The sequence below is a fragment of the Actinoplanes sp. NPDC051851 genome (assembly GCF_040681165.1).
Lineage (GTDB): Bacteria > Actinomycetota > Actinomycetes > Mycobacteriales > Micromonosporaceae > Actinoplanes.
In genome coordinates this window covers 1-55,714 of record NZ_JBFAYF010000046.1, presented here as the reverse complement: position 1 = coordinate 55,714, position 55,714 = coordinate 1, and the positions used below count along the sequence as shown (strand labels likewise).

55 protein-coding genes and 1 riboswitch (1 of these 56 cut by a window edge) are annotated in these 55,714 nt (G+C 70.7%); of the genes, 32 read left to right on the top strand and 23 right to left on the bottom strand.

The features are described from left to right. A protein-coding gene (locus AB0M08_RS33960; RefSeq protein ID WP_364502390.1) for a siderophore-interacting protein crosses the window boundary here: on the bottom strand, positions 1 to 776 show its 5' portion. 76 nt of this gene lie to the left of the window's left edge; the window shows 776 of its 852 coding nt (coding positions 1-776); its start codon is at positions 774 to 776; its stop codon lies off the left edge, out of view. Further along, complete coding sequence (locus AB0M08_RS33955) at positions 773 to 1,798, bottom strand: ABC transporter substrate-binding protein (protein WP_364502387.1); 1,026 nt, start codon at positions 1,796 to 1,798, stop codon at positions 773 to 775. The genes AB0M08_RS33960 and AB0M08_RS33955 overlap by 4 nt, the downstream gene beginning before the upstream one ends. 93 nt (positions 1,799 to 1,891) lie before the next feature. On the opposite strand from AB0M08_RS33955, the gene AB0M08_RS33950 reads away from it, so the two are divergent. Genes AB0M08_RS33950 through AB0M08_RS33925 form a run of 6 tightly spaced genes read left to right on the top strand, consistent with a single transcriptional unit; the run spans position 1,892 to position 6,063 of the window. After that, positions 1,892 to 2,833, top strand: a complete 942-nt coding sequence (locus AB0M08_RS33950; protein WP_364502385.1) for an iron chelate uptake ABC transporter family permease subunit — start codon at positions 1,892 to 1,894, stop codon at positions 2,831 to 2,833. Further along, positions 2,830 to 3,762 carry an iron chelate uptake ABC transporter family permease subunit gene (locus tag AB0M08_RS33945; RefSeq protein ID WP_364502382.1) on the top strand — a complete coding sequence of 311 codons (933 nt, stop codon included), beginning with the start codon at positions 2,830 to 2,832 and terminating at the stop codon, positions 3,760 to 3,762. The genes AB0M08_RS33950 and AB0M08_RS33945 overlap by 4 nt, the downstream gene beginning before the upstream one ends. A 7-nt stretch (positions 3,763 to 3,769) precedes the next feature. After that, positions 3,770 to 4,471 carry a VOC family protein gene (locus tag AB0M08_RS33940; RefSeq protein ID WP_364502379.1) on the top strand — a complete coding sequence of 234 codons (702 nt, stop codon included), beginning with the start codon at positions 3,770 to 3,772 and terminating at the stop codon, positions 4,469 to 4,471. Next, a complete protein-coding gene (locus tag AB0M08_RS33935; RefSeq protein WP_364502376.1) occupies positions 4,459 to 4,782 on the top strand; it encodes a hypothetical protein in 324 nt (107 codons plus the stop codon). The genes AB0M08_RS33940 and AB0M08_RS33935 overlap by 13 nt, the downstream gene beginning before the upstream one ends. Further along, positions 4,766 to 5,557: a class I SAM-dependent methyltransferase gene (locus AB0M08_RS33930; protein ID WP_364502374.1), complete on the top strand. Its 792-nt coding sequence runs from the start codon at positions 4,766 to 4,768 to the stop codon at positions 5,555 to 5,557. The genes AB0M08_RS33935 and AB0M08_RS33930 overlap by 17 nt, the downstream gene beginning before the upstream one ends. Before the next feature lie 35 nt (positions 5,558 to 5,592). Then, a complete protein-coding gene (locus AB0M08_RS33925; protein ID WP_364502371.1) occupies positions 5,593 to 6,063 on the top strand; it encodes a hypothetical protein in 471 nt (156 codons plus the stop codon). A 52-nt stretch (positions 6,064 to 6,115) separates the two neighbouring features. Here AB0M08_RS33925 and AB0M08_RS33920 read toward each other — a convergent pair whose 3' ends face one another. From AB0M08_RS33920 to AB0M08_RS33905, 4 genes are all read right to left on the bottom strand, one after another. Continuing rightward, positions 6,116 to 6,778: a M23 family metallopeptidase gene (locus AB0M08_RS33920; protein ID WP_364502368.1), complete on the bottom strand. Its 663-nt coding sequence runs from the start codon at positions 6,776 to 6,778 to the stop codon at positions 6,116 to 6,118. 95 nt (positions 6,779 to 6,873) lie between these two features. Next, the gene (locus tag AB0M08_RS33915) at positions 6,874 to 8,007 is read right to left on the bottom strand and encodes a tyrosine-type recombinase/integrase (protein WP_364502365.1); all 1,134 of its coding nucleotides are present in this window, start codon (positions 8,005 to 8,007) and stop codon (positions 6,874 to 6,876) included. 327 nt (positions 8,008 to 8,334) lie between these two features. After that, positions 8,335 to 9,165, bottom strand: a complete 831-nt coding sequence (locus AB0M08_RS33910) for an aminoglycoside phosphotransferase family protein (protein ID WP_364502362.1) — start codon at positions 9,163 to 9,165, stop codon at positions 8,335 to 8,337. Between the two features lie 711 nt (positions 9,166 to 9,876). Next, complete coding sequence (locus AB0M08_RS33905; RefSeq protein WP_364502359.1) at positions 9,877 to 12,726, bottom strand: hypothetical protein; 2,850 nt, start codon at positions 12,724 to 12,726, stop codon at positions 9,877 to 9,879. A 221-nt stretch (positions 12,727 to 12,947) separates the two neighbouring features. On the opposite strand from AB0M08_RS33905, the gene AB0M08_RS33900 reads away from it, so the two are divergent. The 6 genes from AB0M08_RS33900 to AB0M08_RS33875 all read left to right on the top strand — a co-directional run bounded on the left by AB0M08_RS33900 (position 12,948) and on the right by AB0M08_RS33875 (position 21,135). Beyond that, complete coding sequence (locus AB0M08_RS33900) at positions 12,948 to 14,042, top strand: tyrosine-type recombinase/integrase (RefSeq protein WP_364502356.1); 1,095 nt, start codon at positions 12,948 to 12,950, stop codon at positions 14,040 to 14,042. Positions 14,043 to 14,193: 151 nt separating this feature from the next. Beyond that, positions 14,194 to 15,780: a Mu transposase C-terminal domain-containing protein gene (locus AB0M08_RS33895; protein ID WP_364502353.1), complete on the top strand. Its 1,587-nt coding sequence runs from the start codon at positions 14,194 to 14,196 to the stop codon at positions 15,778 to 15,780. Between the two features lie 62 nt (positions 15,781 to 15,842). Next, positions 15,843 to 16,556: an ATP-binding protein gene (locus AB0M08_RS33890; protein WP_364502350.1), complete on the top strand. Its 714-nt coding sequence runs from the start codon at positions 15,843 to 15,845 to the stop codon at positions 16,554 to 16,556. A 100-nt stretch (positions 16,557 to 16,656) separates the two neighbouring features. Next, positions 16,657 to 17,898 (top strand): hypothetical protein, encoded by a 1,242-nt coding sequence (locus AB0M08_RS33885; protein WP_364502347.1) that lies wholly within the window; start codon positions 16,657 to 16,659, stop codon positions 17,896 to 17,898. Beyond that, complete coding sequence (locus tag AB0M08_RS33880; protein ID WP_364502344.1) at positions 17,895 to 18,656, top strand: hypothetical protein; 762 nt, start codon at positions 17,895 to 17,897, stop codon at positions 18,654 to 18,656. Before AB0M08_RS33885 ends, AB0M08_RS33880 begins: the two co-directional genes overlap by 4 nt. 121 nt (positions 18,657 to 18,777) lie before the next feature. Then, positions 18,778 to 21,135: an AAA family ATPase gene (locus tag AB0M08_RS33875; RefSeq protein ID WP_364502342.1), complete on the top strand. Its 2,358-nt coding sequence runs from the start codon at positions 18,778 to 18,780 to the stop codon at positions 21,133 to 21,135. Positions 21,136 to 21,232: 97 nt separating this feature from the next. Here AB0M08_RS33875 and AB0M08_RS33870 read toward each other — a convergent pair whose 3' ends face one another. Together AB0M08_RS33870 and AB0M08_RS33865 are read right to left on the bottom strand one after the other, a co-directional pair. Further along, positions 21,233 to 23,350 carry a helix-turn-helix transcriptional regulator gene (locus AB0M08_RS33870; protein ID WP_364502339.1) on the bottom strand — a complete coding sequence of 706 codons (2,118 nt, stop codon included), beginning with the start codon at positions 23,348 to 23,350 and terminating at the stop codon, positions 21,233 to 21,235. A 301-nt stretch (positions 23,351 to 23,651) separates the two neighbouring features. Then, positions 23,652 to 24,770 carry a site-specific integrase gene (locus AB0M08_RS33865; protein ID WP_364502337.1) on the bottom strand — a complete coding sequence of 373 codons (1,119 nt, stop codon included), beginning with the start codon at positions 24,768 to 24,770 and terminating at the stop codon, positions 23,652 to 23,654. A 678-nt stretch (positions 24,771 to 25,448) separates the two neighbouring features. Here AB0M08_RS33865 and AB0M08_RS33860 point away from each other — a divergent pair. Then, on the top strand, positions 25,449 to 26,192 hold the full coding sequence (locus AB0M08_RS33860) for a nucleotidyltransferase domain-containing protein (protein WP_364502334.1): 744 nt from the start codon (positions 25,449 to 25,451) through the stop codon (positions 26,190 to 26,192). Positions 26,193 to 26,394: 202 nt separating this feature from the next. Here AB0M08_RS33860 and AB0M08_RS33855 read toward each other — a convergent pair whose 3' ends face one another. Both AB0M08_RS33855 and AB0M08_RS33850 read right to left on the bottom strand, forming a co-directional pair. Next, entirely contained in the window at positions 26,395 to 26,841 is a 447-nt protein-coding gene (locus AB0M08_RS33855) for a nitrilase-related carbon-nitrogen hydrolase (protein WP_364502331.1), read from the bottom strand. A 101-nt stretch (positions 26,842 to 26,942) separates the two neighbouring features. Continuing rightward, entirely contained in the window at positions 26,943 to 28,325 is a 1,383-nt protein-coding gene (locus tag AB0M08_RS33850) for a helix-turn-helix transcriptional regulator (RefSeq protein WP_364502328.1), read from the bottom strand. Positions 28,326 to 28,486: 161 nt separating this feature from the next. On the opposite strand from AB0M08_RS33850, the gene AB0M08_RS33845 reads away from it, so the two are divergent. Beyond that, positions 28,487 to 29,071: a hypothetical protein gene (locus tag AB0M08_RS33845; RefSeq protein ID WP_364502326.1), complete on the top strand. Its 585-nt coding sequence runs from the start codon at positions 28,487 to 28,489 to the stop codon at positions 29,069 to 29,071. Positions 29,072 to 29,079: 8 nt separating this feature from the next. Here AB0M08_RS33845 and AB0M08_RS33840 read toward each other — a convergent pair whose 3' ends face one another. Further along, complete coding sequence (locus AB0M08_RS33840; protein WP_364502323.1) at positions 29,080 to 29,529, bottom strand: hypothetical protein; 450 nt, start codon at positions 29,527 to 29,529, stop codon at positions 29,080 to 29,082. A gap of 36 nt (positions 29,530 to 29,565) precedes the next feature. On the opposite strand from AB0M08_RS33840, the gene AB0M08_RS33835 reads away from it, so the two are divergent. After that, a complete protein-coding gene (locus AB0M08_RS33835) occupies positions 29,566 to 30,201 on the top strand; it encodes a metal-dependent phosphohydrolase (RefSeq protein ID WP_364502320.1) in 636 nt (211 codons plus the stop codon). Positions 30,202 to 30,256: 55 nt separating this feature from the next. Here AB0M08_RS33835 and AB0M08_RS33830 read toward each other — a convergent pair whose 3' ends face one another. Continuing rightward, positions 30,257 to 30,757, bottom strand: coding sequence for a Tn3 family transposase (locus AB0M08_RS33830; RefSeq protein ID WP_364502317.1), 501 nt, complete (start codon positions 30,755 to 30,757; stop codon positions 30,257 to 30,259). A gap of 109 nt (positions 30,758 to 30,866) precedes the next feature. Between AB0M08_RS33830 and AB0M08_RS33825 the strand changes: the two genes are divergently transcribed. Next, on the top strand, positions 30,867 to 32,813 hold the full coding sequence (locus tag AB0M08_RS33825) for a carbohydrate-binding domain-containing protein (protein ID WP_364502315.1): 1,947 nt from the start codon (positions 30,867 to 30,869) through the stop codon (positions 32,811 to 32,813). Between the two features lie 47 nt (positions 32,814 to 32,860). Here AB0M08_RS33825 and AB0M08_RS33820 read toward each other — a convergent pair whose 3' ends face one another. Next, the gene (locus AB0M08_RS33820) at positions 32,861 to 33,364 is read right to left on the bottom strand and encodes a winged helix-turn-helix domain-containing protein (RefSeq protein ID WP_364502312.1); all 504 of its coding nucleotides are present in this window, start codon (positions 33,362 to 33,364) and stop codon (positions 32,861 to 32,863) included. On the opposite strand from AB0M08_RS33820, the gene AB0M08_RS33815 reads away from it, so the two are divergent. The 7 genes from AB0M08_RS33815 to AB0M08_RS33785 all read left to right on the top strand — a co-directional run bounded on the left by AB0M08_RS33815 (position 33,363) and on the right by AB0M08_RS33785 (position 37,306). Then, positions 33,363 to 33,581 (top strand): hypothetical protein, encoded by a 219-nt coding sequence (locus tag AB0M08_RS33815; protein ID WP_364502309.1) that lies wholly within the window; start codon positions 33,363 to 33,365, stop codon positions 33,579 to 33,581. The genes AB0M08_RS33820 and AB0M08_RS33815 overlap by 2 nt on opposite strands. A gap of 482 nt (positions 33,582 to 34,063) precedes the next feature. After that, positions 34,064 to 34,465 (top strand): nuclear transport factor 2 family protein, encoded by a 402-nt coding sequence (locus AB0M08_RS33810; RefSeq protein ID WP_364502306.1) that lies wholly within the window; start codon positions 34,064 to 34,066, stop codon positions 34,463 to 34,465. Then, positions 34,462 to 34,887, top strand: coding sequence for a GNAT family N-acetyltransferase (locus AB0M08_RS33805; RefSeq protein ID WP_364502303.1), 426 nt, complete (start codon positions 34,462 to 34,464; stop codon positions 34,885 to 34,887). Before AB0M08_RS33810 ends, AB0M08_RS33805 begins: the two co-directional genes overlap by 4 nt. Before the next feature lie 94 nt (positions 34,888 to 34,981). After that, the gene (locus AB0M08_RS33800; RefSeq protein ID WP_364502301.1) at positions 34,982 to 35,410 is read left to right on the top strand and encodes a hypothetical protein; all 429 of its coding nucleotides are present in this window, start codon (positions 34,982 to 34,984) and stop codon (positions 35,408 to 35,410) included. Continuing rightward, the gene (locus AB0M08_RS33795; protein ID WP_364502298.1) at positions 35,407 to 36,063 is read left to right on the top strand and encodes an alpha/beta fold hydrolase; all 657 of its coding nucleotides are present in this window, start codon (positions 35,407 to 35,409) and stop codon (positions 36,061 to 36,063) included. Before AB0M08_RS33800 ends, AB0M08_RS33795 begins: the two co-directional genes overlap by 4 nt. A 169-nt stretch (positions 36,064 to 36,232) precedes the next feature. Further along, a riboswitch (cobalamin riboswitch) is annotated at positions 36,233 to 36,296 on the top strand. 60 nt (positions 36,297 to 36,356) lie between these two features. Further along, positions 36,357 to 36,560, top strand: a complete 204-nt coding sequence (locus AB0M08_RS33790; RefSeq protein ID WP_364502296.1) for a CbtB-domain containing protein — start codon at positions 36,357 to 36,359, stop codon at positions 36,558 to 36,560. After that, positions 36,551 to 37,306: a CbtA family protein gene (locus AB0M08_RS33785; protein WP_364502293.1), complete on the top strand. Its 756-nt coding sequence runs from the start codon at positions 36,551 to 36,553 to the stop codon at positions 37,304 to 37,306. The genes AB0M08_RS33790 and AB0M08_RS33785 overlap by 10 nt, the downstream gene beginning before the upstream one ends. A 59-nt stretch (positions 37,307 to 37,365) precedes the next feature. Here the strand turns inward: AB0M08_RS33785 and AB0M08_RS33780 are convergent, their stop codons facing one another. Then, positions 37,366 to 38,415, bottom strand: a complete 1,050-nt coding sequence (locus AB0M08_RS33780; RefSeq protein WP_364502290.1) for an LD-carboxypeptidase — start codon at positions 38,413 to 38,415, stop codon at positions 37,366 to 37,368. 38 nt (positions 38,416 to 38,453) lie between these two features. After that, positions 38,454 to 39,560 (bottom strand): NAD(P)/FAD-dependent oxidoreductase, encoded by a 1,107-nt coding sequence (locus AB0M08_RS33775; RefSeq protein ID WP_364502287.1) that lies wholly within the window; start codon positions 39,558 to 39,560, stop codon positions 38,454 to 38,456. Positions 39,561 to 39,617: 57 nt separating this feature from the next. On the opposite strand from AB0M08_RS33775, the gene AB0M08_RS33770 reads away from it, so the two are divergent. The 3 genes from AB0M08_RS33770 (at position 39,618) to AB0M08_RS33760 (ending at position 43,219) form a co-directional block, all read left to right on the top strand. Next, positions 39,618 to 40,310 carry a TetR/AcrR family transcriptional regulator gene (locus tag AB0M08_RS33770; protein ID WP_364502284.1) on the top strand — a complete coding sequence of 231 codons (693 nt, stop codon included), beginning with the start codon at positions 39,618 to 39,620 and terminating at the stop codon, positions 40,308 to 40,310. 246 nt (positions 40,311 to 40,556) lie between these two features. Further along, positions 40,557 to 40,970, top strand: a complete 414-nt coding sequence (locus AB0M08_RS33765; protein ID WP_364502281.1) for a hypothetical protein — start codon at positions 40,557 to 40,559, stop codon at positions 40,968 to 40,970. Continuing rightward, positions 40,967 to 43,219, top strand: a complete 2,253-nt coding sequence (locus tag AB0M08_RS33760; protein WP_364502278.1) for a hypothetical protein — start codon at positions 40,967 to 40,969, stop codon at positions 43,217 to 43,219. Before AB0M08_RS33765 ends, AB0M08_RS33760 begins: the two co-directional genes overlap by 4 nt. Before the next feature lie 228 nt (positions 43,220 to 43,447). On the opposite strand, the gene AB0M08_RS33755 is transcribed toward AB0M08_RS33760, so the two are convergent. Next, on the bottom strand, positions 43,448 to 44,632 hold the full coding sequence (locus AB0M08_RS33755) for a helix-turn-helix domain-containing protein (protein ID WP_364502275.1): 1,185 nt from the start codon (positions 44,630 to 44,632) through the stop codon (positions 43,448 to 43,450). Between the two features lie 445 nt (positions 44,633 to 45,077). After that, positions 45,078 to 45,245: a hypothetical protein gene (locus AB0M08_RS33750; protein WP_364502484.1), complete on the bottom strand. Its 168-nt coding sequence runs from the start codon at positions 45,243 to 45,245 to the stop codon at positions 45,078 to 45,080. A gap of 8 nt (positions 45,246 to 45,253) precedes the next feature. Here AB0M08_RS33750 and AB0M08_RS33745 point away from each other — a divergent pair, with 8 nt between their 5' ends. Beyond that, positions 45,254 to 45,658: an NUDIX hydrolase gene (locus tag AB0M08_RS33745; protein WP_364502482.1), complete on the top strand. Its 405-nt coding sequence runs from the start codon at positions 45,254 to 45,256 to the stop codon at positions 45,656 to 45,658. Positions 45,659 to 45,736: 78 nt separating this feature from the next. Here AB0M08_RS33745 and AB0M08_RS33740 read toward each other — a convergent pair whose 3' ends face one another. Then, positions 45,737 to 46,063 carry a hypothetical protein gene (locus AB0M08_RS33740; protein WP_364502272.1) on the bottom strand — a complete coding sequence of 109 codons (327 nt, stop codon included), beginning with the start codon at positions 46,061 to 46,063 and terminating at the stop codon, positions 45,737 to 45,739. Continuing rightward, complete coding sequence (locus AB0M08_RS33735) at positions 46,060 to 47,016, bottom strand: aminoglycoside phosphotransferase (RefSeq protein WP_364502480.1); 957 nt, start codon at positions 47,014 to 47,016, stop codon at positions 46,060 to 46,062. The genes AB0M08_RS33740 and AB0M08_RS33735 overlap by 4 nt, the downstream gene beginning before the upstream one ends. A gap of 17 nt (positions 47,017 to 47,033) precedes the next feature. Here AB0M08_RS33735 and AB0M08_RS33730 point away from each other — a divergent pair, with 17 nt between their 5' ends. Both AB0M08_RS33730 and AB0M08_RS33725 read left to right on the top strand, forming a co-directional pair. Beyond that, positions 47,034 to 48,050 (top strand): DUF4037 domain-containing protein, encoded by a 1,017-nt coding sequence (locus tag AB0M08_RS33730; protein WP_364502270.1) that lies wholly within the window; start codon positions 47,034 to 47,036, stop codon positions 48,048 to 48,050. Between the two features lie 57 nt (positions 48,051 to 48,107). Next, positions 48,108 to 49,007 carry an aminoglycoside phosphotransferase family protein gene (locus tag AB0M08_RS33725; RefSeq protein ID WP_364502268.1) on the top strand — a complete coding sequence of 300 codons (900 nt, stop codon included), beginning with the start codon at positions 48,108 to 48,110 and terminating at the stop codon, positions 49,005 to 49,007. Here the strand turns inward: AB0M08_RS33725 and AB0M08_RS33720 are convergent. Then, positions 48,994 to 50,292: a hypothetical protein gene (locus AB0M08_RS33720; RefSeq protein ID WP_364502265.1), complete on the bottom strand. Its 1,299-nt coding sequence runs from the start codon at positions 50,290 to 50,292 to the stop codon at positions 48,994 to 48,996. The two genes, AB0M08_RS33725 and AB0M08_RS33720, sit on opposite strands and share 14 nt — an antisense overlap. Then, positions 50,285 to 50,806, bottom strand: coding sequence for a sigma factor-like helix-turn-helix DNA-binding protein (locus AB0M08_RS33715; RefSeq protein ID WP_364502262.1), 522 nt, complete (start codon positions 50,804 to 50,806; stop codon positions 50,285 to 50,287). The genes AB0M08_RS33720 and AB0M08_RS33715 overlap by 8 nt, the downstream gene beginning before the upstream one ends. 272 nt (positions 50,807 to 51,078) lie before the next feature. Between AB0M08_RS33715 and AB0M08_RS33710 the strand changes: the two genes are divergently transcribed. Continuing rightward, entirely contained in the window at positions 51,079 to 52,089 is a 1,011-nt protein-coding gene (locus AB0M08_RS33710; RefSeq protein ID WP_364502259.1) for an alpha/beta fold hydrolase, read from the top strand. A gap of 48 nt (positions 52,090 to 52,137) precedes the next feature. Then, positions 52,138 to 52,851: an isoprenylcysteine carboxylmethyltransferase family protein gene (locus AB0M08_RS33705; RefSeq protein WP_364502256.1), complete on the top strand. Its 714-nt coding sequence runs from the start codon at positions 52,138 to 52,140 to the stop codon at positions 52,849 to 52,851. On the opposite strand, the gene AB0M08_RS33700 is transcribed toward AB0M08_RS33705, so the two are convergent. Next, the gene (locus AB0M08_RS33700) at positions 52,743 to 53,228 is read right to left on the bottom strand and encodes a MarR family transcriptional regulator (protein WP_364502254.1); all 486 of its coding nucleotides are present in this window, start codon (positions 53,226 to 53,228) and stop codon (positions 52,743 to 52,745) included. The two genes, AB0M08_RS33705 and AB0M08_RS33700, sit on opposite strands and share 109 nt — an antisense overlap. 34 nt (positions 53,229 to 53,262) lie before the next feature. Continuing rightward, positions 53,263 to 54,225, bottom strand: a complete 963-nt coding sequence (locus AB0M08_RS33695; protein ID WP_364502477.1) for a stage II sporulation protein M — start codon at positions 54,223 to 54,225, stop codon at positions 53,263 to 53,265. A 25-nt stretch (positions 54,226 to 54,250) separates the two neighbouring features. On the opposite strand from AB0M08_RS33695, the gene AB0M08_RS33690 reads away from it, so the two are divergent. Then, positions 54,251 to 55,399, top strand: a complete 1,149-nt coding sequence (locus tag AB0M08_RS33690; protein ID WP_364502251.1) for an RDD family protein — start codon at positions 54,251 to 54,253, stop codon at positions 55,397 to 55,399. Positions 55,400 to 55,714: the final 315 nt, after the last annotated feature.

Sequence of the window (55,714 nt, the reverse complement as noted above, 5' to 3'; positions counted from 1 at the left end):
TGCTGATAGAACAGCTCGATCTCCGGGCGGATCTCCTCGTACCGGCGTTCCCACGTCTGCGCGTCGGCGCGCCAGTACCCGACCGACGTCACCCGGTCGCGGGACAGGCCGTGCACGTCGCGCCAGAGGGTGCGGGCCTTGCGGGCGTCGCCGCACTCGCCGGCGAACCAGACGTACCCGCGGCCCGGCGGTGGCGTGAAGGCGCGCATCCGGTCGAACAGCGAACCGGTGGACGCCGGCAGCGGGACGTCCGGGTAGGAGCCGTCGGCCAGGACCGTGATCGGGGCCGGGCCGGTGTGCTGCCGCAGGGTGCGGGCGATCGCGGGCAGGCCGGTCTCGTCGGCGGCCAGCACGATCCAGTCCGTGTCGGCGGGTGGGCGGTACCAGGCGCGCTGGCGCCACAGGACGATGCCGTCGCCCGGTTTCGCCCGTTCGGCCCAGGTGGAGGCGACGCCGTGGCCGTGCCGGACGAAGTCGACGGTCAGCGTCTCGCCGTCGGCGGCGCGGATCGTGTAGTTCCGGCCGATCGGGGCGTCGGGGAGGCCGTGGTAACCCCAGGCGCCGTTCGTGAACGTCATCGCCGGTGGTGCGGACTCGCCGGGGCGGGGGAAGTAGAGGGTCACCGACTCGTCGGGGACGCCGAGCGTACGGTAGGAGGGAACGGAGAGGGTGACGCGCGTGAAGTGCGCGCCCAGCGCGGTGGCCGCGAGGACCTCGCCGGTCCAGGCGCCGGGGCCGTCGCTGGTGTCGGTGTCGCTGGTGTCGGTGGCGCTCATGCGGAGAACGCCGAGGTGGTGGCCGGGTCGCCGTCGGCGGCCGCGGCGAGCGCCGGGACGATCGTGTCGATGACGTACGGCAGGCTCAGCACGCTGGAGAACGAGAACGCGCCGTTGGCCTCGGTGCCCAGGAAGACGTCGCGGCCCTCGGTGTGCACGGCCCGGGACGTGTAGAGCGAGTCGGCGAGCAGCTTGGTGATCAGGTCGTCGCCGGCGGCCTCGGACCAGACGGCGACCTTCACGTCGAGCAGGTCGAAGCGTTCCTTGCTGATCACGAAGTACTCGTTGGCGTTGTCGGTCAGCGTGCCCACCTCGTCGGCCATCGTCAGGCCCAGGCTGAGCAGCACCTTGGAGCCGGTCGCGTTCGGGCTGAAGATGTAGAACTGGCCCTCGAAGCCGGAGGCGAAGACCGTGGAAGCGCCCTTGAGCTGCGGGTACTTCGCGGCCGCGTCGGTGAGGCGCTTCTCCAGGTCGGTCACCATCGTCTCGGCCTCGGTGCTCTTGCCGAGGACCTTCCCGGCGGTACGGGTCATCTGCTGCCAGGTGACCGCCCACTGGTCGTCGGCGTCCGGCTGCGCCACGGTCGGGGCGATCTTGGCGAGGGTGTCGTACTGCTCCTGGGTGAGGCCGGCGGACATGCCGACGATCACGTCCGGGTCGAGCGCCAGGATCGCCTCGAAGTCGAGGTCGGCGCGGGGCAGCACGGTCGGCGTCGCGGTGCCCAGGTAGGACTGCGCCCACGGCCAGGTCGCCGAGGGCATGTCGCCGTACCAGTCCCGGATCGCGACCGGGACGGTGCCGAGCGCGAGGTAGTAGTCCTGTTCCTTGTAGCCGATCACGACGATCCGCTCGGGCGACGTCTCGAGCACGGTGGAGCCGAAGGCGTGGTCGATCGTCACCGGGAAACCGGTGGCGGCGGAGGCGGACGCGGCGGGCTCCTCCTCGGTGTCGCAGGCGGTGACGGTGGCGAAGAGAGCGACGGTGGCGAGCGCGCCGAAAGCGCGCCGGCTGATTCCGGACATGGCTGTTCCCTGGGGGTGATCATGGAGCATCGGTGCGGTTAGGCTAGCCTAACCTTCGAAAAGATGGAACGTTCCACCAGGATGGACCACCCCATGACGCTCACTCCCCGGTGGCTGCCCGCCGGGCTGGCCGGGTGCGCGCTGCTGCTGGCCGCGATGGCCACCGCCAGCCTCGCGATCGGCGCCGTCGACCTGCCGCTGCACGCCGTACGGGAACAACTCGCCACCCACGACGGCATCGTCTGGAAGGTCCGCGTCCCCCGCACCGTGCTCGGGCTCTGCGTCGGCGCGGCCCTCGGCGTCGCCGGGGCACTCATGCAGGCACTCACCCGCAACCCCCTCGCTGACCCGGGCCTGCTCGGCGTCAACGCGGGCGCGGCCGCCGCCGTGGTCCTCGGCATCGTCGCCGGCGCACCCGAGAGCACCCGCCTCGTCTCCGCCCTGCTCGGCGCGGCCCTCGCCGCCGGGGTCGTCGTCGCGCTCCGCGGCAACCTGGTGCTGGCCGGCGCCGCGGTCACCGCCTGCCTCACCGGACTGGTCGCCGGGCTCACCATGACCAGCCAGGACGCCTTCGACCACTACCGGTTCTGGGTCGTCGGCACCCTCGCCGACCAGCCCCTCGACGCGCTCACCCCGGCCGCCCCGATCCTGCTCGCCGGGCTGGCCATCGCCCTCGCCGTCGGCCGGTCCCTCGACGTGATCGCGCTCGGCGACGACAGCGGGGCCGCCCTCGGTGCCGACCCGGACCGGACCCGCGCGTGGGGGCTGCTCGGCGTCACCCTGCTCTGCGGAGCGGCCACCGCGCTGGTCGGGCCGATCGGGTTCCTCGGGCTCGCCGTACCGCACGCCGCCCGGCTGATCTGCGGCCCCCGGATCCGGTGGATCGTCGGCTACAGCCTGGCGCTGGGCCCCCTGGTCCTGCTCGCCGCGGACATCGCCGGGCGCGTCGCCGCCCGGCCCGGCGAGATCGAGGTCGCCATCCTGATGGGCGTCATCGGCGCCCCGGTCTTCATCGCCCTGGTGCGCAGCCGATGAACCGCATCCTGATCCTGGCCGCGACGACGCTCGCCCTGGTCGCGCTCGCCCTGTCGACCGGGACCTTCTCCGTCGACCTGCTCTCCGTGCTCACCGGACACGCCGACCGGCGGACCGTGTTCGTCCTGGTCGACCTCCGGCTCCCCCGCATCGGCCTGGCCCTCGCCGTCGGGGCCGCGCTCGGCGCCGCCGGGGCACTGTTCCAGAGTGTCACCCGCAACCCCCTGGGCAGCCCGGACGTCGTCGGCTTCACCAGCGGCGCGGCCACCGGCGCGCTGACCGCGATCCTGCTGCTGCCCGAGGGCACCCTCTCGGCCGGCGCCGGCGCGGTCCTCGGCGGCCTGGCCGTCGCGGTCGTCTCGCTGCTGCTCGGCGGCACCGGGAACAAACTCATCCTGATCGGGATCGGACTCGCGGCGCTGCTCACCGCGGTCAACGCGTTCCTGCTGACCCGGGCCGACATCGTCGACGCGCAGAACGCCGCGGTCTGGCTGGTCGGCAGCCTCAACGGGCGCGGCGGCCACCTCGGCGTCACCGCGGCGGCCGTCGCGCTGCTGCTGGTCCCGGCGCTGCTCTGCGCCCGGGGACTGCGCGTACTGGAAATCGGTGACGACAAGGCCGCGTCGCTCGGCCTGAGCCCGGCCCGGCAGCGCCTCGCGACCATCACCGTCGGCGTCGGGCTCACCGCGGCCGGCGTCGCGGCGGCCGGGCCGATCGCGTTCGTGGCGCTCGCCGCGCCCCAACTCGCCCGGCGCGTCACCCGGGCACCCGCACCGGCCGTCCTGGTCGCCGCGCTGGTCGGGGCGACCCTGCTGCTCGCCGCCGACCTGCTCGCCCAGCGGGTGACGGTCCCGGTCGGCGCGATGACCGGTTTCCTCGGGGGGATCTATCTCGCCGGGGTCCTCGCGCGACGCCGGATTCGGGCATGATGGATCGATGATCGGTACGTTACGGGCGGTGGCACTCGACACCGCGGACATCAGGGGCCTGGCCGACTTCTACCTCGCCCTCGGCGGGTGGAGCGAGCGGTACGCCGACGACGACTGGATCTCCCTCGATGCCGGGAACGGCTGGCGGATCGCCATGCAGCTCAGCCCGGACCACGTGCCGCCGCGCTGGCCGGACCCGGCCCACCCGCAGCAGGCCCACCTGGACCTGCGGGTCCCGGACCTGACGGCCGCCGCGGGCCGGGCCGTCGCACTCGGCGCGTCGGTGCTGCGCGAGAACGAGCGCTGGCACACCCTGGCCGATCCCGCCGGGCACCCGTTCGACCTGTGTATCGGGGACACCGCCGCGCTGGCGGGCGTGATGCTCGACTGCCCCGACGCCGCGGCGCTGAGCCGGTTCTACGCCGAACTGCTCGGCAAGCCGGTCACCTACGAGGGCGACGGGATGGCGATGATCGGCGAGGAGGGCGCGCAACCGCTGATGTTCCAGCAGGTCGCCGACTACCGGGCGCCGCGCTGGCCGGACCCGGCGTACCCGCAGCAGATCCACATCGACGTCACCGTCGACGACGTCGAGGTCGCCGAGCCCGCGGCGCTGAAGCTGGGCGCGACCTTCCTGGACTCCGCCGGCGACAACTGGCGCGTCTACGCCGACCCGGCCGGCAAGCCGTTCTGCCTGTGCTGGGACTGACCGGCATGCGGGCCAGCGTCGTCTGGTGGGACCTGACCGGTTCCGACCAGACCATCGAAACCTTGCGGGCGTACGTCCACGACGAATCCGTCGCCGCGTTCTCCCAGGTCCCCGGGCTCGCCTTCAAGATGTGGATCTCCGACCCGGAGAGCAACCGCTGGGGCGCCGTCCTGCTGTGGGAGTCCGCCGAGGCCGCCCGGCAGCCGCTGCCCAGCCGGGCGCTCGAGCTCATCGGCCACCCACCGATGCTCGCCGAGGGTTTCGACGTCGACGCCACGTTCTTCGGGGGTGCGCGTGGAACCGCTGCTTGACGGGGTCGCCGAGACGCTGCTCTGGCCGCTGCGCAGCCGGGCGTGGCAGTCCCGGCGCCCGCGATCGGGGTTCCACGACCCGCTCTCGGAGAAGCTGCACGACACGATCACCTACGACTACCGCCGTTTCGGCCGCCCCGGCCCGGCCCACGCGGTGCGCGCCGCGATCCTCGACCGGGAGATCCGGGCCTACCTCGCCGGGCATCCCCGGGCCACGGTGGTCGCGCTCGGCGAGGGGCTGCAGACGACCTACTGGCGGCTGGGCCGGCCGGACGTACCCTGGCTCACCGTCGACCTCCCGGAGGTGCAGGAGCTGCGCGCCCGGTTCCTGCCCGCCGAACCGGGGATGACCGCGTACGCCGGCTCCGCCCTCGACCGCGCCTGGCTGGACCTGGTCGACCCGGCGCACGGCGTCTTCCTCTCCGCCGAGGGCCTGTTCATGTACCTCGACCCGGACGCGGTCTTCGCCCTGATCGCCGACTGCGCCGCCCGTTTCCCCGGCGGCGCGCTCTTCTTCGACTCGATCCCGGCCTGGCTGAGCGCCCGGCCCCGCCGGCTCAGCGCCGACTACACCGCGCCGCCCATGCCGTTCAGCCTCTCGGTCAGCCAGGCACTCGCCCTGCCGACGCGCATCCCCGGCGTGGCCACCGCCACCGACCTCAAGGCACCGGCCTCCCGCCTGCTGACCGCCCTCGCCGACAGCCGCGTCCTGCGCGACCGACGCCCCAGCATGACCCTTCTCAACTTCAACCCCGCCCTTTCCTGTACGAGTTGAGATCACGCGGTCCCGGGTTGCCCTAGATTAGGCATATGTCTGATCCGATGCTGGACATCCGCGCGCTGCGCTCCGACTGGGCCGAGCCGGACGGTGTGCTCGCCAACTACGTGTCCCTCACGGATAAGCTGGTCGAACCGGTCGACCCGGGCACCCCGTTCACGCTGACCGTCGGCGGCCTCGTCGTCGACGGCGACCTGATCCCACAGTGGCAGTGGTTCGCCGAGCTCAGCGAGCTGAACGACCACGAGGACGCGTACTACGTGGGCATGGCCGAGTACGTGAAGGAACAGTCCGACCTGGCCCACGCCGCGGTGAAGAGCCGCGACATCGGCGAGGAGATCTCGTACCGGCAGTACCAGGCGATCGCCGAGCCGACCCGCTACATCCACCTGCGCGGCGCCCGCATCTCCCGCCCCGGCATGATCGAGGGCGTCCCGGGCCGCCTGTGGCGCGGCCGCCTGCGCGACGTCTCCGGCTGGACCCCGGGCCGCGCCGACGCCTGACCGGCTGCGGCTCTCATCGTGAACCTCCCCGGCGGTGCCGATGCCCCTCCGGCTACGCCGCCTCGACGATGTCGCCGGTGTCCGGCAGGCCCCGCTCCTGGAGGCCGTCGCGGCCGTGGACCCGGTAGTCGCGGAACAGGATCGGCACGCCGGTGGCGGCGAACGGGTCGGCGTCGGTCATGACCTGCAGGTGCACGTGTGGCTGGGTCGAGTTGCCGGAGTTCCCGCACCGGCCCAGCGGCTCACCGGCGCTCACCCGGTCGCCCTCGCGCACGGCCACGGTGCCCCGGCGCAGGTGGGCCACGACCAGGTACGGCCCGTCGTCGGCGAGCGCGAGGACCACGTGATTGCCGGCGAGCCCCCGCGCACCCTGGCGGGCCCGGGATGCCTGGGTCAGCGCGTACCCGAGACGGCTGGGGAAGGAACGGCGGGCCACCAGATCCGGCACACCGTCCAGCACCGACACCACCCGGCCGGCGGCGGGCGCGAGAACAGGCCGGCCGAAGGCGTAGAACCGCTCGACGGGCTCGGCACTCAGCACCGTCCGCCAGTCCCGGACCGTCGCGGTCCGGCCGCCCCGAACCGCGACGAAGTCGATGGCGTGACCGGCCCCGAAGGCGTGCGTGCCATGACTCGGCACCCGGCGAGCGGGACTGTTCTCCACGATCCAGCTCCCCCGGAACGGCAGGATCAGCTCCACCGGCCGCATCGACATGCCTCCAGGATGTCCCTCCCCCGCAACCCCAGTGGGGAACCGACGGTCCTGCACGACGAGCCGGTGACCGCGAGCGCGGTCACCGGCATCCTCGATCATCTTGTCCGGCTGGCCCGGCGCGCGCCCAACAGGAATGCGGGGTCTCGGTCGATGTTGTGCCGGTCGCGGTCGTAGCGGCGGGTGGTGCGCGGATCCGCGTGCCCCATGGCGTCCTGGACGTCTTCGAGGGGGACGCCCACTTCACGGGCGCCGGTGGCGAAGGCGTGCCGCAACGAGTGCGGCGACAGCCGACCCGCCGCGGCGATGCCTGCCGTGCTCGCCAGCCGGCGGATGGTCAGGAACACGTTGGGTTCGGCGAGCCGGCCGTCGCCGTCGGTGCCGGTGGTCGCGAACAGCGGCCCGGTCAGCCGGTTGACGCCGATGTTGGCGACGGTCGCGCGTTCGGTGAGGTACTCGTCGAGGGCCTGCAGGGTGTGGGCCGGCAGCGGCCGTTCGCGGAGCAGGTTGCCTTTGCCGCGGTAGCGCAGGGTACGGTGCCCGGCGTTGTGGCTGAGGTCGTCGAGGTCACGGTCGAGGGCTTCGCTGATACGCAGGCCGAGATCGGCGAGCAGCCGTAGCAGTGCCCGGTCACGGAGTGCGGCCAGGTAGCGGGTTCGGCCGGTCGGTGTGCGGGCCGCAGCCGGGGCCCGGTCGGCGACCTGAGCGTCCGCGGCGGCCAGGAGCGCGTCGACCTCGGACAGGGTCAGCCCGGCAGTCGGCGAGGTGTGCTGGTTGACCTTGGGCCGCCTGACCGTGGCGACCGGGTTGTGCCGCAGCAGCCCGTCGCTGTTGGCGATCAGGTGCGTGTACCAACTGGCCACCGCGGCCAGTGCCCGGGCGACGGTGCTGGCCGCGGCGGGACGGCCGTTGTGGCTGTGCAGTTCGCGCCAGGTCCGGAACTGACCCAGGTCGGTGGGCCGGGCGCTCAACGGATCCAGGCGTTCGGTGGCGCACCAGTGCAGGAAGGTGGTGAGATCGCGGCCGTAGGCCTTCTCGGTGTGCTGCGACTCGACCTCCAACAGCCAGGCCGCGGTCAGCCGGCGCACCCCGTAGCGTGATCCGTCGTCGGGAGGCAGTCCGGGCAGGGCCGCGACCAGTTCGGCGACGCGCCGCATCCGGTCGGTCAGCGCCGACGCGGTGGTCTGCCCGGGCAGCCTCACCTCCCGCGCCGCCGGCTGCAGATCGGTCACGGCCGGCCTCCTGCCACCGGCGTCCGGAGTGCTGGACGACGGACGCCGGGCGCCGCTCGATTCGTCAGTGATTCGGCCATCAGATGTCGGCTGGTCTCTCTGTGGAGAAGGTGGACACGGGACAACATCGATTCTCGTGGCCGGGACGGCGGGCTGGGGGAACGCCGCGGCGACACGCCATGAGCATAGGGCCAGATGCAGCGGCCAGCTCTGGCCGCACGGCGCCCTCGGGCAGGACCGCGTTAGGGGTGGCAGCTGTCCGGTCCCGTTGTATCTGATAGGGGCAGAACAGGATCGTCAGCTTTTCTGTCGATAAGGCGAGTTGGCTTACCCATCTCGGTTGGCCGTTGCTGTCCGGAGTTGCTTCAGCCACTCCATGCCGAGTCGGCGGCCGTCGGGGAACTGGTCGTCGCGATCCCAGCGCCATGTTGTGATCATCGCCAGTATGAGGGCTCGGCAATCTCGGAGCAGTTGGTGATCGGCGCCCGGGTAGTGGTCCCCGACGTCGTCGGGCGCGTGGGCCAGGTCGAACTCGATCGGCCCGCGGCAGCACGTCTCGAAGTCGATGAACAGCGGGCCGGTCCGGGTTGAGATCAGGTTGCCGGGATGGGGTTCGCCATGCAGGAGCTGCTCGGGCCGGCCGCTTTCAGTGACCGCTCGACGCATGCGGTCCAACACACTGGCGAGGAACACCCGGTCCGAGGCAGCCAGTCCTGGCGTTCGGGCGTGGTCGGCCACCAGCGTCTGGGCCACGGAAACCCGGTCCGTGAAGTGTGGGATCGGCAAGTCGATCTCGCGCATTCCGGCGTGCAGACGCTCGAGCGCGGTCACGTATTCCGCGTTGGAGATCGGCTGAGTAGTCACCGGTTCGTAGTAGGTCCAGAGGGTGACCACGTAGTCGCCTCGGATAAAGACCTGAGGCGATTCGAGCGCGGCCACCGGGCTCCCGGCCGTGGCCAGCCGCTGAGCGACATCCACTTCAAGCTGGGCGCATTGGTGCGCGGCCGGAGCCACCCGGGCGAGCACCTCACAGGGCTGCAAACGCAGGGTGAGCGTGTTGGAGTTGTGCAGGACAGCGGCGTCGTCGGCGGTTAGGCCGAGAAAAGTGGCGCTCGATATAGCTGCCCGTGTTGCCCGCTCAGTCTCATATGTCTGCATCGGAGCACCGTAGTTCAGTGTTCGTGGCGTAGCAGCCGTATTTCGGCGTCCGGTTCGCGGTCGACCTTTGTCGAGCTGGGTTCATCGGATCGTTCGAACTTTCCAACTTTCCATCCGACGGTTGCTCCGCCGTGCCTGATAGGGGCGAAATCGGGTTGGTCGCTGCTGAGGCGTGTGCGTCGGTCATCGGGGTCGATCCAGTCGTGGAGCGGGTTGCGATGACTGGCGTCCAGTCGGAGGGGATCATCCACCCGAGTCGTCGCCCGAGGAGTGCGTATGCCTTCGCGCGGCGGCCCGGGTTGTAGACGTCGTCTAGCCATTGGCGTGTGACAAGAAGGCTCGCCGCCGCGATGACTTCCGGGTAGAACGCCGCATGCAAAGCAGCGTCCTCGCTGTGGAAGCGGTCTCTCTCGGGACGCAGCTTTCTGAGACGGACCTCGTGCTCGTCAGCGAGCTGCCTGCCGTGCATGTAGTCCTTGTCCCAGACCTGCCACCGACGCCGATCTTCTTATCAGATCTGGTGGGCCGTTTGTCAGACCGGTGGTGTTGGATGCCCTGTGAATGTCAGTGAATGTGCCATCGGGTGTCAGCATTCCTTGTTCCTGGCTCTGTTGAGGAGTCGGCTGGCCGGAACGAAATGTTTCGACCCGGTGTTCCGCTCGCGATCGTCTCTCGGCCCGTGGCTGGGGCCCGGTTCCGGTTTCACCGGACTCAGCCGTTGAGCTTGTCTCCTACAGGCTCGTAGAGCATCTGGACACGTATGAGGTCGGCGATCGTTGATGCGATGGCCCAGTCGTCTGGGTCGAGCCGTGTCAGAAGGGTCGCTAGGTGGTCCGCAATGCGCGGATTATCACGGAGCGATGGTAGTTCGGCTGCATGTGTGGTTACCGGGCCTTCGATGACTGGGACACGGCTTTCGCCGACGGCGGTCACTCGGATAGTGCCGAGCACGCGCATGATGGTTCGCCAGGTCTTCTCGTCTTGCGCGTCGTAGTCCTCGGGCAGAGCGTCATCGTCCGCGCTGAGGTAATCGGCAACGGTGCGGTACTTCGGCGTGGACTGCTCGGGGAGTTTGCTGATGTTGGCCCGGATCTGTTCCCACGTGCTGTAGTGCGTGGTGATGGCTTTGGCGTGGTCGGGGCCGACCCGTTGTCGCCAGTTGCTTCCGGCGAGTCGGCTGAGGGCTGGGAGTGCGCCGGTGTTCCGGGCCCAGAGGATCATCATCATCACGGCGGTGATGCGTAGTGGGGGTTCGGCCTGCAGGCTGCTCTTCGCGGCGTCTGCGATGTAGGCGGTGAGTTCCCGGCTTCCTGACCTGCTGACGCGTTCCAGCTCGACGGCGGCTTCGGGTGTATGGCCGGTGGGTGGGCTTTGCAGGGCGCCGACGGCTTTCTGGACGAGTCGGCGCTCGACGCGGGGAGACGGGGCGGCGAAGTGGTCGTCGAGCAGATCCAGGGCCAGGCCGGCTGCGGGATGTAGATAGAGCGCGAGGTAGCTGGTGGTGTCGAGGTCCTCCAGCATGTTCAGGAGTTCGTCGACCAGGTGGTTGCGGTCGCGAGCGAGTCTGCCGGCTGCCAGGAGCAGGGTGTTGCGCCAGTGCCCGGCCATCGCGATCACGGCGAGGCCGGGGACGATTCGGGTGTCGGGCCCGGTCGTGAGGGCTCGGGCGGCCATCAGTTCCTGGAGGCTTCGGACGTCGAATCCGACGTCGTCGGTGTGTTTGGGCACGAGCAGGACCAGTCGGTTGGTCGCTGCGATGGCGATCTGGGTGGCCAGGCCGTCGACTTGCGCGGTGGGGTGGTCCTCCTGTTCGAGGATTTGCCGGGCGAGGCCTTCTACGTCGCTGCGAGCGATCGCGGCGTCGGCTTTTCCGCTGTGTTCGGCGTCGATCTGGAGCATGAGTCCGACGCGTTCGTGAAGTTGATCGATGGTGCGGCGGTGCCGTTCCAGTAGCTGGGCGGTGGGGGTGCGTTTGTTCATCTCGCGGCTGTAGATGGTCTCGTAGTAGGCGGCGAACAGGCTGTACCGGTCTTGGGGTGCCCGGGCGCTGCCTTCGAGCAGCAACGACATGATCGTGACTTGCAGGGGTGTCACCATCAGGCGGGCGGTAAGCCGGTCCCGTGCAGCTTCGGCCACCCGGGCGGTGACGTTGGTGCGGGCGTCGGGGTCGTCGGCGAGCCGGACGTCGGCGATCTTCCGCGCGAATGTTTCCGCTTCGTCGCTGGTCAGCAGGTGTAGATGTAGGTGCTGGTAGTGGTCGGCGGTGAACTCGGCGTTGTATCCCTGGGGTCGTGTGGTGGCGACGATCAGCAGGTCGGCATCGACGGCGGCGGCGTCGACGAGGAAGTCGTTGATCCTGTCGATCATCGCCTCGCGTACCTGTGGTGCGACCACCTCGTCGAAGCCGTCGAGGACGAGCAGCCAGGGCCACGACCCGAGCCAGGTCTTGAGGTGTGGCGCCGTGATGGTGTCGGTTCCGCGGGCGGTGATCCGGTCGGCCAGGTGCCGCAGGATCGACGTCTGCGGTGATCCGCCGAGGACGTCGGCGTAGGCGCTGAGGTCGAGGCGCAGCGGCCACCGGCGGTTCGTCATGGCCGGCAAGGCGTCGCCGGTGAGATGGGGTTGCATTGCGGTGACGACTGCGCTGGCTTGCGGGCCGATCGCGCGAAGGTCTTCGATCAGGTTGGCGCGATAGAGCTGGCACAGCAACTGGCCGACGGTGGTCTTGCCCTGGCCTGGCCCGCCGACCAGGACCTGATGTGGTGACGGGCCGGCGTGGATGCTGGGCCGCAGCGACTGGTTCCCGAGTGCGATCAGGTGGTGGAGAACGTTGATCGGCGTGGGCGTCTGCGTGCTGTTCGGTGGTGCGGATGCGGTCAGGTCGACGCCTACCTGTGCCAGTTGCAGTTTGTCGTTGGTGCGTGATCCGGATTCGCCGAGCCGGACCCACTGCTCGGCGATCAGTTCTTTGGCGGCGTGCTGGTGCAGGGCGGCAGCGAGGTCGAGGTTCTGGCCGCGCAGGGTGTCGTGCAGTTGGGTGAGGACATCCCCGGCGGTGAGGAAGCCCGCGTACTTCTCCGCGATCTTCGGATGGTCGTCGAGGAGACGGCAGACGTGGGAGTAGTGCCAGACGGCGTAGTCGCGCAGCGGGAGCTTGTCGGCGAACTCGGCGAAGACCTCGTCCATGGCGTCGACGCCATGGCCCGGTACGGCGGACAGGACCACATTGGTGATGAACAGCAGGTTGTTCGGTTTGGGCTGACGGTTCTTGCGTGTGTCGATCCAGTCGGCGAGTTCGGTCCGGATCTGGCTGCGCAGCCATGTCGCGTTTGCCTGGGCGGATTCGGCCCGGTTGTGGAACTTGGCCAGCGCGACGGTGTAGCCCGTCCAGCCCAGTCCTTCGGCGACACCGAAGGAGCGTGAGGTGGTCAGTTCCCGGCCGCCGTCGCGACCGGCCCCGTAGATCTTCACGTTCGCCGGGCCCGCGATCGCCATCAGTAAGGCCTGGCTCAGGTGCTCGAACTCGGTGGACCCCAGGTTGTTCAACGGATAGTCGCCCACAGAGTCCACCTTGTCGTACAGTCCGTCGCGCTCTGCGATGGACCGATCGTAGGGGCGGCGCCCCGTCTGCGGTTGTGCTGACACGGTTGTCGCCCGGGCCGGGGACATCCGTTGCCCTACGCCGGAAGCGCGGGTGAGATGGAAGTCGATGCTGACGGGCACCGGAGGGGGTTCTGTTGGCTGCTTTCGGTGGGGCGGATCGATATAGCCACGTTGTCGCGTTGGTCGCCGGCTATCCGGCTCTGCCGCTCGACGGGCCGCAGTCTGACGTGCGTCGGCGGACCGTGTCGTGGCTGTTGGCCGTCCGATCGGCGAACACCGCGAAGGCGTATGGGCATGATCTGGGCCTGTTCCTGCGCTGGTGTCAGCAGCGCCAGGTCGACCCGTTGACGGCTCGCCCCCGTGATCTGATCGGCTTCCGGGCCTGGCGTGAGCTGGGAGGCCCAGGTGGCCGGCCGGTAAAGGACACCACCGTCGCCCGGACGCTCTGCTCGGTCTCGAGCTGGTACGCCTATCTACTGGTGGCCGGCGTGTCGGTGATTGTCGGTAATCCGGTGGCGAGTACGCCGCGCCCGTACGTGAATTCGTTGGTCGCGAGTTCGGTCGGCTGTACTCCCATGGAGGTCGATCTGCTGCTCGCGGAGGCCGACGCCTACGCAGTGGAGTGCACGCGGCGTTGGCTTGACTCGCCCACCGCGTTCTGGCTCCATCGGAGGATGGCGGCGCTGCGTGACCGGGCGTTGTTGTGGCTGCTGGCCGAGTTGGGGCTGCGTCTCGGCGAGGCGCTCGGCCGTGATGTCGCCGACGTGTCCACCCTTGAGGGCCGGCGGGTCCTGCGGTGTCCTGGCCGGGGCGGCCTGCTGCGGGACCGGCCGTTGCCGGCGGGCACCGTCGTAGCCTTGGACGACTATCTGGCTGCTCGAGCAGCCGCAGCCCGGGTCGACGTCGGGCAACTCGGTGGCCTGCTGTTCACCTGCTTCCATCCCGATGGAAGCAGGAAAGCGCTCAGCCAGGTCGACGTGTTGATGACGGTCCGGCGCGTGGCCAGAAAGGCCGGTATCGCCACCGCGGACACGATGTCGGCGCACACACTGCGGCACACGTTCGCCGCGACCGCCCGCGCCGAGGGCGTCGCTCTGCTGGACGTTCAAGAGGCGATGGGGCATGCCGATCCTCGATCCACCCGCCGCTACATGCCGTCCGGATACGAGCTGAACCGTGATCCGGCGCTGACGTTGAGCGCTCGGCGCGACGCCCGCCGCTCGGCAGCTGTCCAGCGGGAGGGGGCCGTCCCCCGCGCCGGTGACATGCGTTGACGTCCCTGCACTCCTTCGATGGGATGGAGGTCGATCCCAGTAAGCCACCCGGCTGCGGGAGGCCATGATTGCGCGTCCCACCAGCGAGCAGTGGACTGCCGCTCTGCAGCAACTCCGGCAAGCCCGCGACACCGGAGGATGCTTCACAGCGATGATCCGGCTCGCTGCTGATGGCCTTGGTGTCACCGAGCGAACGGTGTGGCGGCGGCTGGCGGCACCTGCGTCCCAGGCGCGCTCACGGTTCCAGCTGTCGCAGACCGACCGCGACGCCTTCGTCGACTTCCGCGGCAACGTGAAAGCCGTGCACCGGGCCCGGACCGCAGCCCTCGCCGGCCTGACGACGGTGGCCGGTGTTCCCATCGACGACGAATTCGTGCAGGGCTGGTCCGGATCAGCGCCGGTATCGCTGCGCACCTTATGCCGAGCCTTCGCCGCCGAGCTCACCCCGGCGGCGGTCGCGGCCGCCGCCAGCGGGGATCGGGCGCGCCGCGACAAGCTGGTCTACCTGCGCCGCCGCGGCGTCCACCGCAACCAGGTGTGGGAAGGCGACCACAAGAACCTGCCGATCCTGGTGTTGCCACCACGCGGCCCGGCGACCACCCCGTGGGTCACCATGTTCGTCGACGACGCCTCACGGGTCATCGTGGGCTGGGCAATCGCCCTGACGCCGCACGCCGGCACCGTGCTGACCGCGTTGCGGATGGGCATGCTGCCGGAAGACGGCGGCCCAGCCAGTGGGGTGCCCGGCCTGCTACGCCTCGACGGTGGGATGGAATTCGCCGCCGACGCGGTGCGCGCGGCAGCGAACACCCTCAGCATCGAGATCGACCAGCAGCCCGCCTATCACGCCAACGGCAAAGGCAAGATCGAACGCGCGAACCGCACCGTCGACCAGATCCTGCTCAGCATGCTGCCCGGCTTCACCGAAGGGCCCCGCGACCTTGACGGGCGGCTGTCCGGGCCCGTCGATGACCGGTCCGCGGCCCGCACCGGCTACGAGCAGGCAGCCGCCGGCGGTGCCGGCCCGGCAGAGCTTCCTTTGCGGCTCAGCGTGTTTGTCGAACGGTTCGCCGCGTGGGTGACCTGGTACAACACCGAGCACGTCCACACCGGGGTCGGTGGGCGGACACCCGCCGAGGCATGGACCGCCGATCCCACCCCGTTGCGGGTGGTTCCCGAACAGCATCTGCGTCACCTGCTGCTGGCCGACGCGGACCGCACCATCCAGGCCGACGGGATCCATTTCCGCAACCTGGTCTTCATGTGCCCGGCAGGTCTGCTGCGCGAGCGCCGCAGCCAGCGGGTCCAGTTGCGGTACATGCCGCACGACGACCGGTTCGTGCACGTCTACCTCGACGGCAACTACCTGACCACCTGCTATCCGGACAACGCGCTCTCCGACGAGCAGACCGAGCAGTTCTACGCCGCGGCGCGTGCTGCCGAGCGGGCTGCGGCGGCCGAAAAACGGTCGGCCCGCCGCCGCGGTCGCCGCCGGCTGGCGGCGCTGACCGGTGATGACGCACCGGTCGAGCAGTCCCGGCTGATCAGCCCGGCCGATGTCGCAGCTCTCTCAGCCGCGACGGTCGGCACCGGCACGCAGGCCGTGGCGCGGCGTGCCGTGTCGACCAGCCTGCTCGGTATCGGCCCGGCGGTTGCGTTTGACGAGCCGGTCCTGCTCGACGACGTACTCTCTTCAGCCGGCATGGTGGTGGCCGACAGCGACGGTGAGCCGTGGTGACCCGGCGACCGCCCGAGGCCGGGCCGCCAGGATCCCGCCGGATCTCGACCCCGCAACTGCAGATGGCCCGGCACGTCGTCACCGACACTGCCGAGCATCTGGCTGTCGGTGTCATCCACGGTGTCGCCGGGCTCGGCAAGACCTTCGCCACCCGTACCTGCACCGCGGCGCTGGCCGCTCGAACCCGCCCCGCCGACCGGATCGAGGTCATCACCGTCGCGTTCCCGGCCCGGCCGACCATGCGGCTGCTGGCTGATCTCCTCCTGCAGACGCTCACCGGCAGCCCGCCCGGCCGCCGGGACAACCGGTTCTATCTGACCGCCGCCCTGGTAGGTGAACTCGCCCGGATTCCTCGCCTGGTGGTGGTCGACGAGGCGCAACGGCTGCCCGAGGAATGCATTGAACTGTTGCGCTACCTGCATGACCACGACGAGACCGTGTTCGGTTTGCTGTATGTCGGCGGCAACGGCTGCTGGGAAGTGCTATCCCGCCAGCCGATGCTGCGTTCCCGGGTCTGGCGCCGGCAGAACTTCACCCCGATGCGGCGTGCCGACATACCGACCGTGATGCGCTCCTACCATCGGCTTTACGCCGATACCGACGACGACCTGCTGCACTACATCGACGACCAGTTCGCCCACGGGATCTGGCGTAACTGGGCACTGTTCTCCTCCACCGCCCACCTGATCGCCAAACGGGCCCGCCGCACCAGCCTCGACCAGGAGATCATCGACAACGCGTTCGCGCTGCACGCCGGCGGTACCGATGCCAGATGACTCCCGTCACCCGGCGACCGTCATCATCCGTGACCCGGACGACCTGCCCGGCACCGCGAGGCTGCTCACGGACCTCCACGATGACGCCGGCGGTGTGCTCGTGGTGCGTGCCGCACCGGGAACGGTAAATCGGCAGGAACTGGCCTTGGCCGTGCTCGCCGCCCTCGGCAAGCAACTCAACACCCGACCGGCCGAGCCTGCCCACCGGTGGTGGAACCTCGCTCAGGCATGGACCGTCGGCCATCGCATCCAGCACCTGGTCGTCGACCGAGCCCACACTCTGCCCGTGGAACTGATCCGCGAACTGCGTGCGCTTGCCGGCGCGGCGAACGCCACCGTCTGGTTCGTCGACGCCCACCCGTCCGGCACCGTACCAGCGCTGGCCGGGCTGCCCGGTGCGCAGACAGGCAACATCGACAACCTGCACGAATTCGCCCGTGCGGGCCGCAGCACAGCCCAGCCCTCGGATCAACGCACCCGGCAGGTCCCGGCAATGACCATGCCGTGCGCCGGGTTCCTCACCTTCCGCTACGCCTGCCAGCGGCAACTGCCGGCCGACCGTGTCCGTCAGGTCGACGATGCTTGGCTGGCCGCGTTCGGCAGCGCCCAGTCCTGGCTGCTGCGTTGTTATCCCTACGACGAGACCATCCGGCCCGCCGCCGCGCAGATCCGGGCGGCTCTGCCAGCGATCAGCGCGGCCCTCAGCGCCCGGCTCGCCGAACAGCTCTACACCGCCGGCAACCAGGCGACCGCGCTACTGCGGCTGCGGGCAACCGAGGCAGCCGTGTTCCGGCACGGGCTACTGATGCGCCACCAGCCGCGACGCGCGGGCGGGCACGAACACCTGCTCCGATGTCCGCTCACCCCTGTTCTGGCCGCCCTCATCAACCGCACCGTGTCCACCAACGCGGCGGCCGCCGCCGCCCTGCACCTGATCTATCCCATCATCAGCGCCGATCAGCGGCATCTGGGTGAACCACGGTCGTGGCGGGTCGGCAACGTGGACGTCGACGGCAGCCGCCTGCTGACCGACTACGGTGCCATCCCGGTGCCGGCCGATGCGCAACCTGTTCTCCGAGCGCACCTGCACACTCTGCACGCTGACCGGCGTGCCGCACCCGACGCCGCGCTGATCGACCAGCACCGCCACAGCTTGACCGATCTCATCGAGCAGGTCCTGGCCCCGTTGAATCTCGTCGCGTCGACCAGCCCGCCGGTGTACGGCATCCGTGGCACCTACCTCTACGGGCACGCCACCGCGTGGATGGCCGACCGCGGGCTGTCCCTGCACTCGCTTGCCGACCTCACCCCGCCCAGCGACTTCCCCGTGGCCCTGCCGTGACCACGCCTCCTTCCACCTTCGGCCGCGATCTGCTCGCCCACGCTCGCGCCAACGGCGTGACCAGCAGCGAAGTCGCCGCCCTGCTGGCCCTGCCCGTCGCCGCCGTCGCCGCGCTCACCGGCCCGGACGACCTCGACCATCACAGCGCCGCGACCCTGCGCGTCTTCGCCGGGCGGCTCGGACTGCCTTGGCCGGAGTGGCTCACCACCGGCCCCGGGTCCTCGCGGCCGGTTCCGGACCACCATCGAGACCCGGCCCGGGTTCACGCCGTCCTTGCCTACGCCTTCGGCCACGGCCTGCAGCCCAGCGAGATCGCCCACATCCTGCAGTGGACCATCGACCGGGTACAGGCTGCCCTCCTGGCGTTGGCCAGCCGCGTTCGTCCGGGTGGCGGGACCCGGGTGCACTTCGACGGCACCACGGCCGTCCTCGAACTCGCTCCCGGCGCGCTCGACGACACCATCCGCCACCGGCTGCGTCAGGTGTTGCAGGTCTACGGGCTCGAACCCGACCCGAAGGTCCTGCACCTGCTCTACACGGTCATCGGCATGCACGGCGACGGACCCTCATGGCTGTACGACAACCAGGGCCTTCTCGACGAAGCTATCGACCACCGCCTGCTCGTCCAGGACACCCAACCGGCCGACGGCACGCGTACGAACCTCCGGCTGCACCCCGACGTGCAGTACGGCCTCGCCATCACCCAGTACCGATATCCACCGGAACCGCCCGCCGATGCGGAACCACACGACGGCTGAATCCAGCGCAGGCCGAACGTCGAGACCGAGCAGCGCGCCGGCGAGGCGACAAAACTGTCGGACTCACCCAGTACCGTGATCCGTCGTAGTGCGCCATTGCCGAAGCCGAAAGAGCACATGGATGTTCATCTCTGCGGTCTATGTAAGGTTCTTCCGCTCGTTCAACTTCGACTATCTGCGCAAAGCCCACCGCGGATTCACGCCGGACCCCTGGGACGTGCTGGAGCCTGACGGATTGCAGTATCCGTTCGTGAGGATCCCCCTGCAGCGCGACGTCACCACGGTGGTCGGAGCGAACGAGTCGGGCAAGAGCCAACTGCTCTGGGCGATCAAACACGCGCTCACCGGCAAGGGCATCGAGCGGGCCGACTTCTGCCGCTACTCCCAGTTCTTCGCCGTGGACAAGGCCATGGCGTTCCCGGATTTCGGGCTCGAGTTCAGAAACCTGGAACCCGACGACCGGGAGACCCTCGGCAAAGCGTGCAAAATCGGCTTCGACGAGGCGACCGACAGTTTTTGGATGTTCCGCATCGGCGGCAAGGACCCCGTTGTCCACACACGTCAGAATGACGGCTGGGCCAAGCATCCGGTCAAGGACAAGAAGGCATTCGAGACCCTCCTGCCCCAGTGGTTCGAGATCGATGCGACCGTCGCCCTGCCGCAGAGCGTGCCGATCAAGTACCTGGCGGAGGAGGAACGCTCATTGCGGACCGGCCCCCGGCAGAGCCGCCTCGGCCTGGTGAACACTCTTCTGGAGAACGCGTCGTCGTGGTTCGCGTCCGCCGAAGGCGTCACTGCGGCCACGCCTACCCTGGTCAGTACCTTTACGGCCGCGAGTGCGCAGAGCGCTGAGCACGACAAGCAGCTGGCGCTCGCCGACGATCTGCTGCTGCAGGTCGCGGGGATCGACCGCACCGCCTTCCAAGAGCTCCTCAAAGCCGTCGAGGCCGGGAAGGACGGTTTCGCCAACGGCATCGTCGAGCGGATCAACCGAGGACTCGCCGGCGCCCTGAACTTTCCGAAGTGGTGGTCGCAGGATTTGCACTTCCAGCTGCTGGTGACGTTGCGCGACCAAGACCTGGTCTTCACCATCCGGGACCGTACCGGCACCGAGTACTCGGCGGACGAGAGAAGCGGCGGCCTCAAGTACTTCCTGAGCTACTTCGTGCAGTACCTCTCTCACAAGCCACCCAAGGCGGGCACGCGCGAGGTCCTGCTGATGGACGAACCGGACGCCTACCTGTCCAGCACCGGTCAGCAAGACCTGCTTCGCATCTTCGAGGACTTCGCCGACCCGGCCGACCCTGCACGCACCGCCTGCCAGGTCGTCTACGTCACGCACTCCCCGTTTCTCATCGACAAGAACCACGGCGAGCGCATCAGGGTCCTGGAGAAGGGCGAAGGCGACGAGGGCACCCGTGTCGTCCGTAACGCCGCCCGCAACCACTACGAGCCGCTGCGCTCCGCGTTCGGCGGGTTTGTCGCCGAGACCACGTTCATCAGCAACTGCAATCTCATGCTGGAGGGCATGTCCGACCAAGTCATGCTGGCCGGTATGTCCGCCCGGCTGCGCCGGCAGAAGACCGCCGCGAGCGACAGTCTCGACCTCAACACCGTCACTCTCGTGCCCGCGGGATCCGCGCCGCACATCCCTTACCTGGTCTACCTGGCCCGGGGCCGCGACGTCGATCGGCCGGCCGTGATCGTGCTGCTCGACAGCGATACCTCTGGTAACCAGGCGGCAACGGCCCTCAAGAAAGGCCCCGGTGGCAAGCCGGTGATCGAGGCGAAGTTCGTCCTGCAGCTCGGCGACCTTCCCGCCGACGAACTCACCAGCACGTTCCCCGACGGCGCGGTCGCCATCGAAGACCTGATTCCGCTTGCCATCGGGATCGCAGCGGTCAAACGATATGCCGACGAGTTCCTCGAACCGGCCGAGGCCGCCAAGCTGCGCAGCCTCAGCACCAAGGACGTCAGCTTCGCAGGTTGTTCCGGCACGCACGACGCGCTGGAGCAAGCCGCCGCAGAGAGACTTGAGGGCTTCCACCTGGACAAGGTCGGTTTCGCCCGAAGCGTTCTGGAGGCGGTCTCCTGCGACGAGTCCCTCACCGTAGCGACGCAGACGATGGAAGCCAACTTCCGGGTCCTGTTCCGCGAACTCGGACGCAGGCAACGCCAAGCCATGCGGGAGATCGCGACCGAGAAGACCAGCGCCAAGATCAAACGACTCAAACGGTCGTTCCTGCTGGACCACCCTGCCACCGCGCTCAAAGAACAGGTGATGCTGCTCCTCGAAGACGTAGAGGCGGTCTTGGATAACTCGGTCGACGCAGAAGCGCTCAGAAGTCAGATCAGGTCGACACGACGTGAGTTCGGACTCGACGATGATCCGACCACGCCGATCGCCGACTTCGGAGCCTTCCGCGACCGGCTAGAAGAACTGGTATACCGCGAGGTCAACGATGTGCAAGAACGTTGACCGCACATCGCTCCCACCCAGCGACAAGGTAGCTGGGTGGGAGCCGGACATCGGCGCGGCATCCGCGATCGTGCAGTTCATCACGGATCGCAGGGTTTCAACTCTGCTCGAAGATCGTCTCCACCCGCTGCAGCAGCACTCGCCACTCGCGGTCCAGGAACGCGCAGAGCTGCTGTTCGAGCTCCTGCCGGGATGCCTCCTCGAACCATGTCCGGTTTCGCTGCAAGACGCGGTTGACATAGCCGGAGCCACGGCCCCACTCGCTGGCGTTGTCGGTCCAGAACTGCGCGGCGGTCCGGAGCTGGTCGCGGTACAAGCTCAGGCCGTTGAGTTGCATCTTGCGCAGCAACTCCTCGTACGCCGACGTCATCAACCGGTTCGCCTGAAAGAGCAACTCCCGCGCATCGGGCATCGATGCCGACAGCGTCTCGCACATGTCGGTGAACGAGGTGATCGAGTCTTGCAGGGCGAGGACGGCGAGTCTCCGAGCGCCGTGGCCGAGCTGGTGTGAGTAGCTCAGAGAGCGCCACTCGCCGTTGCGGCGGATAGTCGCGTTGACCGTGCTCGAGTGTGCACGGCCGATTTCGTCAAGCAGCGCGTCGTGGATGTGGCCACTGAGCGGCTTCGGTGACAGGTGGAGGTTTATCCAGCTCGCCAGATGTTTGCCAGCGTCGCGCTGGACCGCGCGCACCTGCTCAAGGGCTGCATTATCGAGCAATGACTGAGTTCGGACGAGCACCTCGTCGAGTTGGTCGCGGAACTCGGCTCGCGTCCTGCGCACCTGGTCACGCAGGAAGTCCCGCAGTTGTTCAGCGTCGTCCTCGCGAGAGTTGAAGAATAGGACGGGGACGTCGCCCAGGCCGTGCGGCAACAGCGCGGTGCTGACCTGCTCGCCCTTCAGCTCGTACCCTTCCTCGCTGGTCGAAACGCCGACGCCGGTCTCATCCTTGACCGCCATCGCCTCGTCGGGCCGGGCTAGTACGAGCAGGTTGGTATTGGTGTCGATCTGTGGGTTGTCGATCTCCCGTGCCCGCCGCAGCAAGTGCTGGACTGACTGCGACGGCGCGTCGTTGAAACCCGAGCAGAGGATCGACACGGTGTGCGGATCCTCGAGCAGTGTCTCGAGATCTGCCCGTGCCAGCGGCTGGTCAATGCCACGAGTATCGATGATCCCGACGTCGAGATCGTCGATGTCGATCAAATCGGGGACGATGATGTCGATGCGGCTCGGCAGCGAGAACTCAGGATGCCGGCCGTTGTTGATCGCCTCGAACGTTTGACGCAGCCACTCCAGCGGCGTCGCTGAGGCCGAAGCGGTGTGCCACGCGTCGCGCCGGTCGCGCCGGTGAAGGCTCATGCGTGCCAGCACCTCTACTGCAAGGTCGCGTCGACCGGAGAACTCGGCGGCCAATTCCTTCGCGGGGTCGGTCCGGACCGACTTGCCATCGGGCCCCTTCGAACGCTTCTGCGTCAGGCTGGCCATGTTGCGTATTGCCCGTTCCAACTCGCGGGGCACGGCTGCGATGATGTCATCCTCCGAGGCCGGTGTTTCGCCCTGCCGGATCTGGTCGACGAAGTCGTCAACGTCGGAGCGGATCTCGTCGAGCGGCCGGGGCTCGACCTTGATGCCGTAACCCGGCCCGCGGCTCAGCCGCACCTCGCACAGCGTGATACCGCCGGCGCCCGTCTCCAGCACCGACACCGTTCGCCCCTGCGCGTTCGTGACTTCCAGCCCGGTCGACCGACAGATCGCGGTCGACTTGCCGATGCCGATGCTTCCAATGAACGCGATCTGGTGCTCGCGGCGGAGGATAAGCTGAGCCAGCCGCTCGACGTCCTTGACGTATTCCTGGAGACGGGCAATAAAAGCGGGGTGCGCGTCAGACGCCGAACCGGCGGCAATTAGACCAGCCACCATCTCCTCGGCCCGCCAGAGTAGCGACTGGTCCGGGTGGTCCAGCGGCGGTCGGGGCAGGTGCTGCCAGTTACGCGCCAGGATGGTGGCGAGCTCGGTTGCGTCGTCGGTGCCGATCGCTGCGAGCAGCATAGACAGCTCGTCGTCAGACACGGCGCGGTCGCCGGTCTCGACCCGCGATAGGACAGCCGGGCTCCAAGTCACCTTCCGGGCCAGCTCTGCCTGCTTCAGGCCGACCGTCTCGCGCAGCTGCGCGAGACGGTGCCCCAGCTCGGTATCGCCGACATCCTCGTTGCCCATCGCAATCTCCTATTCGCCGCCTCGAAGCAATCTTGCAGCAACGTTTCTGGCTTGGCAAGCATGGATTCATGTCGGGCGTGAACTGATGCTGCGACGGTTCCGATGGCTGCCCTGGATTCGGAGTAAGGGGGACTCCAGCGAGAGATGTGTCACCCACGCCGCGCCGATGTTGCTCGTCAGTGGGAGTGACAACCAGTTAATGGCAGTACCCCCGGTCCTCGGATCCGTGTCGAACAGGCAAAACTGCCCGGGAGCGCCGGGCCCGGAGAACTTCCGAACAGTCTCGATCTGTCGGCGCGCCTCAGAGCCCGACGCCGGCCAGGGGGTTGGCCTGCCAGCGGTCGACATCGTCGATGTAGCCCAACAGCGTGGCGGAGCCGTCCTTCCAGCCACCGGCGCGTGCGATGCGTAGCGGATCGGCGCCGGTGCGGTAGGTCTCGGTGGCAAACCCGCGTCGTAGCGAGTGCCCCGACCAGGCCGATTTCGGATCGAGCCCGGCGGCTGTGGCAGTGCGGGCCACGACTAGCGCGACGGCCTGCCCGGTAAGTCGGCCGTCGGCGCTACCCCTGTTGGTCGGGGTACGGCCGAGCCCGCCGTGCCGGTCGATACGCACGAACAGTGGGCCCGAGGTCCGGTCGTGGTCGGCGAGTGCCGCCAGCCACGCCTGGACGGTACGCACCGGGCAGGTCACCGAATACGCCCCGTACGGCAGCGCGGCGGTGCGCCCTCGGGAGTCCCGGTCGGTCTTGGAGGTGCGGATCTCAACCTGGACGCCCTCGGCGGTGAAGGTTAGGTCGGCGATGTCGAGCCCGGCCAGTTCGCTGCGCCGGGCGCCGAGGGCGAACCCCAGCACAAGCAGCGCGGTGTCGCGGATCCCGACCAGGCTGTGACGGTCCAGGACGTCGGCCATAGCGCGCAGCGCGGCGATGGTGACCGGGGCGGCCTTGCGGACCCGCACGCCGCTGCCAGTGGTGGCCCGGTCCCGGCGGTAGCTGCGAAGCACCTGCCGCGGCCCGTCGGTCCGCAACATCCCGGCGCCGCCCGCCCGGTGCGCGGCGGCGATCGCCGCGATCGCCCGCTCGATGGTGGCCGGAGCCCGCCCGGCATCGGCCAGCGCGCTGACGTACTCGGTGAGGAGCACGTGCAGATCGCCGTGCCGCTCGAGCAGGAGCCGCAGCGCCGCCGCGAGCCGCTCGTCATCGGTAGTGTCCACCCCGGCTGGCAGCAGGTCCTTCTCGGAGCACCAGGTGACCAATCGCCGGAGGTCCCCGGTGTAGGCGCGGCGGGTGCTCTCCGGCATCGCGCGGCGCAGCCGGTCTCGCGTCCCTGCCGACAACTCCAGCGAATCGGCGACCGGCGCGTCCACGACGGCCGGAACGTGCGCAACGCTCGCGTCCGAGCCGACCGGATTCTCTATCACGGTAAGGAACATTATCGGGAATCAGCACCCATCCTGCCGACCACCACTCCCCGATGCGAGCCGGATCCCTGCCAGCCACCCCGGGACGTCGGCACCGGGCTACTGACGTTTCGTGTCGTTCCCACTGACAAACCATGTCGTCCTTACTGACAGAACCTGGCGTAAACCACTGACGACCTGGCGTCGCTCAACAAAGACGGGACTGGACACGTAGGCAGGCTCCGCTCCCCCGCGCCAAGCACTCATAGGATAAGGGTGATTATCCTATGCCCAGAAAACCAGCCATTATCGTATTGCCATTACCGGTAATCCGGTATTTCAAGCGTTCCGGGCGCGGTACAGACTCGGGAGACTCGCCCCGAAGCGGCAGGGAACGTTCACCGTCACCCGTCGGACCGCGTAAGCACGCCCGGCTTGCGGATCGGCGCGGAGAGGCCTCAGCACGGTGAAGAACGAAATCCCAGGAGGATCTTTCTCACCGAAACGTGCACCGGCTGGTCACCTGCTCGCCGGCCGCTTCGGTGACACCGATCCCGGTTGGCGACGAGCCCGGCCGGTTCTGTCAGAACATCTGCCCGCTCCCGCGCGACAGCGGCCCGGACTGGCCGTGGTGGGCAACGCCGGGGCACGTCTCCCACGTCCACCTGCGCATTCTCGACTGTCCCTATACTCCGCGTAATGAATGCTGAGCTGTCCGTCCTCGCACGCTTCGGTAGCGAGGTCAAAGCGCTCGGGTGGATCAGCGACCTGCTCGTTGCCGGATCGGCCGCGACCGGCGACTACGTACCCGGTGTCAGCGATCTCGATCTTGTAGCGGTGACCGACGGCCCAGTCGACCGTGACCGCCAGACCGTGTTGTCGTCAATGCACCGGCGGGTGGACCAGTCCATCGGCGCGGGTATGCAACTGGGCTGCGCCTACATCGATTACGACCAGCGCGAACGCGCCAAGCTGCCACATCCGACATGGACTCACGGAGTCCTGGTTCACCGCATCGTCTCCGCCGTGACCCGGGCCGAACTGGCGCGCTATGGATACGCCGTGTTCGGCCGAGCCCCGCAAGTACTGTTCCCGCCGGTGACCGGCCACGACGTCCGTGAGGCTGCCCGCGCCGAGCTGGACGGGTACTGGGCATGGGCGTCCCGGCGTCCCTGGATGTGGCTCGACCCGATCATCGCCGACCTGGGCCTGACCTCCATGGCTCGCGGACGTCACGCGCTGCGTACCGGGGACCTGCTCACGAAGACCCAAGCGATCGAGCAGGCCGCCGCACCGGCATGGCTGGTCGACCAACTGCGGGCCCGTCGCCGCGGAGAGGACATCGTGTCGCCCCGCCTGCGGACAGCCTGGATCGCCTGGCGTGACGCCCGCCGAACCACCCGGACCGCCCGCGCCGGGGCCACACGTGCTTACGAGTGGTGATGTAGAACGTACCCACGGGCCCCTTGAACGCGGCAGTTGCCGACGTCCTCGTCGGAGGGTCGTGCCAGAGAATCCCGCCCATGCCTGAGATCGTCACCGCGGCGCTGGTTCGCGAAGGTCAAGTCCTGCTCGTCCACCGAAGTCGGCGGACGCCCACCTTGACCGCGCTCCCCTGCACACCGAGGTCGGTTCGGTTCCCGGGCTATGAATGCTGTACCGGCGGCGGCGTGCTTCCGTGGTAGTTGAGTAACAGGACATCCTGTCGTCGCTGTCCGAGATACCAGCTCCCGGTTTCCTCCAGGTCGATCACCTGCCGGAGAACTCCGTGCTGGCCGGCGGGGAGTTCTCCGAGGACCTCGCCGCGCGGGGAGACGATCATGCTGGGGCAGTGCTGGTCGGCGTGGGCGATGTTGGCGGACACCAGGAAGCGCTGGTTCTCGGCGGGGCGGCTGATTAACCGCATCCGCAGCCAAAAGTCGATCGCCGCGCCCTGCGTGCCGGGCACGGCCCCGGCCGACATCGAGATTCGCTGTGCCCCGGCCGCTTTCCGGAACTCGTCCTGAACTTCTCTGCACTCGGGAAACGTGGTGCTCAGCCACGCCGCGACCGGACTCTGCCGGTCCTTCAACTCAGCAGTCAAAGCAGACATGCCGACACGCTAACGACGACCACCGACAAAAACGCTCGTCGATCTTCACTCGTCGGAGGGACCTGCCGGGGAACCGCCCGGTACCGGGCGGGTGCCAGATTTCAGCCGAGCGCGACGACCGCCTCGTGCAGTTCTCGGCGGCCCGGTGCCGTGGGGAAGCGGGCCGCCAGCACGGTGTCGAGGGTGCGCAGTTCCGTGCCGATGCGGGCCGAGCCGGTGAACGCGGCTGCCGTGGCGCTGCGCAGCCCGAGCGCGATCGCCCGGTCCGGCTCCGGTTCATTCGTGGCGAGCACCGTGTTGGCGAGTTTGGCCAGCAGATGCCCTTGGTCGCGGCGTAGGTGTTCGCCCGTCGCCTTGATCTTGTCTTCGAGGATGCGCACGGCGGCTGCGGCCTGCCCGCAGGCCCGGTAGCCGCCGGCGGACTGCTCCTGCAGCACGTCGAGGCTGTATTGGTGCAGGTAGACCGGCGCGGCGGGGTCGTGGTCGGCGGGGTGCTCGCGCAGCAGGGTGGCAGCGTCCTCGATCTGCTGCTGGAAGCGGGTGGCGTCGCCGTAGAGTGCCCAGCCGCGGGCCTGTTGCTGGGCGGCCAGGGCGTGCAGCCGGGGATGGTTCGCGCCGGGCACCTTGCGGGCGCCGGCCGCCAGCTCGATGACCTCGCGGGCGTCGCCGTCCAGCAGCGCGATGTTCGACTTGCGGATCATCAGGTACGCGACCATGGTGTAGTCGCCCGCGGCCTGCGCCCATCCGGTGGCGCGGTCGGACCAGTACCGGGCGGCCGTGGTGTCACCGAGGTCCTGCTGGAGCCAGCCGGCGAACTCGGCGTACTGGGCCAGCAGCCGCAGCAGCGGCTCGGTGCTGTCGGGTGATGCAGTGCGCCGCAGCCGATCGAGCACCCGGACCTGTGCGAGGGTGGTGCCGAGCAGTTGGCGCGGGCCCATCATCTTGTCGGCGGTGAAGTGCTCGGTCAGCAGCCGGGAGAAGTAGCCGAGTACCTGTGTGTCGACCGGGTACTGTTCGGCGATCACCTTGGCGACGCGGTCGGCCTGGTCCGGGTCGGTGACGCCGGCGGGCAGCACGGTGCGCAGCAGGCCGGTGGCCAGGAGCTCGCCGAGCTGGCGGCGGGACAGCTTCACCTGCACCGTCCTTCCGTCCGGTGTGCACATCTGCAAGGTCACGCTATCGCTGGGGCCATCATCGACGTGCAGGCCGGCCAGCGGTAGAGCCGTACGCCCTTTCGAGGGCGGCAGCTGGGCCGGGGCGAGCGAGCGCAGCAGCGAGAGCAGCCCGCCGGCGTGTAGCGCCGTGTCGATGTCCTTGACCCAGTCGGCGGCGGGCAGGTGCTCGCCGTGCTCGGCGCGGCTGAGCCGGGTGTGGTCGTAGCGGGCCTGGGCTGCCAGGGCGCGCAGGCTCAGGCCGGCCTCGGTGCGCAGGTGGTGCAGGACCACGCCGAAGACGTGGCGTACGGCGTCGCTGTCGGCGTCCATCACCGGGCCGCCCCCTCACCGATCCGTTGCCGTCGATGTTGCCGCAACACCGGAGGCCTTCTCAACCCGCAGCCGTGCGATGACGCTGAGTGCATCGGCCGCCGACGTGCTTCACACCGGACCGGCCGGATCCTCTCCCCTTTTCTGGAAGGAGCACCACTATGACCACCGACCTGGACATCCCCGCAGTCGGCGCCCGGGCCGCCGACATCCTCGCCCAGATCGAAGCGCACCCGCTCTACACCCACCTGACCGAGAGCTCGCTCAAGTACACGTGCTGCTGGTTCACCACCACCGGCTACGCCACGATCTCGGACTGGAACGTGGAGCAGGACTCGCCGAAGCTGGCGATCGAGGGCCTGCGGGTGCTCGCGCTCAAGGCCGCCGTGCTGGAGGCCACCGGCGACGTCGACCGCGCCGAGCTGCTGGTCGCCGCGCCCGTCGACGAGATGGTCCACGCGATCCTCGCGCAGTGGAACGTGATGACGAAGATCCAGGAGGACCTCGGGATCCGGTTCAACCACGCCACCGACCTGGAGGAGTTCGGCTACGAGGTCGGCGGCGAGACCGACCAGCTGTACGCGGCGGCCGGCTGGGGGCCGAAGCCGATGCGGTACTGGCTGCCCACCAGCGAGGTCAACCGCCGCCTCGACGTGCTCGGCCGGCTGTACGAGTCGATCGGCATCCAGGGTCACGGCGCGTCGACCCGGATCAAATTCGACGAGCCGGTCGCCGCCTCGGCCTGACCTCCGGGTTAGACCCTGGTCAGCTCCCGCGACATGACTTTCCGCATCGCCTTCACCACGTCGCGGGAGGCGAACCGGGTGCCGGCCTCACGTTCGGCGCGGGCGACCGCGCCGAACATCCGCTCCTGCGGCACGCTGCGCAGCATCGCGACCAGCCACCCTTCGAGGTCTTCGAGGCGCTCCGGCAGCTCCAGGGCCTCCGGCGTGGGTGCCGGTGCCGGGCTGTCGAGGTCCGGCACCGGCGTCCCGGCCGACTTGTACTCACCGACGGGCATCCCCACCCGGTACGGATGCACGCACACCGGCACGCCGTCCGGATCGGCCCGCCAGCCCAGATCAGGGTGGTACGGGTACTGCGGGCCGGGCCGCGCGAGGACGTCGAATGCGCCCGGCCCCAGCGTCTGGGCCGGGCACACCGCGCAGGTATCGGCCTCCCAGCGAGGCAGCGGACCCGTCATAGCCAGCCATGGTAGCCACACCCAGAGAGGGTCGCCATGACCGTATTGTCCCATCCCCGCCATCCGCTGGTCGTCGCCGCGTTCCGCGACGCCCGCGCCCTCTACGGCGATCACCTGATCGAGGGCCGGCCGGCCCTGGCCCACTCCGCCGCGGTCGCCGCCGCCCTGGTCCGGCACGTACCCGACGCCGGCGCCGAACTCGCCGCGGCGGCGCTGCTGCACGACCTGCCCGAGTTCGCCCCGGCCGGCGTCGACGCGAAGACGTTCCTGGCCGGCCGGTACGGCGAACGGACCGCGCACGTCGTGCTGGCGCTGGCCGGCGAGCACCAGGCCCTCGACCAGCCGGACCCGCTGATCGAGACCGGCGACTACCCGGTCCTGCTGCTGTCCACCGTCGACAAGGCCGTCGCCTTCGCCTCGAACATCCGGCGGGCCGAGCAGACCGGTGACGCGGGCGCCTACTTCGCCGCCAAGACCGCCCTGGTCGGGCTGCTCGACTACTTCCGCCGCTACCACCAGGCCGGCCTCGGCCTGCTGCCGGTGTCGCTGACCGACGAATACGGCCACGTCATCGGCCAGGTCGACGCCGCTCTCGCCGCGCACCGTGCCCGGCAGACGCCGCCCGGTGGCGCGAGGGCCCCGTACGCGGCCAACAGCGGCCGCGACTGGTGAGCCCGGCCCGGTCGCGGGGAGCGGATAGCGCCGCCGCGGCCGGGCCGCTTCAGTCCTACTCCTCCGGGTCGCTCTGGTCGGGATCGCGCAGTGGCCGCCCGGCGCCGCCGAGGTTGGGCAGCCGAGACGAGTAGTGACCGTGAACGTTGATGTGCCGTCGCGTGTACGCCGACAGCCGGGCCACATCGTCGTCGAGGACCGGGTAACCCTGTCCGCGCAGTTCAGTCAGCGCCCGGTCCAGGTAGGCGGTGTCCCACAGGGTCACGCAGTTGAGCACGAGGCTGAACGCGCCGAGCTGGTTCTCCTGACCGTCGCGGTAGGCGCGGTGCGATTCGCCTTTGCGTCCGTGGAATAAGTGCCGGGCCAGGTCGTGTATCTCCCGCCGATAGGCGGGGTCGTCGACGAGGGTGAGCACGTGCCGGGTCTTGAAGATCCGCCCGTACATGCCGAACGCCTCGCCGAGCTGGGTGATCGGGCGGCTCTTGGTCTCCGGGCCGGCGGCGCGGCCAACGAGCCGTGCTTCCCGGGATCGGCTCGTCCATCGACGGGCATGCATCAGGCGCACAGGAAACTCCGGGGGAATTCCGAGGTAAGTCATTGATATCTTTCGATTTTGATTGCTCGACACCCGGCGTTCACCCGCCGGGCTAAGAAGGGACACCTGGATGAGATCCACCAAACCGGCCGCCGCGGGGCTCGCTGTCACGCTGGTGACCGCCGCGGCGGCCGCGATGGCGGCCGGGCCGGTCACCACCGCGGCCGCCTCGGACCAGGCCGTCGCCCGCACCCCGGGCACCGCGGCCGCCGACGCCCGCGCCCACAACCGGCCCGACCACGAGAGCCGGCGGCCGGACGAGCGGGGACGGCCCGCCGAGCGCCGGATCCGGCTGACCGGGCACACCGCCCGGGTGTCCGGGCCGGGCGTCGCCGTCGCCGGGGCGACCGTCACCATCGGGGCGCCGGGCACCTACCGGATCAGCGGGACGCTCACCGACGGGCAGCTCATCGTGGACAGTCCCGGCTCCGGGCTGGTCCGGCTGATCCTCGCCGGAGTGTCGATCAGCAGCTCGACCAGCGCACCCCTGGTCGTCGCGGACGCCGGGCAGGCCGAGGTGATCCTCGCCGACGGCACCGAGAACACGCTCTCCGACGCGGCCGTCTACACCTACCCGGACGGCGAGGACGAGCCGAACGCGGCCCTGTTCAGCACCACCGACCTGACCATCGGCGGGTCCGGTTCGCTGACCGTGACCGGCAACGCCGAGGACGGCATCACCAGCAAGGACGGCCTGGTCGTCGACGGCGGCACGATCACCGTGACCGCCGCCGACGACGGGGTGCGCGGCAAGGACTACCTGGTGGTCAACGGCGGCACCCTGACCGTGACCGCGACCGGCGGCGACGCGTTCAAGTCGGACAACGACGAGGACGCCACCGCCGGGTACATCGCGGTCTCCGGCGGCACGCTGACCGCCACCGCGGCCGGCGACGACGGCCTCACCGCCGAGACCGACGTGCTCGTCGACGGCGGCACCGTCACGCTCGGCGGCGTCACCGGCAAGGGGATCAAGGCCGGCAAGTCCGTGGTGGTCTCCGACGGCACGGTCACCGTGGACGCGGTCGACGACGGCGTGCACTCCGACGACGCGATCACCGTCGACGGCGGCGGCCTCACCGTCTCCAGCGGCGACGACGGTGTGCACGCCGAGGGCGTCGTGGACATCAGCGCGGGGAACGTCGCGGTGCTCCGATCGTACGAGGGAATCGAGGGTCTGAAGGTTTTGATCAGCGGCGGCGAGGTCCGGGCGACCTCGCAGAGCGACGACGCGGTCAACGCCTCCGAGGAGGGCGTCGGCGAGTTCGAGCCGGCCCCCAACGCACTCATCGAGGTCTCCGGTGGCACGGTGATCGTCGACGGCGGCACCGACGGCCTGGACTCCAACGGGGCGCTGACCATCTCCGGCGGCGTCGTCGTGGCGCTCGGCTCGTCGCGCATCGGCGGCGGTGAGGGCGCCCTCGACTCCAACGGGGACCTGCTGTTCACCGGCGGTACCCTGGTGGCCGCCGCGATCAGCGCGGTGACCAGCCCGACGCCGACCACCGGGCAGGGCTGGACGCTGTACGGGTTCGCCGCCAACCAGCCGGTCGGCACCGTGGTGCACCTGGTCGCCGAGGACGGCACCCCGCTGCTGACGTACGTGGCCGCGAAGGAGTTCAAGGGCGTGCTCTTCACCTCGCCGGAGATCACCACGGGCAGCCACTACTCGATCTACACCGGTGGCGCGGCGAACGGCACGCCGATCGCCGACGGCTTCTCCACCGGCGGTGACCTGACCGGCGCGACCATGGTGGTCGAACTCGCCTCCGGTACGGCCGCGGGCGACGTCCAGGGCTTCCCCGGCGGCGGCGGGGGCGGCTTCCCGAGCGGTGGCCCCCGGCCGAGCGGGCCCCGGCCCAGCGGTTCCTTCCCGACCGGTTTCCCGAGCGCCTCGGATCCGGCGGTCCCGTCGGAGTCGGTCACGCCCAGCCCGTCGGATTCGGCGGTCCCCTCGGAATCGGTCACACCCAGCCCGTCGGAGTCGGTGGAACCCAGCGCGTCGGACGGTTCCTGACACACGAACCGGCGGGTCCCGCACCGGGGCCCGCCGGCCACCGTTCACTACCCGTCTCTGCCGTGACCGGCCAGGACATCGCCCAGCGGTGTGCGCTCGTAGTACACCGCTCGGCCGCTGCGCCGCCCCACGACCGCGCCGGCGTCGCGCAGCGTCGCGAGATGCCCCGACACGGTGCCGAGCGAGAGCCCGAGCAGCACCGCGAGCTGGGACGGTGTGGCCGGATCCGCCAGGGCGGCGAGGATGCGTGCGCGGCCCCGGCCGATGAGCCTGGCAACGCCCTCCTCGGCGACGTGCAGTTGCTCCAGGGCTCCCCGGGCGGGGTAGACCAGGGCGAACCGGGGTGGCGCCTCGCACATCCACTGCCCGGCGGTCCCGGTGTGCGGCACCAGCACGAGCCCCTGGTCGCCGACGGCCAGGTCCGGGTGGGTCTGGGTGGAGAACAGGATCGCGTCCGGCCCGGCCCACCGGATCTTGCCGATGCCGGCGATGGCCTGCCGCCAGCCGTGGGCCGCGAGCACACCCGCCCGGTGCCGGATATCGCGTTCCATGACCGCCCGCCGGCGCGGCCAGTCCGGCTCGACGAACCACTGCCAGCCGCGGGCGAACGACGACCTCTTCTCGTTCATCGCGATCCCGCTGTCCCAGCTGGCCACGGGACCACTCGCCGCCGTACTGGGTGCGGGGCGGTTGGCCGTGCTGTGCGGGGTCGTCTACCTCATCGCCGCTCTCCTGCCGCTGCTCAGCCGGGAAACCCGCCAGGGGTGACCCTGCTGGTCGATTCTGGACCGCACGGGTGGGTCGCCGGATCCCGCGGCGAGTGCCCGTCCGAAGCACTCGCTGCCCGCGGATCGTCGATTCCGTCGGCCGGGTTTCGGTCGCGGGCCCGCCGGGCGGCGGTGCCCGCAGGCGGTGGGTCGGGCTGGTGGGCTGGTGGTCAGGGGTGTCTCAGGCGCTCCGAGTGACCCGTGAACGCCAGCCGCGCCGGGAAAGCTGGCGCTCACGGGTCACTCCAGCCCGCCGACACACCCCTGAGCACCAGCCACCAAGATCCAACCCGTAGTTGATCATGAAATGTTGATCAAGTCCGGCCAGACGGGGCCCACCCCGACCGGGGGAAACCCCCATCCCGGGCCATGACCGAGAACGCCCACCCCGCGACCCCCGCCGGCGACGACGATCCCACCGGAATTGACCAGCGGGGTCCGGGGGTCACCCCCGAGTCCGGGACGGCCTGGTAGAAAGGAGCGGTGCCGTTGTCGACAGAGGACAGACTCGCGATCCACGAGCTGGTCGCGCTGCACGGGCATCTGATGGACGACGGCGAGTTCGGCCGGCTGGGCGAGTTGTTCACCGCCGACGTCGTCTACGACCTGTCCGCGTTCGGCCGCGGCGAACTGCACGGCCCCGAGGCGATCACCGCGGCGAGCCTGGCGCTGGGCGACGCGAACCCCCTCGGTCACCACGTCACGAACGTCTGCGTGACCGAGGACCCCGACGGTACGGTCCGGGTCCGGTCCAAGGGCATCGGCGTCCACGCGGACGGCCGCGCCGGCAGTGTCGTCTACCGGGATGTGGTCCGCCGCGAACCGGCCGGCTGGCGGATCGCGCACCGCGCGGTGGTTCCCCGGCGCACCCCGTTGCAGCCGTGACGGCGGGCGTCACCGTACGCCGGGGCGGCCCGGACGACATCCCCGGGCACGCCGCCGTGCGCGGCATCGGTCCCGGTGAGCTCGCGTCCTACACCGCCTGGGTCACCGCGCACACCGCCACCCACCTGCCGTTCGTCGCCGACCTCGACGGCCGCGTCGTCGGCGTCGCCTGGCTGTACGTGGCCGCCCGGGTGCCCGGACCCGGCGCCCCGGTACGCCGGTTCGGCGACGTGCAGGCCGTCGACGTGCACGCCGACCACCGCAACCGGGGCATCGGCGGCGCCCTGATCGCCGCGCTGCTCGCCGAGGCCCGGGCGCTGGGCCTGCTGTTCGTGACGGTCCACTCGGGCCGCCGCGCCGTCGACTTCTACCTGCGCGCCGGTTTCACCCACCACCGCCAGCTGCTGCTCTGGGAGCCGTGACCCGCGCGGCGACCCCGGCCACGTCGGCCGGGCAGCCCGTTGACCAGGACGATCATGGCATCGCATCCTTCCACAGCCCGCTACCCTGAACGGCATGCCGGACGACCCCGCTGACGCAGCGGCCGCGACCCGCCGGGTCGCCGGGTTCGCCGCGGTGTTCGGTGTCGTCGCGGTCGTCGCGGCGCTCGTCGCCGCGCACCCGTCGACCGGCCCGGCGCGGGCGCTGCTGCTGCTGGTCGTCGGCGGGGTCGGGGCCGGGTCGCTGCTCGGCCTGCTGATCTCCTGGCTGTTCTGGGCGGCCGCCGTCCGCCGCCGGCCCCGCACCCACCGGACGGGACACGTGGGTTACGCGGCGTCGGCCGGGTTCGTCCTGTCCCTGATCGCCGCCTACATCCTGCCGGGCGCGCTCGCCGACCCGTACCGGGCCCTCACCCTGCAGGCCGCCCTGCGCGTGCTGGGGGTGGCCACCCTGATCGGCGGTGTCCTGCATACTCGGCGGATGGATATCGAGCCCCCGCGATGACCGTCACCCTCGCCCACCGGACCGCGGGTGACCCCGCCCATCCGCCGCTGGTCCTGCTGCACGGGCTCGGCGACGACGGCGCCGAGTGGGAGCCGCTGCTGCCCGAGCTGGCCCGCGCCCACCACGTGCACGCTCTGGACCTGCGCGGGCACGGCGACAGCCCGCACCCCGGGGACTACTCGTTCGAGCTGATGCGCGACGACGTCCTGGCCCACCTCGACACCGCCGGGATCGCGACGTGTGTGCTGCTGGGGCATTCGATGGGCGCGGTCGTCGCGACGCTGGTCGCGCAGGCCGCCCCGCACCGGGTCACCCGCCTGGTCCTGGAGGACGCCGTCGCCCCGCGCCCGGGCGCGCTGCACCGTCCGCCGATCGCGACGCCGGACGAGCCGACCCCGTTCGACTTCGCGGCCGTGCACGCGATCCGCGCCCAGCTCGACGCCCCGGACCCGGCCTGGTGGGATCGGACACCCGCGCTCGCCACCCCGACGCTGATCATCGGCGGTGACCAGAGCCCGATCCCCCGTGACCTGCTGACCGACGCGGCGGCCCTGATGCCCGAGGCCCGGTTCACGCTGATCCCGGCCGGTCACTACCCGCATCGTGACGCGCCGGCCGCGTTCCTCTCCGAGGTGACCGCGTTCCTTTCTTGAAACCTTCCGAGGCGCTTCCGGTACGCCCACCGCGGGCGGAAACCCGCACCGCACCACGTCACCGCGCCGGGGCGCGGGGCGGTGCGGGTCTCACTCACCCGGACCCGGTTGCTCACTCACCATCACGGCAGTTAGGTTGTGGGGGCCATCTGCGGCGTACGTGAGGTAAACCGGTGCAAGCCCGGTGCGGTCGCGCCACTGTGAACGGGTCCCCCGGGATCCGTGAGTCAGGACGCTCACGCGCCGCAGCCTGTCGATCGGGACGCGTCATCCCGTAGGAGGTTGATACCGCCATGCCCAAGGCCACCACCGCCCAGCCCATCGCCGTGCCCGCCGTCTCACCGAGGCTCCTCGGCGCGGCCGCCGGCACCGTCGGTGTCCTGCTGCTGCTCGCCTACCTGGTCGCCTTCGACCAGGGCGCGCTCTCGCACAGCGGTATGTACCTGCACGAGCTCATGCACGACGGCCGTCACCTGCTGGGTGTCCCGTGCCACTGACCTTCGGCAGAATTCTGCTCAACGGCCTGCTCGCCGGGCTGATCGCGGGCCTGCTCGCCGGCGGCTTCGCGTACTTCGCCGGTGAGCCGCGCGTCGACGCGGCCATCGCCATCGAGGAGGCCGACGCCCAGGCCGCCGGGCAGGTCGACACCGGCGAGGAACTCGTCGCCCGCGACACCCAGAAGAACGTCGGCCTGATCCTGGCGACCAGCCTCTACGGCATCGCCATGGGCGGTATCCTCGCCACCGCGTACACGGTGCTGCGCCGCCGCCTGCGCACCGGCAGCGACACCCGCGCCGCCCTCGGCCTGGCCGCGTCCGCCCTGGTGGGCCTGGTCCTGGTGCCGTTCTTCAAGTACCCGCCGAACCCGCCGGCCGTCGGCGACCCGTCGACGATCAACCAGCGGACCTACAGCTACCTGGCGGTCGTCGCGCTCGGCCTGGTCGCGGTCTGGGCCGGTGTGCTGGCCGCCCGCACCCAGAGCCACGAGTGGCGCCGCGCCGCCGCCGGCCTCGCCGGGTTCCTGGTCGTCGTGACGATCGCATACACCCTGCTGCCGCACATCAACGAGGTGCCGGACACGTTCCCGCCCACGCTGCTCTGGCAGTTCCGGATCGCGTCGCTGGGCACCCAGGCGGTCCTCTGGACGGTCCTCGGCCTCGCCTTCGCCGGCCTGGTCAACCGGTACGCGTCGCGCAGCGCCCACCCGGTCACCGCCGAGCCCGAGGTCGCCACCGCGTCCTGAGCCCGGTTTCCCTGAGAGAAGGCGGCCCCTCGCCCGGGCCGCCTTTTCCGTTACGACCGTCAGGCGTACTCGGCGACGATCCGCCGCGCGTCCCCGTCCACGGTGATCGTCCCGCCGTGCGGCAGGATCCACTGCGGCCGGGTGTGCCCGAACGGCACCCCCACGCAGACCACCGCGCCCGGGTGGTACCGGCTCACCTGCTCGAGCACCGCGTCCCGCTGCTCGGCGCGCAGCCGGGCCCGGTCCGCGGCGTCCGGGCGGCGGGTGAAGTCGGACACCGGCGGCCGCGCCAGCAGCACCGCGTCCACCGCGTCCAGGATCCCGCGCTCGCCCAGCGCCCGTACGACCCGCGCCACCACCCGGGCCCGGGGCAGCTCCTCCGAGGTCTCCAGCAGCAGCACCCCACCGGCGAGGGCGTCCGGCGGGAACGGGAACCGCCCGGCGATCAGGATCTGGTCGATCACCTCGACACACCCGCCCCAGGACACCCCGGTGACCGTACGGGCCGGGCCGTGCCAGCTCCACGGCTCGGTCGGCTCCCGGTCCCCGTACTCGTGCAGCGCCCGCGGGTCCGCCCAGTCGTGCCCGATGTCCTCCGACTCCCCCGGATCGGTCACCTCCAGGGTCTCCCCGGTGAGCAGCGCCGCCCGCAACGACCGGGCGTGCACGTCGTCGACGGCGGGTCCCGGCCCGAGGTGCACCTGCGACGATCCGCCGTAGAAACTCGCGATCCCCTGTGACCAGAGCCAGTGGTGCAGGTTCGTGTTGTCACTCGTACCCAGGAAGGGTTTGGGATCTGCTGTGGCGAGTGCGGCGTCCAGATGCGGGATCACGGTGATCTGGTCGTCCCCGCCGATCGAGGCCAGGATCGCCCGGATGCCCGGGTCGGCGAAGGCCGCGTTGACGTCGGCCGCCCGCGCCTGCGGCGAGGCACCGACCTGGCGGGTCGTCGGGAACTCCACCGGCACGAGACCGGTCACCTCGGCGAGCCGCCGCATCCCCTGCTCGTGGACGGCCGGAAACGCACCCGGCGCCGCGAAGGCCGGCGACAGCACCGCGATCCGGTCCCCGGGCGCGGCTTTTCGGGGCTTGATGAGTTCATGAGCCATGCCCGATATCCAACCAGCCGCGCCCGGCCGTGCCCGGCTCAGGAGGGCTGGACCTCGGAGAAGAGCGCCACGGCCTGCGCGGGGTCCGGGCTGACCAGGCGGTCCAGGCCCTCGGTGGTGATCTGTGCCCACACGGCCGCGCGGGCCCACATCCGCTCTTCGAAGGCGCGGACCGCCCCGTCCAGGTCGCCGGGAGCGGCCGCGGCGATCGCCTCGGCGAGTTCGGCGCCGTCCAGCATCGCCAGGTTCGCGCCCGCGCCCAGCGGCGGCATCAGGTGCGCGGCGTCACCGATCAGCGTCACCCCGGGCACGTGCTCCCAGGTGTGCGCGACCGGCAGGACGTGGATCGGGCGGTGCGCGAACCCGGTGCCGTGGCGCAGCAGGTCGCGCAGGAGCCCGGCCCAGCCGTCGAAGAGCGCCAGCAGGCGCGACCGGAGCGCCGCGGCGTCGTCCGGGTCGAGGTCCGCGTGCCAGTCCTGCGGGGCCCGGAACTTGGCGTACACCTTGACGTGGCCGCCGCTGTTGCGCTGCGCGGTCAGCGACCGGTTCACCCCGTACACCGACATCGCGCCGTCGCCGATCATCCGGGCCAGGCCGGGGTGCCGGGTGTCGACGTCGTCGAGGGAGGTCTCGACAGTGGTGATGCCGGTGTAGTGCGGGGTCACCGGGGAGACCGCCGCCCGGATCCGTGACCAGGCGCCGTCCGCGCCGACCACCAGGTCGTACGTCTCCTGCCGCCCGTCGCCGAAGGTGACCAGCGCGCCGTCGGCCCGGGTCACGCCCCGCCCCCACGCGATCGCGAGGGGGCCGGTCAACAGGTCCCGCAGCTGCTTGCGGTCGATCTCCGGGTTGGCCCGCTCGTCCGGTCCGGGCCGCCAGTCCCGCAGGACGGTCCCGTCCGGGTCCAGGATCCGCATGGCCTGCCCCTCCGGGCGCGACAGAGCCGCGAACCCGTCCCGCAGCCCCGCCTTCTCCAGGGCCAGCTGGCCCAGACCCTCGTGCAGGTCGAGGCTGCCGCCGGGCGGACGGGCATCGGGGCCGGGGTCGCGTTCCAGGACGGTGACGGGGTGACCGTGCCGGTGCAGGACCCGGGCGAGGGTGAGGCCGGCGGGCCCGGCACCGACCACGGCGATACGATGTCTCATATCGATACACTGTATCGGCGCCGTATCATGCATCACAACCGCACGGAGAAGGTGACCATGAGCGTCTGGGACCGGCCCGCACCACCCCGGGGACCCGTACCCCTGGACCGGGAACGGATCGTCGCCGCCGCGATCGCCCTCGCCGACGAGGGCGGCCTCGACGCGGTCTCGGTCCGCAAGGTCGCCGCCCGCCTCGACGCCGGCCCGATGCGGCTCTACGGCTTCATCGCCACCAAGGAGGAACTCCTCGACCTCATGCTCGACGAGGTCCAGGCCGAGATCCTCCCGGAAGAACCCCCCGGCGACTGGCGGGACACCCTGCGCACCCTCGCCCACCGCACCCGGCTCGCCGCCCTCCGCCACGAATGGCTCGCCGACCTGCTCGGCGGCCGCCCACCCCTGGGCCCGCACGGCCTCGCCCTCACCGAGGCCCGGCTCGCCGCCCTCGACGCCCACACCGACATCGCCACCGCCGTCCGCGCCGCCGAGACCGTCGCCGCCTACACCACCGGCGCGATCCGCCGCGAGATCGCCGCCCGCCGCGCCGCGCGCACCACCGGCATGACCAAGGACGAATGGAGACGCGCCGCCGGCCCCCACGTGACCAGGATGCTGGCCACCGGCCGCTTCCCCACCCTCGCCAAGGCCGTACACGGCGACACCGACACCGACCCCGAGGCCACCTTCACCACCGGCCTCGACTGGCTCCTCGACGCCGTCGCCGCCCAGCTCACCCGGCCACCGGGCTGAGCCACGTCGTCACCGGTCGGCCTGCCGCGGTGGGGCCGCCCGTGGCTTCCACCGATGTCCGCACCCGGCGGCACTGCAACAGAGGTGGCAGCGGCCGGGCGATACGTTGATCAGGATGTTCCGGCCCGCCTGCTGCTGTACCCGTGCGGGTAACTGTCCGGAACGGGACAGCACCGCGCTAAGACGATGGGCGGTCGAGGACCGTGAAGCTGAGGGAACTGCCGGCCGGCTTCAACGGGAGACTCAGTGGACGTCGTGGATTTGGTACGGACCGGTGTCCAAGAGATCTCGCCCGAGGAGATGCCGCTCTTCGACGAGGTGGCCGCGGCCTGGCTCGACGGGCGGCTCGGGAGTTCGCGGACACCCGGCGGCACGGCGCGGATCGGGGTTCCGTCCGATCTGGACATCACGGTCGTGTTCGATGTCGTCACCGGCGCCCTCGGCTCGGTGCTGGGCGACGCCACCTACGCCCGGCTGCGGCGCCGCCGCTGGCTGCGGCGCCGGCCGAAACCACAGGCGCAGGTCACGATCGACCCCCGGCACCGCGCGGCCTTGCACGCCGCATGCGTCGCCAACGGGCAGGAACTGGGGCTCGGCAAGAAGAAGGCGGTGCTGCTCGCCGACTCGATCTTCGGCCCCGACCTGGGCGACGCCGCATGACCAGGAGCCGGCCGTGGTGGCTCTACGTCCTCGCGGCGTTCCTGCTGACCTCGGCGGGCCTGTCCGCCGGCTGGGCGGCCGGCGCCGGCTACGGTCTGGTCGACGACTCCGTCACCGTCGTCTGCGAACTCAACCTCGGCGTCGACGTGGGGGCGATCACTGCCGGCGTCGTCCCGGACGGCGGCTCCGACACCCTGCGCGCGTTCGACGAGTGCGTCGCGCCCTATCGGCGGGCGACCGTGATCGTGATCCGAGCCCGCGTGATGCGGCTGCGCGAACACGTCGCCGACGAGGTCGCCGCCGCCCGGATGACCTCCCCGGAGCCGGTCGCGGCGATGCTGAACCGGGCCGCGCCACCTGCCGGAAAGGTTGCCCGGATCTTCCGGGTCCACCCGGACCGCGAGGCACGGCAGCAGGTCGTCGGCGGAGCCGCGATCCCGGCCGGGGGGATCCTCCTGCTGGTCGCCGCGGTCACCCACGTGAGCGTGGAGCTCGTCTCCCCGCTGTACGTACTGGTGAGTAACGTGTGGGGATGGACCGCCTACACCGTCCCGCCGCTGTGCGGTGCAGCCGGTGCGCTCATGTTCGTCCTGCTCGCGGCCCTGTGGCAGGGACAGGAACGCGACCGGGCCGGGTTCGTCGCCGCCGCGGTCGCGGGCCTGGTCACCGGGGCACTGGCCGACATCCCCGGCCTCATGATCAACGTCGTCGGGACCGCGTCCCATGCCGGCTGGTTGCTCGTGGTGCTCCTGCTCGCGTTCGCGGGCGCGGTGTGGTCACTGACGATCCTCACACCGGGCCGACCGGTGCTGGTCGCGCTCACCGCCGCGGCGCTCGGCGGATACGTCCTGGCCCGCGGGATCGAGGCCGGGATCCTGGCCTCCCTCGGCGGCACCGACGCCCTGGCGGTCCAGCGGTACGCCGTGCGCTCCGGCGGGGTGACCGACACCTACCATCCGAGCCTTCTGGTCTTCGGCCTCATCGCGGCGCTGGCGCTGTCCTCAGGCCGGCCGTCGCGGCCACTGATCCGGACAGCCGTCGTGACGCTGGCGGCCGGGACTCTGGTCGCCCTGCCCATCATCTATCTGCGCTTCCGGCACGACGTCAACGGCGATCTGGCGCTGTCGCTCCTCGGGGAGCGATGGTGGGTGTGCGCGGCGACCGGCTGGGTGGTCATCGCCGTCGCGCTGGCCGTCCGGCCCCGGCCACCGTTCGCGGCGACGATACTCGCCGGCTGGGCCACGTCCGTCCTACTGGGCGCCGGGCTGTTCCTGGCCGACGTCGTCGTCACCCATCTGCCCACCGATGTCTGGCTATGGAACGTGACCCACTACGTGGTCAACCCGACGCACCTGCTCATCGTGCTCATTCTCGTGTCCGCCCCCGTGTTGGCGCTCATCCATCCCGTGACGGACCCCCGGGCGGGCAAGCGGCGGGCTCCCGGCCGGGTCCGGCCCGCCGCGCTGCTGGCCGCCCCGCTCGCCGCGCTGCTGGCCGTGGTCGTCCTGACAAGCTCGGCGAGCGCCGTCACCGGCCGCCCCGCCGACATCGCCTACGCGAAACAGGCCCTGGCCACCCTGCAGCCGACCCCGTCTTCGACCACCGCGCCGCCGGCCTCGGACGGCCCGCTCGACCCAGCCCGGGACCTGTCCGAGGCTGCCCAACTCCGCGCTCTGAAGGCGGCCGGGAACGCCCTGCCCGGCTGGTCGGTCACCACATCCCTCCCGGACAGCGACGTCACGCTCTCGCCAGCGTCGTGCGACCGGGCGGGCAACGACTTCGACACGAAGTGGGACGCGGCCACGACCGCACCGAAGCAACAGATCATCTACGCGGCTACGAAGAAGATGATCCCCCCGTTCGGGGCCAACCTGGCCCTCGTCCTCCAGCCGTACGCGGACAGCCGGGCACTAGCGGAGAACTGGGCCGACGCGGCCGCGTACACCGCACAGTGCCCGGAGACGACCTACCCCGACTCCGACACCATCGATGGCATCGCTCACAGCAGCCAGCGTCTGCTGTCCGCCAACCCCATGCTCAGGGAGATACGCACCGTCTTCCGGCACAAGAAGACATCGACCGTCGTGACCGTGCACGAGCGGTGCGTTACGGCCGGCCGCAACGAGATCTGCGGCACCTGGGCCGCCGCAGCCGTCAACTCCCCCCTCCCCCGGCAGCGCACGGCCAGCCTCGACCAGCTCCTCGCCGGTGCGCAGGCCGCCGTCTTAGCCGACCTCCGGCGAAAATAGGCTTCGGCGGGAACCCCCTTGACCGCGTCGACCACGGTGGTCAGCTTCGGGTCTTCATAGCTCGCTGCTCTGCCTTCGGCAGAGCAAGTCACCCTCGGCCCTCCGCTGACCGCGCAGCTGGTGTCAGGCTTCGAGGACTCGCACGGCATCCGGTTACCCGAAGAGTTTCGCCAGGTCGTCTGGGGCCAGCCGGGAACGGCCTCCGGCGTGCGGGAGAAGCACGCTCTCTCAACCCACCTGCAGACGATGACAGAGACCCCGCAGCGCCACCCCACCCGCCTGACGCCGCGACCGCTCCAACAGCGCCCGCGACGTCTCCCGCACCACCGGCGACGTGTGCACATGCTGCGGCGCCACCCGCTCCGCCGCCAGCAGGAAACGGATCGCCTCCGCATCACGGCCCCGCAGACCCGCCAGCGCCCGCGCCGTGTCCGCATAGAAGAACACCTGCCGGAACCCCAACGGCAACAACGCCGGATTCGCCGACCGCGCTATCTCCGCCGCCCGCCCCGGATCACCACCGTCCACCTCGATCCCGATGCGCCAGAACGCCACATTCGTCGGACCGAAGAACAACGTCAAAGTCTCAGTCTCCCCCGTACGCGCGGCGAGGCCGGCCGCCTCCGCCAGCCACCCCCGGCTGTCGTCGAGCCTCCGCATCCCCCGCGCCGACAGGGCACAGTTCAACTGCAGCGAACCCACCAGCTCCGGAGCACCCGACAGCGCGTCCACCGCCCGCGACGCCAGCGCCAGCCCCCGCTCGAACGCACCACACGCGTTCGCCGCGCTCGCCCGCGCATACGCCGCATACCCCAGCAGCACCGGATCCCCGGCCGCCTCCGCCGCATCCCGGCACCGCTCCGCACCCAGCCACGCCTCCGCCGGATGACCGAGATTGCGCAACACCGACGACGCGATGAACGCCGCCTGACACAGCGCCCGCAACACCGCCGCCCGATCCCGGCCCGGCACCCCCGCATGCAGATCCCGCAACAGCCCCGGCAACAGCCGCGACGCCCCCGCATAGTCACACGCCTGCCGCAACGAGTCGACCAACTCCAGCGTCCGCGCCACCTCCGGCAACGGCCGCGGCTCCCGCGGCGACACCTCCGACAGGTCCACGTCGACCAGGGCCTGCCGGACACCGTGCACCGCAGCGTGCGCCGCCACCAGCGCCCGATCCGCGGCCGGCACCGGCACACCCACCAGATCCACCGGCGAACACTCCAGCGCCGCCGCGATCTCCGCCAGGGTGAACCGGTTGTCCGCCGCCTGCAACCCCCGCTCGATCCTGCTCCACGTCGCATGCGAGACCCCCGCACGGCTCGCCGCATACCGGATGCTCCAGCCACGCAGCACGCGGCGAGCCTGAATACGCTGACCGATCGTCGGATCAGCCACCAATCGCGTCATCAAAAGTCCTCCGTAGAAACCCCCGGCTTCAACCGTGGGTAGGAAGCGGACTCCCTGCGGAGCAGGACGAGGAAAGCCGGTTCGCCGCCACGGCGAATCCGGCGTCCCATCCGCGCGGGGTTCAAGTGGACAGATGTGCTAAATTTTCAGGCGTCCGGTCGGTGAGAACCAAGCCGATCGGAGTGAACGAGTGTTGTCGAGGTTTTGCCACGGCGGAGCGCGACCGTGCCAGTGCTGACGACGTGAGACATGCGGTCGGCCATCCTTCGGGGCGGCGGGTCGGGTGCGGTCTGAGCTGGGAAATCCCCCGGGTTTATCCGTGGGGATGGCGGTAACATGCCCGGACCGTAACCACCCCCACCCCGCCACGTGGTACACCCACGTACCGGCGGATCGGACAGCCTGCAGGCGTGAACGACGCAGCAGTACCCGTTACCTTTTTTGATCATCCCCGATGGGGACTGCTCGGTCGCTCGGTCCGGTATGACTTACTGCCCCTGTCGTACGCATATCCGGGGGTGTTGTCGCCGGACCGGGCGATCGCGCTCGGGCTGCGCAGCGCCACGGCAGCCGCGTTCACCGGCTCGGCCCGCATCGGTACGGAACTGCGCACCCTCGACACTGTGCTGGCGGCCCGCTTCCCCACGGCTCGACCAGGACACCGACGGCCCTCGCCGGTGGAGCCTGCCCGGCGGGAAGGTCGAGGACGGCGAAACCCTGGCCGAGGCCCTGATCCGGGAGATGGCCGAGGAGACCGGCATGCGGGTCGAGGTCGGCCGGCTGCTCTACCTGTGCGATCACGTCGGTGCGCATGTCGTTCACATCACCTTCGAGGTGCGCCGGGTCGGCGGACGGGTCGGAGCGGTCGTGGAAGGGGCCGACACCCGGCCGATCCGCGGGGTGCGGTTCGTCAGACTGGCGGACCTGCCCGGGCTGGGATTCAGCGAGCGGTTCGTCGACCTGGCCCAGCAGGGATGGCCGCAGGCCGGCTCGTACATGGGAGCCAAGGCGAACATCGGCCTGTAGCCGGGCGAGATAGGCCAGCAGCACGCCGTTGAGTGCTCCGGACCCCGTTTCCTCTGGAATGAACGGCCGGCACCGGCGTCACATCAGATCCAGGGCCACCCCGAACCGCTCGAAATACACCTCGTACGCCACATGACCCAACCCCACCGGATCCAGCGGCGCACCCACCGGACCACCGGCGAGGACCGCCGCGTACGCCGCCGCGCCCTGACTCACCACCCAGTCCGCCACATCGTCCGCCCCGTCCTCGGTATGACCGGAACCGACCAGATCCCGCACCTCCGCCGAGAACTCCAGGAACACATCCTGAAACGCGTACACCTCCGCCCGGGACAACCCGGCCAGAACCGTCCGCAACCGCTCCGGATCACCCCGCGACTCCGCGACGATCCCCCAGAACCTCACGCCCCCATCCACTCCGTCACCACCCCCAGCAACGGCGCCCGCCCCACGAAACGCTCCGCCACATCCCGTACGTCATAAGCGGTCACCGCCGAAAGGGACAGCATCCGCGGCGCCAGCCAGAAATACTTCGCCGCACCCGTCAACCGGATCGCCCGCCGCACCACATCCGCGTCCACCACACCGCGCATCCCCCGGACGTAGCCCTCGGTCACCGACTCCAGAACCTCACCGAGCAGACCGATATCCATCAACCCGTCGAAGAACGTGTCCAACGCCAGATTCGCCGCGTCCTCACCGACCGCCCCCGGACCCACGAACGCCCAATCCAACAACACCGGTCCCGACGATGAATTCACCAGATTCATCGGCCACACGTCGTGATGAGCGAGCGTACGCGGAAACGCATCACACGCCGCCAGCAACTCGTGCCGCCGCGCCCACAACTGACGCAACCGCCCCCGCAACACCGGCGACCACGCCGACACCGCCACCGGATGCTCCCAAGCGAGACCCTCCGGACACCCCTGCGCCAGGGTGTAGTCCCGCAGGAAATCCCGCGCCAACCAGGGGATCTCCGGCACCCGGCCGACATGCGCCGCCTGCGCCGCACCGAGACGCTCCGCCACCTCCGCCAGGAACGCCGGCGTCCACGGCTCACCCCGGACATCCTCCAGCCACAACGCCACCGACCCGTCCGGCCGCTCCTCCATGTCCAGAAGCGACGGCCCCGGCACCCCCGCGAACGCCGAGAGCTGCAACCCGGACGAGTAGACGAGCGGCTCCCGCCGCCAGAAGTTGAAATGCCCCGGATCATCACTCGCGGACAGATGCGGGGCCGCACCCGCACGCCGGGGCATCACCACCTTCAGCACCGCGGTCCCCGTACCCCGCGCCACCCGCCAGACCCCACCGGTCACCTCGTTGGCCGTGCTGTGCGGCAAAACCTCACCCATCGACACACCATGAGGCTATGCCAGCGTTCACCCCCGGACTCGCACTCGCCCACCGCTACTACACCCACGTCGTCGCACCCCTGCTCGGCGACCGCCCGCACATCGCCGCCCGCATCGGACCCGGCAGCGACGTCCTCGGCTACGACGGCCCCCGCTCCACCGACCACGACTGGGGACCACGCCTCGACCTCTTCTGCGACGACCACGGCCTCACCGACGAACTCCGCCACCGGCTCCCCGCACACTTCGAGGGCTGGCCCACCCACTTCACACCGGCCGGCGCCCGCGTCCGGTCGATGACCGAAACCGACGGCCCCATCGACCACTACGTCACGGTGACACCGTTCCGCCGCTGGATCCACGACCACCTACGATGCGACCCGGCCGCCATGGACACCCGCGACTGGCTCACCCTGCCCTGGCAACGGCTCGCGGAGATCACCGGCGGCGCCGTCTTCCACGATCCGGCCGGAGAACTCCACGCCGTCCGCGACCGGCTCCGCTGGTACCCCGACGACGTGTGGCGCCACGTCCTCGCCGCACAGTGGGCCCGCATCGGCGAAGAGGAGGCGTTCGTCGGGCGTACGGCCGAAGCGGGCGACGAACTCGGATCCCGCCTGACCGCCGCACGGCTCGCCCGGGACGTGGCCCGGCTGCTGCTGCTCCTCGACCGGCGCTGGCCGCCGTACCAGAAATGGCTCACCACCGCGATCCGCACCGACCCGGCGACACCGATGCTCACCACGGCGATCACCACAGCGGACCCGGACGAACGACAGGACGCGCTGTGCACGGCGTACGAGGAAGCAGCCCGCAGACAGAACGCCCTCGCCCTGTGCGACCCGGTGCAGCCGACGCGCCGCCCCTATTTCGACCGGGGCTATCCGGTGATCGGCGCCGGACGTTTCACTGCCGCACTGCGAACCGCGATCACCGACCCGGAACTGGCGACGCGCCCGGTCACCGGATCCATCGACCAGATCAGTGACAACACCGAATTCGTTTTCGGGTCGTCGGCGAAGCCGTCCTTTTAGGTGTTGTTCCGTGTGCGGCGTGCCGCACATCCGCTAGGGCATCCTAGGATGATGATCGTGACCACGATCGAGATCACCGCAGACCTGGTCCGGGACCTCCTTCGCGACCAGCACCCCGACCTCGCCGACCGGCCGATCCGGCTCGGCGCCCGCGGCTGGGACAACCAGCTCTGGCGCCTCGGCGACGACCTCGCGGTACGCCTCCCCTGGGCCACCCCCGTCTCCGGCACGCTGCTGCTCAAGGAGTACGCCTGGCTCCCCACGCTCGCCCCGGCCCTGCCCCTGCCGGTACCCGTACCCCAGCGACTCGGCGAACCCACCGACCGCTTCCCCCGCCCCTGGCTGATCACCACCTGGATACCCGGCACCCCCGCCGACCGGGCACCCGCCGGCGCACAGGCGGCCACCACCCTGGCCGCCTTCCTGACCGCCCTGCACCACCCCGCCCCCGACCGCGCCCCGGTGAACCCCCAGCGCGGCGGCCCCCTCACCGACCGCGCCGAGGACTTCACCAACGGACTGGCCCTGCTCACCACCCGCGGCCTGATCGACGACCCGGCCCCGGTCGACGCCATCTGGCAGGACGCCCTCGCCGCACCCCCGTGGACCGGCCCACCACTCTGGCTGCACGCCGACCTGCACCCCGCCAACGCCCTCACCAGCGACGGCGACCTGTGCGGCATCATCGACTTCGGCGACCTCTGCACCGGCGACCCGGCGTACGACATCTCCGCCGCCTGGATCCTCCTTCCCGATGACGACGGCGACGGCATCGGCCGTTTCGCCGCCGCCTACCGGCACGACCTCGACACCGCCACGCTCCGCCGCGCCCGGGGCTGGGCGATGGCCCGCGCCCTCAGCGGCCTGCTCATCGGCAACGACGACGGCCCGGGCGGCAAACCCAGCTGGGCCCCGCCCGCCCGGGCCACCCTGCGGCGACTGCTCAGGGAAGCCTGACCAACCGCCACGTCCGCCCGTCCCCGGAGACGTACGGACCGTCGTCCGAGTCCACCAGGTACGGCACCGCGGCCTTCCCCGCGGCGACCTGAACCAGCCCCGGATCCACCGGATACCCGCCCGCGGCGACCGGATACCCGGGGAGGGCCACCGGTGCGTACCGGCCGGTACCCCGGGCGGCGACGAGCCCGGTATCCGCGATGACGACGTGCGCACCGTCCGCGGTGACGAACCCGGCCGACCCCTGCGGATCGCCGACCGTCGCCCCGTCACGCCACGTCGACCCGCCGTCAGCCGTGTAGTGCACGTCGACCACCCCGTCCGCCCGGAAGGTCAGCACATACGCCGCCCCACCCGGCCCGGCGGCCACCTTCGGCAGGTAGTACGCCGCCGCCGTACCGTCACTCCCGAGCACCGCCGGCACCGCACCGGTGAAGACCTGGGTGTGCCAGGTACGCCCCGCGTCCGCGCTGGTCGCCACCGCCGGCCGGTTCGTGACCGGATCCCGCCCCGGCACCCACAGCCCCCCGCCGAGCGGCACGTTCACCAGAGCGGCCCACCGCTGCTGAACCGTGATACCCGCCGGCTGCACCGCCAGCGGGGCGAACCGGCCGGTCACCGGGTCGATCACCCCGATCGCGCAGGTCGGCACCGCCACCACGGCACAGTCGACCGGCCGCACCCCCGACGGCACCGCGGCCACCGGCTCCGTGCCGACCACGACCCGCTGCCAGCTCACGCCACCGTCCCGCGTGATCCACGGCAGGTCCACCGGGCTCCCCGCGCCGGACGACGCCATCGCCTGCACCTCGGCGACCGTGAGCGTGCGGTGCTCCTGCCAGAGCACCAATCCGGGCGCCAGCGCCAGCAGGGTCGCCGTACGCGGACCGGCCGCGTCACTCGGCGCCGGGGGCGTCGCACCCCGCTCCCAGGACCCACCGCCGTCCGACGACACCCACAACTCGGCGTCACACTCCCGGCATCGCTCGAAGACCCGGAACAGACTGCTCCCCGCGTTCGTGACCGAGGTCGACGGGAACCACACCTCCCCCGGGCTCGCGGTGACCACCGGCGCCACGTCGGCCAGGCCGGGCTCGTCCGGAGCACCCGGCCCGGCGTACCCGGCACCGGCCGCCCCCAGCACCACCGCGAGGACCGCCGCGGCCGAGGTGACCGCACGCCGTCGCCGGATCGCGCCGGCCCGGCTCCGCACGGTGCCGAAGTCCGGCTGGCGCACCGCGTCGCCGACCTCGGACCGCAGCCTGTCGAACTGGGACTCAAGCATGGCGTACCTCCTCGGACACCAGAGCGGGTTCGTCGTCGGCCAGGAACCGGGCGAGCGCCGCCCGGCCCCGGGCCAGCCGGGCCTTGACCGTGCCCACCGGTATGTCGAGAGTGGCGGCGACCTCCGCCACCGGCAGGTCGGCCAGATGGTGCAGCACCACCGCCTCCCGGGTCGGCGGCGCCAGCCTGCGCAGCGCGGCGAGCAGCGCCACCCGGTCCCCGGACACCCCGGGCAGCGCCGCCGGGACGATCTCCACCCGCCCGGAGCGGACCAGCCGGTCGAAGAGCCACCGCCGCCGGTACCGGGTCCGGGTCACGTTGAGAGCCGCGACCCGCAGCCACCGCTCGGCGTCGTCGGCCCGCAGGAACGACGCGGGCGACCCCAGCACCCGCGCGAACACCTCGTGCACGGCGTCCTCCGCCTCGGCCAGGTCACCGACGAGCCCGGCGATCTGCGTCACCAGCCGCTGGTAGTACGCCTCGTACGCCTGCCGCACCGCATCCTCGGCATCCAAATCGCCCTCCTCGTCATCAACGCCTGTCTCAGAGAGGACAAACAGCCCGGCCGGCCGGTTGCATCGATCTTCATTCTGGTCCTGTCGGCGAAGCCGTCCTTTTCGGTTCCTGTTCGTGGTGCGGGCGGGCCGCACAACCCGTAACGCATCCTAGGAAGCTAGTTCATTTCTAAGACCACCCCTTTCTCTCGTACGACCGGAAGCTCTTGATCTGGGAAGGCCGGGAGAAGCCGGGACGCCGGGGCGGGGTGGTCCGGCTCTAGAGTCGAGGCGTGGGGCAACGGCTGCGCGAGGCCACGACGGCGAACGGTGTCCGGATCGGGTATGCCCTCAGCGGGGCGGGCACCCCGCTGCTCTACGTCGGCGGCTGGCTCAGCCATCTGGAGCTGAGCTGGGCACTCCCCGCCGAACGCGGCTTCTACGAGGCACTCGGCGACGGGCGGACCCTGGTCCGGTACGACAAACCCGGCTGTGGGCTGTCCGGTCCCGCCCAGTTTCCGTACACGATGGAGCAGGAGCTCGACGCGCTGGCCGCGGTGGCGGACGGGCTCGGGCGGTGCGAGCTGATGGGGATCTCGGCCGGCGCGGCGGTCGCGGTCGCCTGGGCGGCCCGACACCCGGAGACCGTGGCGCGGCTGGTGCTCTACGGCGGCTGGGCGTACGGGCCGGACGTCGCGTCGCCGGAGATCCAGCGGCACGTGACCGGGCTGGTCCGCGAGCACTGGGGTCTCGCCTCCGACCTGCTCGCCGAGGTCTTCGCGCCGGACACCGACGGGCCGACCCGCGCGGCGTTCCGGCGCTACCAGCGGGACTCGGCGCCTGCTGCGACCGCCGCGGCGATGCTGGCGATGGCGTACCGGGTGGACGTCCGCGACCTGCTCCCCCGGGTGAGCGCGCCGACCCTCGTGGTGCACCGGGAACGCGACCGGGCGGCGCCGCTCGCCGAGGGACGGCGGCTGGCCGAGGGCATCCCGGGCGCCCGGTTCGAGGTGCTGCCGGGGCGCTCGCACCTACCGTACATCGGGGACGGCGCGGCGCTGACCCGGGTGGTCCGGCGCTTCCTCGGGCTGCCCGGGCGGCACCGCGGCGCCGCGGCCACGCTGACCGCCCGGCAGCGGGAGGTCGCCGCGCTGATCGCCGAGGGCTGCACCAACCGGCAGATCGGCGAGCGGCTGGGCATCACCGAACGCTCCGCCGAGGCGCACGTGGAGCGGATCCGGCTGCGGATGGACTTCCGGTCCCGCGCGCAGATCGCGGCCTGGCACGTGGCGACGGCGAACTGAGGTATTTCCCCGGCTGTCCCGGTGCGTCCCCGTGACCAGGATGAGGTGATGGGAATCGTCTCTCGCGGGTACGCGCTGGTGGCGTACGCAAGCTTTCTTCTGACGTCGATCTGGGCCGGGATCTTCCTGACCGGGCCGGTGGACGGGGCGGCCCGGCATCCCGCCACGACGGCGCTGGCGATCGACTCCGGGCTGCTGCTGCTCTTCGCGGCGCAGCACTCGGTGATGGCGCGCGCCGGGTTCAAGCGGCTGCTCGACGACCGCAGCACCTACGTCCTCGCGTCGAGCCTGGCGCTGGCCGCGCTCTACTGGTGGTGGCAGCCGGTGCCGGCGGTGATCTGGTCGACCGGCGCCTGGCCCTGGGCACTGTACGCGGCCGGATGGGTGCTCGTGGTGGCGTCGACGTTCATGGTCGACCACGCCGAGTTCCTCGGGCTGCGCGCGGAACGGCGGGACGCGGCGCTCGCCGAACGGTGGCTCTACCGGTGGGTACGGCACCCGATGATGCTCGGGCTGATCGTGGTCTTCTGGGCGGCGCCGCGGATGACCGTGGGGCACCTGTTCTTCGCGGTCGCCGGTACCGGGTACATCCTGGTCGGCATCCGGTTCGAGGAGCGTGACCTGCGGCGCCGGTTCGGTACCGCGTACGCGGACTACGCCCGGCGCGTCCCGGCGCTGCTGCCACTGCCCCGGATCCCCTCGGCCTGGGCGCGGGCCAGCGTCCGCATCCGGCCGAAGAGGTCGAGCAGCAGCCGCAGCTGATCCTCGTCGTAGTCGGTGAGCGCCGCCGACCAGCCCGCGGCGGCCGCGGCGAAGAGCGGCTGCGCCTCGGCCAGCCGCTCCGGGATCGCCTCCACGATGACCCGGCGCCGGTCGTCCATGTCGTGCACCCGGCGCACCCACCCCGAGCGTTCCAGCCGGTCGATCATCCGGGTGACGGCGCCACTGGTCAGCCCGGTCCGTACGCACAGCTCACCCGCGGTGGCCGAGCCCTCGAGGAGGGTGGTCAGGCACTTGAAGTCGGTCAGCCCGAGCCCGAGCCGCTCGGCCGCGGCCTGCTGAACCAGGATCGCGTCCGCCACCGCCTGGGCGAGTGTCGCTTGTAGCTCGACAAGCAGTTCCTGACGCGCACTCACCATGGCGCCACTCTACCGAGGCATCAAATGATGGGCATCATCGTGACCGATTCCGATCTGTCTCCAGCGCCGCCCACCCGCCGCGCCCGATCGCGTACGCCAGAAAAGCCAGCCAGACGATCACCCCGATGGCGATCCGGACCGGGGCCGGCAGCGCCGACGGCGTCACGAACGCCTCGAGGATTCCGGCGACCGCGAGCGTCGGCACCAGACCGATAGCGATCACCATCCCCTCGCGGACCCAGGCGACCAGCGACTCCCGGCGGCTCAGGGTGGGCCCCGGGGAGATCCACGCCCAGCCGATCCGCAGGCCGACCCCCGCGCCGATGAACAGGCAGGTCAGTTCCAGACAGCCGTGCGGGGCGAGGTACGTCAGGAACGTCCCGCCGGCGTCCTGCTCGAACATCACGCCCCCGGTCAGCCCGGTGTTCAGCAGGTTGACCCCGACCAGGTAGAGCACCGGCAGGATCAGCACCCCCGAGGCCAGGCACTGCGCGGTGAGCAGGGCGTTGTTCGTCCACACCTGCAGCGCGAAGTTCTGCGCCTGGAACTCGCTGTAGTAGCCGACGAAGTCCGTGCCGACCAGCTGCTGCACCTCGCCGTCGCTGAGCAGGAGCGCGATGACGTCCGGGTGCACGGCGACGTACCAGGTCAGCGCCGCGCCGAGCACCATCATCAGGATCCCGAGCGTGGCCCACCAGCGCCGGGTCCGGTACAGCGCCGCCGGGTACCGGTACAGCACGAAATCGGCCACCGGCCGCAGCGAGAACCGGTTGCCCCGGGTCACCGCGGCGCGACCGGCGAGCACCAGGCGGGACAGGTCGGCGAGCACGACCGGGTCCGGGGTGCGGCTGCGGACCACCGAGAGATGGGTGGCGGCGCGCTGGTAGAGCAGCACCAGCTCGTCCGATTCCGTCGCGCTCAGCTTCCGCCGCGCGGCGAGCGTCTCCAGGCGGTTCCACTCACCGCGGCGCTCCGCCAGGTACGCGTCGAGATCCATCACTCCGGCAGCCTAAGCTGTGCCGGTGACCGCGCCCGCCCCCACCTCCGGCCCTGCGCCGTCCGCCTTCCCGGCACCGTCCGGCCTCGTCGGCACTGACGGCCCTGCCACCGCCTCAGGCTCCGGCTCGTCCGCCTACGGCTCGTTTGCTTCCGGCTCGCTTGCTTCCGGCTCGCTTGCTTCCGGCTTCGTCACCGCGGAGGCGGTCGCGCTGGAGTTGCGGCCCGCCCGGCTCGGCTCCCGCGCGATCGCCCTGATGATCGACGTCATGGTCCAGGCGGTCGTCGCGATGATCCTCGTCGCGCTCACCGGCATCCTCTGGCCCCTGATCCCGAGCGTCCTGGTCGACGAGGCCCTGCTCGACACCGTCATCCGGGTGGTGACCGTGCTGGTCCTGCTCCTCTACCCGGCCTACGTCGAGACCCGCACCAACGGCCGCAGCCCCGGCAAGTCCGCGATGGGCCTGCGGGTGATCCGCGAGGACGGCGGCCCGATCCGCCCCCGGCACGCCTTCACCCGCGCCCTGATCGGCCTGGCCGTCGAGTGGCCGGGCCTGCTGATGCTCCCCCTCACCTGGGCCGGCAGCCTCGCCACCATGCTCTTCTCGGACAAGGGCCGCCGCCTCGGCGACCTGGCCGCCGGCACCCTGGTGATCCACGAACGCCGCCCCTCCGGCTTCCGCTACGTCCCTCCGATGCCCCCCGAGCTGGCCCCGTGGGCCGCGACGACCGACCTCTCCACGGTCGACGACGAACTGGCCGAGGCCGTCCGCCAGTTCCTCTCCCGCCACACCGACCTGCACGAACCCCACCGTTCCCAGCTGCTGCGCTCCCTCGCCGCCGAGGTCGGCACCCGGGTCACCCCACCCGCTCCCCCGGGCGTCGCCCCGCTGCCGTTCCTGACCGCCGTCCTGGCCGAACGCCGCCGCCGTTCCGCCGCCCAGTTGGTCAACGGCCGCCTGGTCAGCGAACGCCTGCTCCCCGGTTTCGGTCAGACCAGGCCCTATCTGGTACGCCGTGACCCGGGCGTCCTCCCACCCTCCCCGCACCCGCGTCCCCCGGCCCCGCCGTCGGTCCCGCCCCCTCCCCCGGCGGCCCCGTTCCCGGCCGCACCCGGCACCGCCCCGCTTCGCCCGCAGACGCCCTCCACCGACGACTCCCCGGCACCGGGCTAGACCACTCCCCCGAAAGTGGCTCGCCCGCCCATACCCTGGCGCCGCTTTCGGGGCGCCGCTTTCGGGACGATGACGACACCCCGCCGTCCCCGCGATGCGGACGGAATCCCAGCCCGGCACTCCGGCACGAGCTTCTGGCTGGCCGTCAGGGGTGTGTCGGGCGGCCCGAGACACCCCAGACCGCCAGCCAGGGGAATCCAGTTGGCGCCCAAGGGTGCGTCGAGGGGGTCGAGGCACCCTTGGACGCCAGCCGCCCCGCCCGGGCTCGGCGGGCTCGGCGGGCTCGGCGGGCTCGGCGGGCTCGGCGGGCTCGGC

Excerpts from the sequence above, each read along its gene's own strand:
- AB0M08_RS33955 (WP_364502387.1), bottom strand. The coding sequence starts at position 1,798 with ATGTCCGGAATCAGCCGGCGCGCTTTCGGCGCGCTCGCCACCGTCGCT.
- AB0M08_RS33950 (WP_364502385.1), top strand. The coding sequence starts at position 1,892 with ATGACGCTCACTCCCCGGTGGCTGCCCGCCGGGCTGGCCGGGTGCGCG.
- AB0M08_RS33945 (WP_364502382.1), top strand. The coding sequence starts at position 2,830 with ATGAACCGCATCCTGATCCTGGCCGCGACGACGCTCGCCCTGGTCGCG.
- AB0M08_RS33940 (WP_364502379.1), top strand. The coding sequence starts at position 3,770 with ATGATCGGTACGTTACGGGCGGTGGCACTCGACACCGCGGACATCAGG.
- AB0M08_RS33925 (WP_364502371.1), top strand. The coding sequence starts at position 5,593 with ATGTCTGATCCGATGCTGGACATCCGCGCGCTGCGCTCCGACTGGGCC.
- AB0M08_RS33920 (WP_364502368.1), bottom strand. The coding sequence starts at position 6,778 with ATGTCGATGCGGCCGGTGGAGCTGATCCTGCCGTTCCGGGGGAGCTGG.
- AB0M08_RS33910 (WP_364502362.1), bottom strand. The coding sequence starts at position 9,165 with ATGCAGACATATGAGACTGAGCGGGCAACACGGGCAGCTATATCGAGC.
- AB0M08_RS33895 (WP_364502353.1), top strand. The coding sequence starts at position 14,194 with ATGATCCGGCTCGCTGCTGATGGCCTTGGTGTCACCGAGCGAACGGTG.
- AB0M08_RS33890 (WP_364502350.1), top strand. The coding sequence starts at position 15,843 with ATGGCCCGGCACGTCGTCACCGACACTGCCGAGCATCTGGCTGTCGGT.
- AB0M08_RS33875 (WP_364502342.1), top strand. The coding sequence starts at position 18,778 with ATGTTCATCTCTGCGGTCTATGTAAGGTTCTTCCGCTCGTTCAACTTC.
- AB0M08_RS33870 (WP_364502339.1), bottom strand. The coding sequence starts at position 23,350 with ATGGGCAACGAGGATGTCGGCGATACCGAGCTGGGGCACCGTCTCGCG.
- AB0M08_RS33860 (WP_364502334.1), top strand. The coding sequence starts at position 25,449 with ATGAATGCTGAGCTGTCCGTCCTCGCACGCTTCGGTAGCGAGGTCAAA.
- AB0M08_RS33855 (WP_364502331.1), bottom strand. The coding sequence starts at position 26,841 with ATGTCTGCTTTGACTGCTGAGTTGAAGGACCGGCAGAGTCCGGTCGCG.
- AB0M08_RS33850 (WP_364502328.1), bottom strand. The coding sequence starts at position 28,325 with ATGGACGCCGACAGCGACGCCGTACGCCACGTCTTCGGCGTGGTCCTG.
- AB0M08_RS33845 (WP_364502326.1), top strand. The coding sequence starts at position 28,487 with ATGACCACCGACCTGGACATCCCCGCAGTCGGCGCCCGGGCCGCCGAC.
- AB0M08_RS33840 (WP_364502323.1), bottom strand. The coding sequence starts at position 29,529 with ATGACGGGTCCGCTGCCTCGCTGGGAGGCCGATACCTGCGCGGTGTGC.
- AB0M08_RS33835 (WP_364502320.1), top strand. The coding sequence starts at position 29,566 with ATGACCGTATTGTCCCATCCCCGCCATCCGCTGGTCGTCGCCGCGTTC.
- AB0M08_RS33830 (WP_364502317.1), bottom strand. The coding sequence starts at position 30,757 with ATGCATGCCCGTCGATGGACGAGCCGATCCCGGGAAGCACGGCTCGTT.
- AB0M08_RS33825 (WP_364502315.1), top strand. The coding sequence starts at position 30,867 with ATGAGATCCACCAAACCGGCCGCCGCGGGGCTCGCTGTCACGCTGGTG.
- AB0M08_RS33815 (WP_364502309.1), top strand. The coding sequence starts at position 33,363 with ATGACCGCCCGCCGGCGCGGCCAGTCCGGCTCGACGAACCACTGCCAG.
- AB0M08_RS33820 (WP_364502312.1), bottom strand. The coding sequence starts at position 33,364 with ATGGAACGCGATATCCGGCACCGGGCGGGTGTGCTCGCGGCCCACGGC.
- AB0M08_RS33800 (WP_364502301.1), top strand. The coding sequence starts at position 34,982 with ATGCCGGACGACCCCGCTGACGCAGCGGCCGCGACCCGCCGGGTCGCC.
- AB0M08_RS33795 (WP_364502298.1), top strand. The coding sequence starts at position 35,407 with ATGACCGTCACCCTCGCCCACCGGACCGCGGGTGACCCCGCCCATCCG.
- AB0M08_RS33790 (WP_364502296.1), top strand. The coding sequence starts at position 36,357 with ATGCCCAAGGCCACCACCGCCCAGCCCATCGCCGTGCCCGCCGTCTCA.
- AB0M08_RS33780 (WP_364502290.1), bottom strand. The coding sequence starts at position 38,415 with ATGGCTCATGAACTCATCAAGCCCCGAAAAGCCGCGCCCGGGGACCGG.
- AB0M08_RS33775 (WP_364502287.1), bottom strand. The coding sequence starts at position 39,560 with ATGAGACATCGTATCGCCGTGGTCGGTGCCGGGCCCGCCGGCCTCACC.
- AB0M08_RS33770 (WP_364502284.1), top strand. The coding sequence starts at position 39,618 with ATGAGCGTCTGGGACCGGCCCGCACCACCCCGGGGACCCGTACCCCTG.
- AB0M08_RS33760 (WP_364502278.1), top strand. The coding sequence starts at position 40,967 with ATGACCAGGAGCCGGCCGTGGTGGCTCTACGTCCTCGCGGCGTTCCTG.
- AB0M08_RS33755 (WP_364502275.1), bottom strand. The coding sequence starts at position 44,632 with ATGACGCGATTGGTGGCTGATCCGACGATCGGTCAGCGTATTCAGGCT.
- AB0M08_RS33735 (WP_364502480.1), bottom strand. The coding sequence starts at position 47,016 with ATGGGTGAGGTTTTGCCGCACAGCACGGCCAACGAGGTGACCGGTGGG.
- AB0M08_RS33730 (WP_364502270.1), top strand. The coding sequence starts at position 47,034 with ATGCCAGCGTTCACCCCCGGACTCGCACTCGCCCACCGCTACTACACC.
- AB0M08_RS33720 (WP_364502265.1), bottom strand. The coding sequence starts at position 50,292 with ATGCTTGAGTCCCAGTTCGACAGGCTGCGGTCCGAGGTCGGCGACGCG.
- AB0M08_RS33705 (WP_364502256.1), top strand. The coding sequence starts at position 52,138 with ATGGGAATCGTCTCTCGCGGGTACGCGCTGGTGGCGTACGCAAGCTTT.
- AB0M08_RS33700 (WP_364502254.1), bottom strand. The coding sequence starts at position 53,228 with ATGGTGAGTGCGCGTCAGGAACTGCTTGTCGAGCTACAAGCGACACTC.
- AB0M08_RS33695 (WP_364502477.1), bottom strand. The coding sequence starts at position 54,225 with ATGGATCTCGACGCGTACCTGGCGGAGCGCCGCGGTGAGTGGAACCGC.